At 70.9% G+C, this 55,768-nt stretch carries 58 protein-coding genes (2 of these 58 only partly in view); 17 read left to right on the forward strand and 41 right to left on the reverse strand.

Annotation, left to right across the window (positions count from 1 at the left end; genetic code table 11):
* Window positions 1-605, forward strand: partial view of a cation acetate symporter gene (locus ACIA5G_RS17980; protein ID WP_395924336.1) — the 3' end only. Its footprint begins 988 nt before the window's first position; 605 of the gene's 1,593 nt are visible here — the last part of the coding sequence; the start codon falls outside the window, past its left edge; the stop codon is at window positions 603-605.
* Window positions 606-623: 18 nt separating this feature from the next.
* Here ACIA5G_RS17980 and ACIA5G_RS17985 read toward each other — a convergent pair whose 3' ends face one another.
* Complete coding sequence (locus ACIA5G_RS17985; RefSeq protein ID WP_395924338.1) at window positions 624-1,190, reverse strand: TetR/AcrR family transcriptional regulator; 567 nt, start codon at window positions 1,188-1,190, stop codon at window positions 624-626.
* 135 nt (window positions 1,191-1,325) lie between these two features.
* Here ACIA5G_RS17985 and ACIA5G_RS17990 point away from each other — a divergent pair, with 135 nt between their 5' ends.
* Window positions 1,326-2,765, forward strand: a complete 1,440-nt coding sequence (locus ACIA5G_RS17990; protein WP_395924340.1) for an MFS transporter — start codon at window positions 1,326-1,328, stop codon at window positions 2,763-2,765.
* Here ACIA5G_RS17990 and ACIA5G_RS17995 read toward each other — a convergent pair.
* From ACIA5G_RS17995 to ACIA5G_RS18015, 5 genes are all read right to left on the reverse strand, one after another.
* Window positions 2,743-3,087 carry a DUF3817 domain-containing protein gene (locus tag ACIA5G_RS17995; protein ID WP_395924342.1) on the reverse strand — a complete coding sequence of 115 codons (345 nt, stop codon included), beginning with the start codon at window positions 3,085-3,087 and terminating at the stop codon, window positions 2,743-2,745. The two genes, ACIA5G_RS17990 and ACIA5G_RS17995, sit on opposite strands and share 23 nt — an antisense overlap.
* A gap of 10 nt (window positions 3,088-3,097) precedes the next feature.
* Window positions 3,098-3,505 (reverse strand): hypothetical protein, encoded by a 408-nt coding sequence (locus ACIA5G_RS18000; RefSeq protein WP_395924344.1) that lies wholly within the window; start codon window positions 3,503-3,505, stop codon window positions 3,098-3,100.
* 357 nt (window positions 3,506-3,862) lie between these two features.
* Complete coding sequence (locus ACIA5G_RS18005) at window positions 3,863-4,780, reverse strand: lytic transglycosylase domain-containing protein (RefSeq protein ID WP_395924346.1); 918 nt, start codon at window positions 4,778-4,780, stop codon at window positions 3,863-3,865.
* A gap of 123 nt (window positions 4,781-4,903) precedes the next feature.
* Window positions 4,904-5,386 carry a helix-turn-helix transcriptional regulator gene (locus ACIA5G_RS18010; RefSeq protein WP_395924348.1) on the reverse strand — a complete coding sequence of 161 codons (483 nt, stop codon included), beginning with the start codon at window positions 5,384-5,386 and terminating at the stop codon, window positions 4,904-4,906.
* A gap of 360 nt (window positions 5,387-5,746) precedes the next feature.
* Window positions 5,747-5,902, reverse strand: a complete 156-nt coding sequence (locus ACIA5G_RS18015) for a hypothetical protein (RefSeq protein ID WP_395924967.1) — start codon at window positions 5,900-5,902, stop codon at window positions 5,747-5,749.
* 116 nt (window positions 5,903-6,018) lie between these two features.
* On the opposite strand from ACIA5G_RS18015, the gene ACIA5G_RS18020 reads away from it, so the two are divergent.
* Both ACIA5G_RS18020 and ACIA5G_RS18025 read left to right on the forward strand, forming a co-directional pair.
* On the forward strand, window positions 6,019-6,792 hold the full coding sequence (locus tag ACIA5G_RS18020) for a crotonase/enoyl-CoA hydratase family protein (protein WP_395924350.1): 774 nt from the start codon (window positions 6,019-6,021) through the stop codon (window positions 6,790-6,792).
* 191 nt (window positions 6,793-6,983) lie between these two features.
* Window positions 6,984-7,514 carry a GNAT family N-acetyltransferase gene (locus ACIA5G_RS18025; RefSeq protein ID WP_395924352.1) on the forward strand — a complete coding sequence of 177 codons (531 nt, stop codon included), beginning with the start codon at window positions 6,984-6,986 and terminating at the stop codon, window positions 7,512-7,514.
* Here the strand turns inward: ACIA5G_RS18025 and ACIA5G_RS18030 are convergent.
* Window positions 7,511-8,647, reverse strand: a complete 1,137-nt coding sequence (locus ACIA5G_RS18030) for a CaiB/BaiF CoA transferase family protein (RefSeq protein WP_395924354.1) — start codon at window positions 8,645-8,647, stop codon at window positions 7,511-7,513. The genes ACIA5G_RS18025 and ACIA5G_RS18030 overlap by 4 nt on opposite strands.
* 13 nt (window positions 8,648-8,660) lie before the next feature.
* On the reverse strand, window positions 8,661-9,812 hold the full coding sequence (locus ACIA5G_RS18035; RefSeq protein ID WP_395924356.1) for an acyl-CoA dehydrogenase family protein: 1,152 nt from the start codon (window positions 9,810-9,812) through the stop codon (window positions 8,661-8,663).
* Window positions 9,813-9,905: 93 nt separating this feature from the next.
* On the opposite strand from ACIA5G_RS18035, the gene ACIA5G_RS18040 reads away from it, so the two are divergent.
* The 3 genes from ACIA5G_RS18040 to ACIA5G_RS18050 all read left to right on the forward strand — a co-directional run bounded on the left by ACIA5G_RS18040 (window position 9,906) and on the right by ACIA5G_RS18050 (window position 13,312).
* Window positions 9,906-10,523 carry a TetR/AcrR family transcriptional regulator gene (locus tag ACIA5G_RS18040; protein WP_395924358.1) on the forward strand — a complete coding sequence of 206 codons (618 nt, stop codon included), beginning with the start codon at window positions 9,906-9,908 and terminating at the stop codon, window positions 10,521-10,523.
* An 84-nt stretch (window positions 10,524-10,607) separates the two neighbouring features.
* Window positions 10,608-11,591 (forward strand): hypothetical protein, encoded by a 984-nt coding sequence (locus tag ACIA5G_RS18045; protein WP_395924360.1) that lies wholly within the window; start codon window positions 10,608-10,610, stop codon window positions 11,589-11,591.
* A gap of 110 nt (window positions 11,592-11,701) precedes the next feature.
* A complete protein-coding gene (locus tag ACIA5G_RS18050) occupies window positions 11,702-13,312 on the forward strand; it encodes a succinic semialdehyde dehydrogenase (RefSeq protein WP_395924362.1) in 1,611 nt (536 codons plus the stop codon).
* Window positions 13,313-13,417: 105 nt separating this feature from the next.
* On the opposite strand, the gene ACIA5G_RS18055 is transcribed toward ACIA5G_RS18050, so the two are convergent.
* From ACIA5G_RS18055 to ACIA5G_RS18090, 8 genes are all read right to left on the reverse strand, one after another.
* The gene (locus tag ACIA5G_RS18055) at window positions 13,418-16,441 is read right to left on the reverse strand and encodes a helix-turn-helix transcriptional regulator (RefSeq protein WP_395924364.1); all 3,024 of its coding nucleotides are present in this window, start codon (window positions 16,439-16,441) and stop codon (window positions 13,418-13,420) included.
* Window positions 16,442-16,501: 60 nt separating this feature from the next.
* Window positions 16,502-16,711 carry a hypothetical protein gene (locus tag ACIA5G_RS18060; protein WP_395924366.1) on the reverse strand — a complete coding sequence of 70 codons (210 nt, stop codon included), beginning with the start codon at window positions 16,709-16,711 and terminating at the stop codon, window positions 16,502-16,504.
* 158 nt (window positions 16,712-16,869) lie between these two features.
* Window positions 16,870-17,076, reverse strand: coding sequence for a DUF397 domain-containing protein (locus ACIA5G_RS18065; protein WP_395924368.1), 207 nt, complete (start codon window positions 17,074-17,076; stop codon window positions 16,870-16,872).
* A 23-nt stretch (window positions 17,077-17,099) separates the two neighbouring features.
* Window positions 17,100-18,002: a helix-turn-helix domain-containing protein gene (locus ACIA5G_RS18070; RefSeq protein ID WP_395924370.1), complete on the reverse strand. Its 903-nt coding sequence runs from the start codon at window positions 18,000-18,002 to the stop codon at window positions 17,100-17,102.
* Between the two features lie 380 nt (window positions 18,003-18,382).
* Entirely contained in the window at window positions 18,383-19,279 is an 897-nt protein-coding gene (gene tesB / locus ACIA5G_RS18075; protein ID WP_395924372.1) for an acyl-CoA thioesterase II, read from the reverse strand.
* A 36-nt stretch (window positions 19,280-19,315) separates the two neighbouring features.
* Window positions 19,316-20,740 carry a pyruvate kinase gene (pyk, locus tag ACIA5G_RS18080; RefSeq protein ID WP_395924374.1) on the reverse strand — a complete coding sequence of 475 codons (1,425 nt, stop codon included), beginning with the start codon at window positions 20,738-20,740 and terminating at the stop codon, window positions 19,316-19,318.
* A gap of 83 nt (window positions 20,741-20,823) precedes the next feature.
* Window positions 20,824-21,489 carry a DUF2461 domain-containing protein gene (locus ACIA5G_RS18085; protein WP_395924376.1) on the reverse strand — a complete coding sequence of 222 codons (666 nt, stop codon included), beginning with the start codon at window positions 21,487-21,489 and terminating at the stop codon, window positions 20,824-20,826.
* Window positions 21,490-21,553: 64 nt separating this feature from the next.
* The gene (locus tag ACIA5G_RS18090) at window positions 21,554-22,777 is read right to left on the reverse strand and encodes a glycoside hydrolase family 18 protein (protein ID WP_395924378.1); all 1,224 of its coding nucleotides are present in this window, start codon (window positions 22,775-22,777) and stop codon (window positions 21,554-21,556) included.
* A gap of 183 nt (window positions 22,778-22,960) precedes the next feature.
* On the opposite strand from ACIA5G_RS18090, the gene ACIA5G_RS18095 reads away from it, so the two are divergent.
* Window positions 22,961-23,269 carry an ArsR/SmtB family transcription factor gene (locus tag ACIA5G_RS18095; RefSeq protein WP_395924939.1) on the forward strand — a complete coding sequence of 103 codons (309 nt, stop codon included), beginning with the start codon at window positions 22,961-22,963 and terminating at the stop codon, window positions 23,267-23,269.
* Between the two features lie 23 nt (window positions 23,270-23,292).
* On the opposite strand, the gene ACIA5G_RS18100 is transcribed toward ACIA5G_RS18095, so the two are convergent.
* Window positions 23,293-23,646, reverse strand: coding sequence for a winged helix-turn-helix transcriptional regulator (locus tag ACIA5G_RS18100; RefSeq protein WP_395924380.1), 354 nt, complete (start codon window positions 23,644-23,646; stop codon window positions 23,293-23,295).
* A 68-nt stretch (window positions 23,647-23,714) separates the two neighbouring features.
* On the opposite strand from ACIA5G_RS18100, the gene ACIA5G_RS18105 reads away from it, so the two are divergent.
* Both ACIA5G_RS18105 and ACIA5G_RS18110 read left to right on the forward strand, forming a co-directional pair.
* The gene (locus tag ACIA5G_RS18105; RefSeq protein WP_395924382.1) at window positions 23,715-24,200 is read left to right on the forward strand and encodes a group II truncated hemoglobin; all 486 of its coding nucleotides are present in this window, start codon (window positions 23,715-23,717) and stop codon (window positions 24,198-24,200) included.
* A gap of 34 nt (window positions 24,201-24,234) precedes the next feature.
* Entirely contained in the window at window positions 24,235-25,671 is a 1,437-nt protein-coding gene (locus ACIA5G_RS18110) for an aromatic amino acid ammonia-lyase (RefSeq protein ID WP_395924384.1), read from the forward strand.
* Between the two features lie 63 nt (window positions 25,672-25,734).
* Here the strand turns inward: ACIA5G_RS18110 and ACIA5G_RS18115 are convergent, their stop codons facing one another.
* Window positions 25,735-26,760: a 6-phosphofructokinase gene (locus ACIA5G_RS18115; RefSeq protein ID WP_395924386.1), complete on the reverse strand. Its 1,026-nt coding sequence runs from the start codon at window positions 26,758-26,760 to the stop codon at window positions 25,735-25,737.
* A 287-nt stretch (window positions 26,761-27,047) separates the two neighbouring features.
* On the opposite strand from ACIA5G_RS18115, the gene ACIA5G_RS18120 reads away from it, so the two are divergent.
* Window positions 27,048-28,130, forward strand: coding sequence for a 3-deoxy-7-phosphoheptulonate synthase (locus ACIA5G_RS18120; RefSeq protein WP_395924388.1), 1,083 nt, complete (start codon window positions 27,048-27,050; stop codon window positions 28,128-28,130).
* 20 nt (window positions 28,131-28,150) lie between these two features.
* Here ACIA5G_RS18120 and ACIA5G_RS18125 read toward each other — a convergent pair whose 3' ends face one another.
* On the reverse strand, window positions 28,151-28,639 hold the full coding sequence (locus ACIA5G_RS18125) for a polyadenylate-specific 3'-exoribonuclease AS (protein ID WP_395924390.1): 489 nt from the start codon (window positions 28,637-28,639) through the stop codon (window positions 28,151-28,153).
* Between the two features lie 73 nt (window positions 28,640-28,712).
* Entirely contained in the window at window positions 28,713-29,474 is a 762-nt protein-coding gene (locus ACIA5G_RS18130) for a lysophospholipid acyltransferase family protein (RefSeq protein WP_395924392.1), read from the reverse strand.
* A 211-nt stretch (window positions 29,475-29,685) separates the two neighbouring features.
* Here ACIA5G_RS18130 and ACIA5G_RS18135 point away from each other — a divergent pair, with 211 nt between their 5' ends.
* The 3 genes from ACIA5G_RS18135 to ACIA5G_RS18145 are packed head-to-tail and all read left to right on the forward strand — an operon-like array spanning window position 29,686 to window position 32,121.
* Window positions 29,686-30,453 (forward strand): alpha/beta hydrolase, encoded by a 768-nt coding sequence (locus tag ACIA5G_RS18135; protein ID WP_395924394.1) that lies wholly within the window; start codon window positions 29,686-29,688, stop codon window positions 30,451-30,453.
* Entirely contained in the window at window positions 30,450-30,971 is a 522-nt protein-coding gene (locus ACIA5G_RS18140; protein ID WP_395924396.1) for a hypothetical protein, read from the forward strand. Before ACIA5G_RS18135 ends, ACIA5G_RS18140 begins: the two co-directional genes overlap by 4 nt.
* Before the next feature lie 10 nt (window positions 30,972-30,981).
* A complete protein-coding gene (locus ACIA5G_RS18145; RefSeq protein ID WP_395924398.1) occupies window positions 30,982-32,121 on the forward strand; it encodes a glutamate--cysteine ligase in 1,140 nt (379 codons plus the stop codon).
* An 11-nt stretch (window positions 32,122-32,132) separates the two neighbouring features.
* Here ACIA5G_RS18145 and ACIA5G_RS18150 read toward each other — a convergent pair whose 3' ends face one another.
* The 7 genes from ACIA5G_RS18150 to ACIA5G_RS18180 all read right to left on the reverse strand — a co-directional run bounded on the left by ACIA5G_RS18150 (window position 32,133) and on the right by ACIA5G_RS18180 (window position 37,608).
* On the reverse strand, window positions 32,133-32,978 hold the full coding sequence (locus ACIA5G_RS18150; RefSeq protein WP_395924400.1) for an NUDIX domain-containing protein: 846 nt from the start codon (window positions 32,976-32,978) through the stop codon (window positions 32,133-32,135).
* A gap of 452 nt (window positions 32,979-33,430) precedes the next feature.
* Window positions 33,431-34,369, reverse strand: coding sequence for an ROK family protein (locus tag ACIA5G_RS18155; protein WP_395924941.1), 939 nt, complete (start codon window positions 34,367-34,369; stop codon window positions 33,431-33,433).
* Window positions 34,370-34,384: 15 nt separating this feature from the next.
* Window positions 34,385-34,801 carry a hypothetical protein gene (locus ACIA5G_RS18160; RefSeq protein ID WP_395924402.1) on the reverse strand — a complete coding sequence of 139 codons (417 nt, stop codon included), beginning with the start codon at window positions 34,799-34,801 and terminating at the stop codon, window positions 34,385-34,387.
* The gene (locus ACIA5G_RS18165; RefSeq protein ID WP_395924404.1) at window positions 34,798-35,925 is read right to left on the reverse strand and encodes an ArsA family ATPase; all 1,128 of its coding nucleotides are present in this window, start codon (window positions 35,923-35,925) and stop codon (window positions 34,798-34,800) included. The genes ACIA5G_RS18160 and ACIA5G_RS18165 overlap by 4 nt, the downstream gene beginning before the upstream one ends.
* 4 nt (window positions 35,926-35,929) lie before the next feature.
* On the reverse strand, window positions 35,930-36,364 hold the full coding sequence (locus ACIA5G_RS18170) for an SRPBCC family protein (protein ID WP_395924406.1): 435 nt from the start codon (window positions 36,362-36,364) through the stop codon (window positions 35,930-35,932).
* A gap of 27 nt (window positions 36,365-36,391) precedes the next feature.
* Window positions 36,392-37,186, reverse strand: coding sequence for a metallophosphoesterase (locus ACIA5G_RS18175; protein WP_395924408.1), 795 nt, complete (start codon window positions 37,184-37,186; stop codon window positions 36,392-36,394).
* Window positions 37,187-37,197: 11 nt separating this feature from the next.
* On the reverse strand, window positions 37,198-37,608 hold the full coding sequence (locus tag ACIA5G_RS18180; protein WP_395924410.1) for a polyketide cyclase / dehydrase and lipid transport: 411 nt from the start codon (window positions 37,606-37,608) through the stop codon (window positions 37,198-37,200).
* A 127-nt stretch (window positions 37,609-37,735) separates the two neighbouring features.
* Between ACIA5G_RS18180 and ACIA5G_RS18185 the strand changes: the two genes are divergently transcribed.
* On the forward strand, window positions 37,736-39,532 hold the full coding sequence (locus ACIA5G_RS18185; protein WP_395924412.1) for an AMP-dependent synthetase/ligase: 1,797 nt from the start codon (window positions 37,736-37,738) through the stop codon (window positions 39,530-39,532).
* 62 nt (window positions 39,533-39,594) lie between these two features.
* On the opposite strand, the gene ACIA5G_RS18190 is transcribed toward ACIA5G_RS18185, so the two are convergent.
* From ACIA5G_RS18190 to ACIA5G_RS18205, 4 genes are read right to left on the reverse strand one after another with little or no spacing between them, the layout of a single operon-like run.
* The gene (locus ACIA5G_RS18190; protein WP_395924414.1) at window positions 39,595-40,971 is read right to left on the reverse strand and encodes a GH1 family beta-glucosidase; all 1,377 of its coding nucleotides are present in this window, start codon (window positions 40,969-40,971) and stop codon (window positions 39,595-39,597) included.
* A 15-nt stretch (window positions 40,972-40,986) separates the two neighbouring features.
* Window positions 40,987-41,871 (reverse strand): carbohydrate ABC transporter permease, encoded by an 885-nt coding sequence (locus tag ACIA5G_RS18195; protein ID WP_395924416.1) that lies wholly within the window; start codon window positions 41,869-41,871, stop codon window positions 40,987-40,989.
* Window positions 41,872-41,880: 9 nt separating this feature from the next.
* Entirely contained in the window at window positions 41,881-42,813 is a 933-nt protein-coding gene (locus ACIA5G_RS18200; RefSeq protein WP_395924418.1) for a carbohydrate ABC transporter permease, read from the reverse strand.
* A complete protein-coding gene (locus ACIA5G_RS18205) occupies window positions 42,813-44,099 on the reverse strand; it encodes an extracellular solute-binding protein (RefSeq protein WP_395924420.1) in 1,287 nt (428 codons plus the stop codon). Before ACIA5G_RS18205 ends, ACIA5G_RS18200 begins: the two co-directional genes overlap by 1 nt.
* 160 nt (window positions 44,100-44,259) lie before the next feature.
* Between ACIA5G_RS18205 and ACIA5G_RS18210 the strand changes: the two genes are divergently transcribed.
* Window positions 44,260-45,303: a LacI family DNA-binding transcriptional regulator gene (locus ACIA5G_RS18210; RefSeq protein WP_395924422.1), complete on the forward strand. Its 1,044-nt coding sequence runs from the start codon at window positions 44,260-44,262 to the stop codon at window positions 45,301-45,303.
* Here the strand turns inward: ACIA5G_RS18210 and ACIA5G_RS18215 are convergent.
* The 3 genes from ACIA5G_RS18215 to ACIA5G_RS18225 form a co-directional block, all read right to left on the reverse strand.
* Window positions 45,293-46,390 (reverse strand): FAD-dependent monooxygenase, encoded by a 1,098-nt coding sequence (locus tag ACIA5G_RS18215; protein WP_395924424.1) that lies wholly within the window; start codon window positions 46,388-46,390, stop codon window positions 45,293-45,295. The genes ACIA5G_RS18210 and ACIA5G_RS18215 overlap by 11 nt on opposite strands.
* 67 nt (window positions 46,391-46,457) lie before the next feature.
* On the reverse strand, window positions 46,458-47,426 hold the full coding sequence (locus ACIA5G_RS18220) for a ferritin-like domain-containing protein (protein ID WP_285483367.1): 969 nt from the start codon (window positions 47,424-47,426) through the stop codon (window positions 46,458-46,460).
* 116 nt (window positions 47,427-47,542) lie between these two features.
* A complete protein-coding gene (locus ACIA5G_RS18225; protein WP_395924427.1) occupies window positions 47,543-48,790 on the reverse strand; it encodes an aminotransferase class I/II-fold pyridoxal phosphate-dependent enzyme in 1,248 nt (415 codons plus the stop codon).
* Window positions 48,791-48,853: 63 nt separating this feature from the next.
* On the opposite strand from ACIA5G_RS18225, the gene ACIA5G_RS18230 reads away from it, so the two are divergent.
* The gene (locus ACIA5G_RS18230) at window positions 48,854-49,333 is read left to right on the forward strand and encodes a hypothetical protein (RefSeq protein WP_395924429.1); all 480 of its coding nucleotides are present in this window, start codon (window positions 48,854-48,856) and stop codon (window positions 49,331-49,333) included.
* Window positions 49,334-49,728: 395 nt separating this feature from the next.
* Here ACIA5G_RS18230 and ACIA5G_RS18235 read toward each other — a convergent pair whose 3' ends face one another.
* The 7 genes from ACIA5G_RS18235 to ACIA5G_RS18265 all read right to left on the reverse strand — a co-directional run.
* A complete protein-coding gene (locus tag ACIA5G_RS18235) occupies window positions 49,729-50,958 on the reverse strand; it encodes a DUF222 domain-containing protein (protein WP_395924431.1) in 1,230 nt (409 codons plus the stop codon).
* Window positions 50,959-51,144: 186 nt separating this feature from the next.
* On the reverse strand, window positions 51,145-51,627 hold the full coding sequence (locus tag ACIA5G_RS18240) for a hypothetical protein (RefSeq protein WP_395924433.1): 483 nt from the start codon (window positions 51,625-51,627) through the stop codon (window positions 51,145-51,147).
* Window positions 51,624-52,067, reverse strand: a complete 444-nt coding sequence (locus ACIA5G_RS18245) for a hypothetical protein (RefSeq protein WP_395924435.1) — start codon at window positions 52,065-52,067, stop codon at window positions 51,624-51,626. The genes ACIA5G_RS18240 and ACIA5G_RS18245 overlap by 4 nt, the downstream gene beginning before the upstream one ends.
* 29 nt (window positions 52,068-52,096) lie before the next feature.
* Window positions 52,097-53,335, reverse strand: coding sequence for an MCE family protein (locus tag ACIA5G_RS18250; protein ID WP_395924437.1), 1,239 nt, complete (start codon window positions 53,333-53,335; stop codon window positions 52,097-52,099).
* Complete coding sequence (locus ACIA5G_RS18255) at window positions 53,332-54,477, reverse strand: MCE family protein (RefSeq protein WP_395924439.1); 1,146 nt, start codon at window positions 54,475-54,477, stop codon at window positions 53,332-53,334. Before ACIA5G_RS18255 ends, ACIA5G_RS18250 begins: the two co-directional genes overlap by 4 nt.
* Window positions 54,474-55,667: an MCE family protein gene (locus tag ACIA5G_RS18260; RefSeq protein ID WP_395924441.1), complete on the reverse strand. Its 1,194-nt coding sequence runs from the start codon at window positions 55,665-55,667 to the stop codon at window positions 54,474-54,476. Before ACIA5G_RS18260 ends, ACIA5G_RS18255 begins: the two co-directional genes overlap by 4 nt.
* Window positions 55,664-55,768: the 3' end of an MlaD family protein gene (locus ACIA5G_RS18265; RefSeq protein WP_395924443.1), read on the reverse strand. 927 nt of this gene lie beyond the right edge of the window; only the last 105 of its 1,032 coding nucleotides appear in the window; the start codon falls outside the window, past its right edge; it ends in the stop codon at window positions 55,664-55,666. The genes ACIA5G_RS18260 and ACIA5G_RS18265 overlap by 4 nt, the downstream gene beginning before the upstream one ends.

Raw genomic sequence — 55,768 nt, forward strand, 5'->3', positions numbered from 1 at the left:
CGCTGCTCGCGCTGCACGTCGGCGGGACACTGCTGCTCGGCATCATCGCCGCGGTGGCGTTCGCGACGATCCTCGCGGTGGTCGCCGGGCTGACGATCACGGCGTCGGCCTCCTTCGCCCACGACGTCTACGCGAACATCTTCAAGCGCGGCAAGGCCGAGCCGGCCGACGAGGTCCGGGTGGCCCGGCTGACCGCGATCGCGGTCGGGGCACTGGCGATCGTCGGCGGTGTGCTGGCGAACGGCCAGAACATCGCGTTCCTGGTGGCGCTGGCGTTCGCGGTGGCGGCGTCGGCGAACCTGTCGACACTGCTGTATTCGCTGTTCTGGAAGCGGTTCAACACGACCGGCACGCTCTGGGGCATCTACGGCGGCCTGGCCGCCAGCCTGCTGCTGGTGCTGTTCTCGCCGGTCGTGTCCGGGTCCGCGGACTCGATCATCAAGGGCATCGACTTCGCCTGGTTCCCGCTGAAGAACCCGGGCCTGGTGTCGATCCCGTTCTCGTTCCTCTGCGGCTTCGTCGGCACCCTCGTGGGCAAGCCGAAGGCGGACGCGGAGAAGCACGCCGAGATGGAAGTCCGTTCGCTGACCGGCATCGGCAGCTGAGCCGCCGGACGGCCTGCGTCACGCGCGCAGGCCGTCCAGGATCACCGTCAGCACCCGCTTGCCGTCCTCCGGGCTGCAGTTGCGCACCGCCATGCCGGCCCCGTGGCCCAGCCGCAGGACGTCGGCCCCCACGACGTCCGGGCGGATCAGGCCCGCTTCCCGCGCGGTGTCGACCAGCACGCCGGTCGCCGCGCGCAGGCGCTGCTGGCAGTACTGGAAGGTCTCCGAGCCCGAGTCGATCGACTCCTTGAGGATCGTGGCCAGCTTGTGCCGCTCCACGACCCAGGTGACCTGCTCGGTCAGCCACGCCTCGAGTGCCTCCCACGGTGGCAGCTCTTCGTGCAGCACGTACGCGCGGTCCGCGAGCACCTCGATCTCGTCGCGGTAGACCGCTTCGAACAGCTTTTCGCGGGTCGGGAAGTGCCGGTAGAGCGTGCCCGCTCCGACGCCCGCCTTCTTGGCGACGTCGTCGAGCGGCACTTCGGCGCCGTGCGCGGTGAAGAGCTCGTTCGCGGTCGCGACGATGCGCTCGTAGTTGCGTCGTGCGTCCGCCCGCATCGGACGCGCCGTGTCCCCGCCCGGCATCCCGGCCTCCTCGCCACTTAACCGGAGAGATTCTCCGAATTCACTTGCGCATCCGGAGACGCTCTCCATATTATCGGATCGAACCCAAGTGGAGAAGATCTCCACTTACCTTCGTACTCCTTGGGGGAGTATCTCTTGTCCCAGCAAACGATCCATCGTGCGGTCGAGCCTGCCCCGGCCCGCCGCAGCGGGCTGGTCCTCGCGATCATCCTCACCTGCCAGCTCATGCTCATCCTCGACGCGACCGTCATGAACGTCGCGCTCCCGCGCATCCAGGCCGACCTGGGGTTCTCCGCCACCGGCCTGTCCTGGGTGATGACCGCCTACAGCCTGGTCTTCGGCGGCCTGCTCCTGCTCGGCGGCCGCGCGGGCGACCTGTTCGGGCGGCGGCGCATGTTCGTCGCGGGCACCGCCGTGTTCACCCTCGCCTCCCTGGCCGGCGGCCTCGCCGACTCGGCCGCGCTGCTCATCGCCGCCCGTGTCCTGCAGGGGGTCGGCGCCGCGATGGCCGGCCCGAGCACCCTGGCGCTGGTCACCACGACGTTCACCGAGACCAAGGCCCGCATCCGGGCGCTGTCGCTGTTCTCCGCCATGGCCAGCGGCGGGTTCGCGATCGGCCTGATCGTCGGCGGCCTGCTCACCGAGTGGATCTCGTGGCGCGCGGCGCTGTTCATCAACGTCCCGTTCGGCCTGGCGATCGTCCTGCTCGCGCCGCGATTCGTGCCCGAGCCGCAGCGCCGGCCCGCGCACCTCGACCTGCCCGGCGCGGTGACCGGAACCCTCGGCGTCGGCGCGCTCGTGTTCGCCTTCACCCACGCCGCGTCCGACGGCTGGGGCAATGCCGTGACGCTCGGCTCGCTCGCCGGCGGCCTCGCGCTGCTGGCCGCGTTCGTCGCGATCGAGGCGCGCACCGCGATGCCGCTGGTCCCGCTCCGGCTCTTCGCCGACCGCAACCGCAGCGCGGCCTACGTGAACTTCTTCCTCGGCCCGATGGCGATGATGTCGATGTTCTTCTTCCTCACCCAGTTCATGCAGGACATCCGGCACTTCGCCGCGCTGGCCACCGGCTTCGCGTTCCTGCCGATGGCGGCGCTGATCTTCACGATGAGCCGGCTCGTGCCGCGGCTGCTCCCCCGTTACGGGCCGAAGCCGCTGGCCGTCACCGGGTCCCTGCTGATGGTCACCGGGGTCGGCTGGCTCGCGCTGCTCACCACCGGCAGCACGTACTTCCCGGCGCTGTTCGGGCCGCTGCTGCTGATGGGCCTCGGTGGCGGGCTGGCGTTCGCGCCGCTCAACGTGATCGTGATGGCTACCGTGCCCACCGAGGACGCGGGCGCCGCGGGCGGCGTGCTCCAGACGATGCAGCAGGTCGGCAGCACGCTCGGGCTGGGCATCCTGATCACGGTGTTCGGGTCGGCGACCCGCTCGGCGGCCGCGACCGGCTCCACCGGGCCGCAGCTCGTCGTCGACGGCATGACCTCGGCGTTCGCCACGGCCGCGGTGTTGGCGGCCTGCACGTTCCTGGTGGCGCTGACGTTCCGGCGCCAGGCCGCTACAGCTTCTGCCCGGCCTTGACCTTGTGCGTCACCCGGCGCTCGACGAGGAACGAGACGAACGGGACGCAGCCGGCCAGCAGCACGAGCACGGTGCCCTTGATCGACCAGCGGGCCTTGATCGCCAGGTCGATGGTCAGCACCAGGTAGATCATGTACAGCACACCGTGGATCGGTGAGTAGACCGCCGACGGTGTCGGGTTGTCGAAGCCGTACCGCAGCACCATCACGAAGCACAGGCCGAGCAGGCCGACGCCGGTGACGTAGGCGGCGGTGCGGAACCGGACCAGGGGGCCGGTGAGCGGCGCCGTCGTCGGGGCGGCACCTTCGGTGCTGGTGGTCATCGGGTCGTCCTCACTCTGCGGCCTGCTGGTCGCGGGCGTGCAGCTCGCGCAGGTAACGGTTGTACGCGGCCAGCTCCTCGTCCTCGTCCGTGCGCGGCACCTGCGGCGCGTCGGGCCGGGGACGAGGGGCGGGCACTTCGGCGACGGGGGCCGGGACCGGGCGCTCGTCCGCGGTCCCGTCGGCCTCGGCCTTCTGCCGCAGCCGGCGGATCCGCCAGAACATGAACGCCGGGAACAGCCCGAACAGCGGCCACTGCAGGACGTAACCGAGGTTCTGGAAGGTGCCGTTGGCCGAAGTGAAGCGGTCCCACTGCCACCACGCGAGCCCGCAGCAGATCAGCAGGCTCACCAGGCACGTCGCGACGATCGCGAGCCGGCGTCCCCAGGGGGAAGCCGCCGGCGGAGGGGAAGCTGGCACGGCCTCGACGCTAGCACTGGCCGGCTGAGGGACGACGGCCGACCATGTCACGCGTGGCCCGGCTCTCACGCAGGTCGGCAGCCCTTTACCCGGCTTTGACGCGACCCGTTCAGCCTTGCTTGCGCACCGACTGGGCGGCCTTCGCCCACCCTTGGCATGGCCCCGGCAAAGTCGGCCGCCGACGCGCGAGGCATCCTCCGGTGCCGGAACGCCGAGATGCCCTTGGCGGCAGCAGGGTGGTGCGCCTCGACACAGCGACCTCAGAAACCTCAGTAGCCACGCGGCCGACGGCGATCCCCGGCTCCGCGAGCGGTCAAACCGGAGTTGTCCACATCCGGCTTCGCCTGAGGAGAACTGTCAGCCCTGCTTGCGCACCGACTGGGCGGCCTTCGCGTAACCATCGGCGAGACCGAACACCTTCTGCGCGTACTCCGTCGAGTTGTTGTACGACAGGATCCCCGCCCACCAGCCGGACGGGCTCGCCATGTCGCGGCCGCCCGCGCACAGGTAGCGGGCGGCGGCCAGGGCCGCGTCGTCGATCTGCTGGGGGTCGCCGAGGCCGTCGCCGTTGCCGTCTGAGGCCCACTTGCGCCACGTGCTCGGGATGAACTGCATCGGGCCGACCGCGCGGTCGACTCCCGCGTCGCCGTCGTAGCGGCCGCCGTCGGTGTCGCCGATGGCCTGGACCCCGGCGGAACCGTCGAGGGGGACGCCGATGATCGGCTTCGACGGCCGCCCGTCCGGGCCGAGGACCGCGCCGGCGTACTGACCGTGGTTGGACTCGATCCGGCCGATGCCGGCGAGCGTCGCCCAGGAGATCTTGCACTTCGGCTGGTCCGCGCGCATCGCCAGCTCGGCGTTGCCGTAGGCGGACAGCGCCCGCGCCGGGACGCCGCTGGCCGCGGCGACCTGGCTCGCCCACTGCGTCAGGGTCTCCGGGCCGGTGGTGCGCGACCGGGCCTGCTGCGGGGTGGTCTGCTGCTCGGCCCCGCCCGCGACGGCGCCTCCCGCCGGGGCGACCGACCCCGGGCGGACGTCGGCGGCCTTGACCTGCAAGGCGGGGATTTCGGTGGTGAGCGGGCTCGCTTCCGGCGTCGACGCGCGGGTGACGAGCCAGATCCCGCCGCCGGCGACCGCCAGCACGGCGAGGACCACGATCAGCCGGGTGAGCACTGCGACACTCTGGGAGCGTGACGCCGGTGCCGGTGCGGCGGGGGCGGCTTCGTCGACGGCGTCGATCGGGTCGTCCTCGGTCTTTCCGGTACTCCTGCGCACGAAACTCCGGTCCTCCAGCGTGATGTCGACGAACTGTCAACGAGCCCGCGCAGGTTAGCGTTACGCGGGTCGCCGATATCGTCTCACCACGCCGGTTCACCCGGCCGAGTGGAATTCGTCTCGTCAGGCGGACTTCTGCTGACGCGCGAGGCGCGCCACGCACCAAGCCGGGGCACTGCCGCGGCGGAGGTGCTGCAAAACGGTCATCGGCCCGAGCCGGCGGCTCAGGTCGGACGGCGCGAGTCCGGCCGCCCGGTAGTCGAGGGCCCGCTGGTCGAGCGGGCTGAGACCGGCGTCCCACCACTCCTCGGCCTCGGCGACGCCGCCGACCATCTGCCACCAGCCCGCGGCGGCCGTGAGAAGCTCTTCGGGCACCTCCGGCAGACGGCGGCGCATGGCGTCGAGGTAACCGGGGTCGGCCGACTCGACCGGGACGAACCGCTGCTGCCCGGACCGGGCTCGCTGGCCGGGGATGCCCGGGGCCTGCGGCGGGGCGTCGGCCAACCACGCGGACGCGATGCGGTCGACCTCCTGCTCCTCGGGAGTCCTCTCGCGCTCGGCGGCCCATTGCCGGATCAGCGCGTCCACTCCGGGATCTCCGGTCATCCCTGCCTCCTTGTAGGTCCCCGACGGACAGGCCCTGACGCCTGTCCCACGCGGTGGTGCCGCACGCACCCACCTGCACCTTGCTGAGTGGAAACTGCCTGCGTACCGGGGGTCTCCGAGGGGGAGGGCGAACCACCCGATCACGCAATGTGAGCACCGTAGGGCCGGGGTGGTCTCCTTCGCCAGACCCCCGGTGCCACGAATTCGCCGACCTGCGCGTTTTCAGCGGCAATCCACCCGGATGGTCGAGTCTTCGGTCCGAAATCCGGGATTGGTGACACTCAGTGATTTACCGTCCGTTAACACGCACGGTGACCGCCGGCGCCGCCGAAACGGGGCCGGTGAGCGGGTCGTGCGAGGTCAGGAGAAGAGCGTCCGGAAGAACGTGACGATCGCTTCGGCGCCGTCCTTCAGCCAGCCGAGCACCCGGTGCACGAATTCGGCGGACTGGTTGGGCTGGGTGATCAGGAAGAACAGCACGAGCGCAACCACGCCCACGATCAGAATTTTCTTCACGCCACTCGACATGCGCTTCCTCCCCGGCTCGCCGTCCCCGTCCTGGGAGTGGCCACGTCACTACTCTAGGGAAGCGGTGCCCGGAAGACACCCCGATCAACCCCCTAGGAGCGGCGATGACCCGGAACGTGCTGGTCGAGCGGGACGGCGGAGTGACGACGATCACCATCGACCGGCCGGCCGCCCGCAACGCCGTGGACGGCCCGACCGCCGTCGAGCTGGCCGACGCGTTCCGCGCCTTCGACGCCGACCCCGAAGCGGCGGTCGCGGTGCTGACCGGAGCCGGTGGCGCGTTCTGCGCGGGCGCCGACCTCAAGGCCATCGGCACCGACCGGATGAACCGCACTCACCCGGACGGGGACGGCCCGATGGGCCCCACCCGGATGACGCTCGGCAAGCCGGTGATCGCGGCGGTGCACGGGCACGCCGTCGCGGGCGGGCTGGAGCTGGCGCTGTGGTGCGACCTGCGGGTCGCGGACGCCACGGCGGTGTTCGGCGTCTTCTGCCGGCGCTGGGGCGTCCCGCTGATCGACGGCGGCACGGTGCGGCTGCCGCGGCTGATCGGCCAGTCGCGGGCGATGGACCTGATCCTGACCGGACGGCCGGTCGAGGCGGACGAAGCGTTTTCGATCGGCCTGGCCAACCGGCTCGTGCCGGCGGGTGACGCGGTGTCCGCGGCGCAGGAGCTGGCGCGGCAGCTCGCGGCGTTCCCGCAGGCGTGCCTGCGCGGCGACCGGCTGTCGGCGCTCGGCCAATGGGGCAAGTCCGAAGAGGACGCGCTGACGGCGGAGTTCGGCGCGGCGATGGGCACGGGCGTGCTGGCGGCGGAAGCAGTGGACGGCGCCGCCCGGTTCACCGGCGGCGAAGGCCGGCACGGCAGCTTCGCGTGACCAGCGGGGCATCACGCGTGATCCGACAGGCATCTCGCGTGCTTGGAGGGGCATCACGCTGATGCCTGCCCGGTCACGGGTGATGCCTTCCTGATCACGCGAGATGCCCGCTCGGTCACGGGTCATGCCTCTAGTGAGTGGATCCCGCGCCGCGGCGGCGATTCCGGTCGGCCGGCCGATAGGGTCGGCGGATGGACGACGATGTCGACAGAGTCGTGCTCCGGCCCGTCGCCGAGGCCGACCTCGACCTCCTGGAACGGCTGAGCAACGATCCCGCCGCGAGCGGCGAGCACCAGTGGTTCGGCTGGCACGACCCCGGTTACCTGCGCCGCCGGTGGCACGAGACCGGGATGCTCACCCCCGACAGCGGCATGCTCGTGCCGGTGCTCGGGAACCGCGTGCTCGGGCTCGTCTCGTGGCACCGCAGCCGTACCGGGCCGACGTCCTACTGCTGGAACATGGGGCTCGTGCTGGTTTCGGAGGCGCGCGGCCACGGCTACGGCACCGAAGCGCAGCGCCTCCTCGCCGAGTACCTCTTCGCGCACACCCAGCTCAACCGGATCGAAGCGACGACCGAGGTGGGCAACCGCGCCGAACAGCGCTCGCTCGAGAAGGCCGGCTTCACCCGCGAAGGAGTCCTTCGCGGCTACTGCTTCCGAGACGGCGACTGGCGCGACAGCATCCTCTACTCGGTCGTGCGCTCCGATCTGGCGAAGAACTAGGCGATCGCGCCCGCCGAACGCAGCGCGTCGAGGTCGGTGACGCCCAGCTCGGCCAGCACGGCTTCGGTGTCGGATCCCTTGGCGTGCGGGGCTTCCGGCGTCTCCGGCGGGGTGCGGCCGAACCGCGGCGCCGGGGCCGGCTGGACCATGCCGCCGATCTCGACGAACGTGCCACGCGCCGCGTTGTGCGGGTGCGACGCGGCTTCGCCCGGCGCGAGCACCGGGGTCAGGCACGCGTCGGTGCCTTCGGCACGCGCGACGAGGTCGTCGCGCGTGTGCTTGCCGATCGCCGCGGCGAGGATCTCGCGGAGGCGAGGCCACTGCGTCTTGTCGATGTGCAGCGGCAGTTCCGCCGGGTCCAGCTCGAGGACCTTGACCAGGTCACCCCAGAACCGCATCTCGATCGCGCCGACGGCGACGTACTTGCCGTCCGCGGTCTCGTAGGTGTCGTAGAACGGGGCGCCGCCGTCGAGCATGTTGTCCCCGCGGCCGCCGCCCCAGAGCCCGGCCGCGGCCATGCCGTGCAGGCTCGTGGTGAGCAGCGCCGCGCCGTCGACCATCGACGCGTCGACGACCTGGCCCCGGCCCGACGTGGTCCGCTCGTGGAGCGCGGCCAGGATGCCCATCGCCAGCAGCAGCCCGCCGCCGCCGAAGTCGCCGACGAGGTTGAGCGGCGGCACCGGCCGCTCCCCCGCGCGCCCGATCGGCTCGAGCGCGCCCGCGATGCCGATGTAGTTGATGTCGTGCCCGGCGGCCGAGGCCAGCGGGCCGTCCTGGCCCCAGCCGGTCATCCGGCCGTAGACCAGCCGCGGGTTGCGGACGTGCACGACGTCCGGGCCGAGCCCGATCCGCTCGGCGACGCCGGGGCGGAAGGGCTCGATGAGGACGTCGGCGGTGTCGCACAGCTTCAGCACCAGCTCGACGCCTTCGGGCGTCTTCGTGTTGATGCCGACCGATCGGCGGCCGCGGGCGAGCGGGTCGGTCGGGATGCCGAGCACGTCCTCCCCCGGCGTCGCGCGGTCGACGCGGACGACGTCGGCGCCGAGGTCGGCGAGGATCATCGTGGCGAAGGGCCCGGGCGCGAGACCCGCGAGCTCCACCACCTTCAGGCCGCTGAGCGGACCTGCTTTCATGACCGGGGTCCTTTCAGAGCGAGCGGGAGATGATTTCCTTCATGATCTCGCTGGTGCCGCCGAAGATCCGGGAGATCCGGACGTCGGCCCAGGCGCGCGCGATCGGGTACTCGGTCATGTAGCCGTAACCGCCGAAGAGCTGCACGCAGTCGTCGATCACCTTGTTGACCCGCTCGGTGGTCCACAGCTTCGCCATCGCCGCGCCCTGGACGTCGAGCTCGCCCTTGAGGTGCCGTTCGATGCACTGGTCGAGGAACGCCCGCGCGACGGCGGCCTCGGTGGCGGCCTCGGCGAGCTTGAACTTGGTGTTCTGGAAGGAAAAGATCGGCCGGCCGAACGCCGTCCGCTCCTTGGTGTATTCGAGGGTGAGGTCGACCGCCGCTTCGAGGCCGGCCACCGCGGTGACCGCGATGATCAGCCGTTCCTGCGGCAGTTGCAGCATCAGCTGGATGAATCCCTGGCCTTCGGCGTCGCCGAGGAGGTTGGCGGCGGGCACGCGGACGTCGTCGAAGAACAGCTCGGCGGTGTCCTGGCCCTTGAGCCCGACCTTGTCGAGCACGCGGCCGCGGCGGAAGCCCGGCGTGTCGGTCTCGACCACGATCAGCGAGACGCCCTGCGCGCCCGCGTCGGGGTCGGTCTTGCACGCGACGACCACCAGGCCGGCGTGCAAGCCGTTGGTGATGAAGGTCTTGGCGCCGTTGAGGACGTAGTGGTCACCGTCGCGGACCGCGCGGGTCTTGATGCCCTGCAGGTCCGAACCGGTGCCCGGCTCGGTCATCGCGATCGCGCCGACCAGCTCGCCGCTGGCCAGCTTCGGCAGCCACTCGCGCTTCTTCTCTTCGGAGGCGTACGCGCTCAGGTAGTGCGCGACGATTCCGTTGTGGACGGTCACGCCCCACGCGCTGTCGCCGGCCCGGGCCTGCTCCTCGTACAGCACGGCTTCGTGGGCGAAGGTGCCGCCGCCCCCGCCGTACTCCTCGGGGATGGACAGGCAGAGCAGGCCGACGTCACCGGCCTTGGTCCACAGCTCGCGGTCGACCTTCTTCTCCGCCGCCCAGCGCTCCTGGTGCGGGACGGCCTCCTTCTGCAGGAACGACCGCGCGAGCTCGCGCAGGTCTTCGAGCTCGGTCGTGTTCCAGGAGCTCTTCGGGAGTTTCAGCGGCACGGGACCTCCTGCTGGAAAACATGACGATCAGCATGTAAGTTCTCATCGGAATGTACATCCGTACCGGCCTGTAGGTAAAGCAGGGAGGCCGAAGTGACGTCGACGGCGCACCGGACCCAGGCGCAGCGGCGCGAGCAGACCCGCACGGCACTGCTCGACGCCACCATCGACTGCCTGGTGGAGGTCGGCTACGCGCGCACGTCGGTGCAGGAGATCTGTGCCCGCGCCGGCGTCTCCAAGGGTGCGGTGCAGCACCACTTCACCGCGAAGGCCGAGCTGATGGCGGCCGCCGTCGAGCACCTGACGACAAAGCTGCGGCGGCAGCTCGCGGCGTCGCTGGACGAGCTGCCCAGCGGCGGCACCGGTGTCGCCGCGGCGATCGACCTGCTGTGGACCGGCTACTCGGGCACGCTCTCGACCGCCGTCACCGAGCTGTGGGTCGCCGCCCGCACCGACCCCGAGCTGCGCGCGGCCATCCGCCCGGTCGACCGCGCGCTCGGCCGCGCGACGCTCGAGCACGTCACCCAGGTCGCCGGTGAACTTCCGCCCGAGCGCGCGGAAATGCTGTTCTGGCTCACCGTGAACCTGACCCGCGGGCTGGCGCTGGACGCCGAGCTCGGCGGGGACCCGAACCGGCGCCGGCAGCTCCTCGACGAGTGGAAGCGGATCGCCGTCCTGCTCTACCAGGACGCCACCACTGGGCCAAGCTGACCAGCCGCGTCCGCAAGGGCTGGAATGCCCCTTATCCCGCAGGCGGATTCGTGGTCCAATCCCCCGGAACGAAGGGGAGCCCCGATGACTGCCAGCGCGCCACCCCCGTATCAGCAGCAGCACCCCTACGCCCCGCCCCAGGCGCCGCCACGCCCACCTTCGCGTGACGCGGGCTCGCTGATCCGGCTGCTCGCCGCGATCCTCGGTGTCCTCGCCGCGGCGCTCGTGGTGGTCGGGTCGTTCCTGCCGCAGACGTCGTTCGAGCAGGTCGTGGACGGCAAGACCGAGAGCAGCCAGACGATCAGCGCCTGGTCGCGCTCGTTCGGTGTCGAACCGGGGGCCGAGGCGGCGAAGTTCTACGAGAACACCCACGTCGCGCGGTACGGGATCCCGCTCACCGCCGGTGCGGTCGTGCTGCTGGCCGGAGCGGCGCTGACGCTCGCCGGCACCCGGCGTTCGGCGGGCGCCGGGGTGCGTTCGGGCGGCCGGACGGCGCTGGTCGCCGGCGCCGCCGGGGTGACCGCGGCGGTGTGGATGCTCGGCATGGACGTCTCGGCGACGTTGAGCTACAACTCCGAGGAAGGCACCGTCAAGTCGCACTACGCGACCGGCACGGGGTTCTGGCTGCTGCTCGGCGGCGGGGTCGTCGCACTGGTGGCGCTGGTGTTCGCGGTGCTGGCCGGACGACGCGCACCCGCCACCTCGCCGGCCGGGTTCCCGGCGCCGTACGGCGGGCCTTACCAGCAGCAGTCACGGCCGTATCCCGGTCCGCCGCAGCAGTATCCGAGGGCCCAGCAGTCCCCGGTGGCACAGCAGTCTCCGATGGCACAGCCGTTCCCGAGCTCGCAGCCGTTCCCGGCCCAGAGCGGGCCATCGTCTCAGCCCTTCCCGGCACAGCCCTTCCCGACGCAGTCCGGGGGCCCGCAGTCGCAGCCGTTCCCCGCGCAGCAGCCCGACGAGTCCTACGGCGGCGCGACCCAGGCGCACCCGCACCCGGGGCAGCAGGAACCGGCGTCACCGACCGAACCGACCTACCAGCTCCCGCCGCTGGACCCGCCCAAAACGTGAAACATATTCACATCAGACTGGACATCTGACGTACCGACGGTATGGTGTACTCGTCGGTAACCCCTGCGCGGCCATCGTGTGGACTCCGGACGCCGCGGAACGGAGACGTCATGACCAGCACCACCCCCGCGAACGCCCTCGAGACGACCCCTCTGCCGCCGACCGTCGGCGGGGTGGCCGGGGCGCCGGGCTCGGCGCGGGCGGCCCAGCTCGTCGCCCGCGTGGCCGGGGGCGCGGACTCGGCGCCGATCCGCATGCGGGCGCCCTTCACCGGGCAGCCGATCGCGACCCTGCCCCAGGCCACCGACGCCGACGTCCGCGCGGTGTTCGCCGCGGCCCGGACGGCCCAGCGGGCGTGGGCGGACCACTCCCCCGCCGAGCGCGCCCGCGTGCTCACCAAGCTGCACGACCTGGTGCTCGCCAAGCAGGACGAAGTCCTCGACCTGGTCCAGGTCGAGGCGGGCAAGGCCCGGCTCGACGCGTTCGACGAGGTCAGCGCGACCGCGCTGGTCGCGGCCTACTACGGCAAGCACGCCGCGAAGCTGCTCGCCCCGCGCCGGGTCGCCGGGGTCATCCCCGGACTGACGCGCGCCGGCGAGATCCGGCACCCCAAGGGTGTTGTCGGGGTCATCTCGCCGTGGAACTACCCGCTCGCGCTGACGGCGATGGACGTCCTCCCGGCGCTGGCGGCCGGCAACACCGTGGTGCAGAAGCCGGACAACCAGACCGCGCTTTCGGCCCTCTGGCTGCACGAGCTCGCCGAGGAGGCCGGGCTGCCGGCCGGGACCTGGCAGATCGTGCTCGGCCGCGGCTCGAAGATCGGCACCGCGCTGGTCGAAGAGTCCGACTACCTGTGCTTCACCGGCTCCACGCCCACCGGGAAGGAGCTGGCCGGGCAGGTGGCGAAGCGGCTGACGTCGTATTCGCTGGAGCTCGGCGGCAAGAACCCGATGGTCGTGCTGCCCGACGCGGACGTCGCGAAGGCGGCGACGGGCGCGGTGACGGCGTGCTTCTCCTCGGCCGGGCAGCTGTGCGTGTCGGTCGAGCGGATCTACGTCCACGAGTCCATCCGCGAGGAGTTCACCCGGGCGTTCGTGGCCCGGACCGCCGCGCTGAAGCTCGGCGGTGCGCTCGACTACCAGGCCCAGATGGGTTCTCTGACGTCGGAGGACCAGCTCGCGACGGTGTCGGCGCACGTCGAGGACGCCCGCGCGAAGGGCGCGTCGGTGCTCACCGGCGGCCGCGCCCGGCCCGACCTCGGCCCGCTGTTCTACGAGCCGACCGTGCTTTCCGGCGTCACGCCCGGCATGGTGCCGTTCGCGGAGGAGACGTTCGGGCCGGTCGTCTCGATCTACGGCTACACCGACGTCACCGAAGCCATCGACCGCGCGAACGACACCCCGTTCGGGCTCAACGCCAGCGTCTGGTCGCGCAACGGCCGCGCGGGCTGGGAGGTCGCGGCGCGCCTCAAGGCCGGCACGGTCAACGTCAACGAGGGTTACGCGGCGACGTTCGGCAGTGTCGGCGTCCAGATGGGCGGGATGAAGGACTCCGGCGTCGGCCGCCGCAACGGCGCCGAAGGCCTGTTGAAGTACACGGAGTCCCAGTCGATCGCGCTGCAGCGCGGCCTGGCCCTGCGGCCGCCGAAGCGGGTGCCGGGTTCGCTGTGGTCCCGCGGCATGACGCTGGGCCTCAAGGCCCTCCGCCGCCTCCCCCGCTGACACAACCCGTAACTCGCGTGATCCAGGCCGGATCTCGCGTGATTGAAGCCGTCACGGCTCTGATCACGTGAGTTCCGGCTTCAATCACGCGAGTTACGGCTCTGATCACGCGTGTTCGGCGGTGGGAGCCGTCAGCAGGCCGCGGTCGTAGGCGATCGCGACCGCTTCCGCGCGGCGGCTCGCGCCGAGTTTCGCCATCACACGGGACAGGTGGACGCTCACCGTCTTCTCGCTGATGTACAGCTCTTCGCCGACCTGGCGGTTCGTGCGGCCCAGCGCCACGCGCTCGAGGACGTCACGCTCGCGGTCGGTCAGCGGGTCGACCACCGCGCGGGCCGGGGCCGCCGGTTCGACGCCGGCCAGCTCCACCCGGGCGCGGTGCGCCAGGTCGCGGACGGCGTCCCGCAGCGGGAGCGCACCCAGCCGGGTCGCCACCGCGTGGGCCGCTTCGAGCGCCGGCTTCGCGTCCGCGTCAGCGGCCAGCAGCGCTTCGGCTTCGTGCCAGCGGCAGATCGCCTGCTCGTAGACGGCGCCGTAACCGAACGCCTCCGCCGCGGCCGCCCACTTCGCCGCGTCACCGCGGCCGTGCAGGCAGGACGCCGCCGCCTCCAGCCGGGCCAGCCACGCCCGGCCTTCCGGCCCGAGCTTGCCCGACCGCGGCTGCCCGACCACCGCGCACATCCGGCCGTGGGTCAGCATCCGCTCACCCGCCGCCACCGCGGCGTCGGCCGCGGCCTGGTCACCGCGGACCCGGGCTTCGGCGGCCGCCGTGGCCGCGGCGGTCACGCCGACCGCGGCCACCCGGATGCCGGCCAGCAGGCCGGGTTCGATCCGCTCCAGCCAGCCGACGAGGTCCTCGGCCCGGCGCACCGCCTCGGCGTGCTCGCCCCGCCAGTACGCCAGCTGGATGCCCGCGTCCCCGACCGACAGCGGGATCTGGATGTCCGCCGTCCAGTGCTGCCGCAGCCCGGCGACGAGCTTCGCGGCTTCGTCGAACCGGCCGCGGGCGACGACGAACAGCGACCAGATGGCGAGGATGCGCGCCGCGACCGCGCTCGACACCCCGCGCCCGGCCCGGCTCGCGTTCTCGTCCGGCCAGTCGCCCATCAGGTAGCGCAAGGTCAGCTGCCGCGCGCGCAGCTCCAGCCCGTAGACGCTCCAGCTGAGCCCGGCCTCTTCGGCGCGAGTGACGCCGCTGGCGACGTGCTCCAGCGCTTCGGCGAACTCGGCGTGGTCGTCGTAGCTCAGGGCGAGGAAGTAGGTCGCACGGATCTCGGTGTTCGGCGCGCCGGCGTCCCGCGCCTTCCGCTGTGCCCGGCGCAGCCATTCGCGCGCTTCGGCGGGATCGCCCGCGGAGTCGGCGAGCGTGCCCACGGTGACCAGGGCCGCGGCTTCCGCGGCCGCCGCCCCGACCGCCTGCGCGTCGGCGACCGCCGTGCGCGCGCTTTCCAGCGCGGCCTCCGGCTGTTCGAGGATCCGCAGGAACCCGGCCCGGCCGGCCAGCACCCAGGCGCGTGTCCCGCTCGGCTCGGAGTCCTTCACCAGGTCCCAGGCCCGGTCCATGGCCGCGGTCGCCTCGTCGAGGGTGCCTTCCAGCGCCAGCAATGCCTCGGCCAGCCGGCGCCACGTCTTGGCCGCGCGGTCGGCCGAGGTCTCCGGGGTCAGGGCCTGGGTGGCCGACCGGGCGAACGCGGCGGCCCGCTCGGGCTCGCCGGACGTGCCCGCGAAGTACGACGCCTCGTGCAGCAGCCGCAGCTCGTCGAAGCCTTCGGGCCGGTCCGCCTTCGGGACGGCGTCCCAGATGGACAGCGCCTGCTCGACGTGCTGCAGCGCCGACCCGGGCGCGCCGAGCTTCTCGGCCTCGTCCATCGCGCGCAGCAACGCCGGCAGCGCGGTGACCAGGTCGCTGCTCTGCATCGAGTGGTAGGCCAGCTTCGCGTCGTGCCCGCGGCCCTGCGGCCGCGACTGGATCCGAGCGGCGTACGCCGCGTGGGTGCGCGACCGCTCCCCCGGCAGCAGATCGCCGTACACCGCTTCCTGCAGCAACGCGTGCCGGAACGTGTAGGAGCCGTCCGACAGCACCACCAGGACGTGGTGCTGGACGGCTTCGCGCAGTGCTTCGTCGAGCTCGAGCTCCCCCAGCCCGCAGATGTCGGCGAGCGCGGCGTGCATCACCGGCTCGTTGGCCACCGAGAGCACGCGGACCACCCGGCGGGTGTCCGGCGAGAGCCGCTCGAGCCGGGACAGCAGCACCTCGGCCAGCCCGGCGGGCAGGTCGTTGCACTCGGTCTTGGTGGCGAGCAGCTCCTCGGCGAAGAACGGGTTGCCCTCGGAGCGGGTGACGATGTCGGCCACGACGTCGGCCGGCAGCGGCTCGTCGGCCAGCGCCTCGACGAACCGGCGGGCGTCGACGGTGCCGAACGGGTGCAGGTCGACCCGCTCGACGGTGGCGAGCCGGACCAGCTCCGAGAGGGTGCCGCGCAGTGGGTGGCGCCGGTGCACGTCCTCCTCGCGGTAGCTGCCCACAACCAGGAGCCGCTGCGCCCGCAGCCTGCTGAGCAGGAAGGACAGCAGGTTGCGGGTCGAGGCGTCGGCCCAGTGGAGATCCTCGAGCAGGATCACCACCGGCCGCGTCTCGGCGATCTCGGTCAGCACCCCCAGTACCGCGTCGAACAACTGCAGCTGACCGAGATCCTGCTCCGGCCGGGGACGCACCATGGTTTCCCGGTCGTTGGAAGTCATCGGCGGGTGTTCCGCCGTGCGGGGCTCCTCGAAGCCCTGGCCCTGCGGCAGCAGCCGCCCGAGCGCCGGCCGGGACCGCACCGCGGCCGCGACCGCGGGGTCCGTCGCGCTGCCCAGCGGGGCGAGCGCCTCGGCGAAGGGAAGATAAGGCAGGCCGCCCTCGCGGACGTCGATGCAGCGGCCGGTGAGCACCAGCCCACCGCACGTGCCGACGTGCTCGCCGAGCGCGGTCAGCAGCCGGGTCTTGCCGACCCCGGCGTCCCCCGAGAGCAGCACCGCGCCGGCTTCGCCCCGTTCAGCCCGGGCGAAGGCGGCGCGGAGCCGCCGCATCTCGTGGGTACGGGCGACGAGCGGGATTCCGGAGCCGAGTCGGGGCACGATGAGCATTCTGACTCACCCCACCGACAAGTTCCGCACGCTTATCGCCTTGGACACCATCACCCGCCCCTACCGGGCGGTCTTGCCGACACCCGCGGTCTCCCGCGCGGCTTCCCGGCGCTCCTGCGCCGGCACGTCGACGTCCGTCCGCGCGGCCCGGATGTGCCGGACGGCGCGGCGGGCGCGGGCGGCCCAGGCGCTGCGCCCGGCCTTCCGCAGTTCCTCGGCCCGGTAGGCCGCTTCGGCCCGGACCGCGTCCAGAAGCAGATCGCTGTGCATGTTGTTCCCCTGTTCCCGAGTTCACCGGTTGGTAGCACTCAGGTTCGTCCTGAGGGGACACCTCAGGCATCGGGTGATCACGCAGCCCTGGACGTGAAAAGACCCCTTACTCCCGGCCGAGCCCAGCTCGGTGGGGGTAAGGGGTCTTCGGAACCGCCTCAGTCGCGCGCGGGGCCGCCGGGCCGCACCGCGGCCAGCAGCCCCTGCCAACCGGATGCGGGCAGGCGGAACGCACCACCCTCGGGGTCCTTCGAGTCGCGCACCGCGGCACCGCCGGCGACAAACGCGACCTCGACGCAATCGTTGCCGCCGCCGCTGTGGCTGCTCTTGCGCCACCGCAACCCGGACAGTGACTCTGAATTCACGCTCTCCATGGTCCCCAACTCCCTTACTGTGTCCTCGGTTCCAGGTGGTGCACCGGAGCCGGTACGGCCGCCTGTTCGGCGAACCGTCCGGCCGCCTCGGCGATCAACGCCACCGAGTCGTCCGGTTTCAGTGCGGCCGCGCGCAGATGGTCGAACATCAGCCCGTAGCGCCGCACGTCTGTGGGTTCCTCCAGGTAGAGGCCGCTGGACGTGCTGTCGTCGACGTAGACGACGTCCGGGTCGGCCTGCTCGGGGAAACCCATGATCAGGAAGGGACCCTCCATCCCCGGGTGCGCGCCGGCGCCGAACGGCACGACCTGAATGGTCACGTTCGGCTTTTCGGCGAGCGCGACCATGCGGTAGAGCTGCTCGGCCATCACCTCGGGGCCGTCGACGACGCGGCGCAGCACGGCTTCGTCCATCACCGCCCAGTACTCCGGCGGCGGGTTGTCCGACAGCAGCTCCTGGCGCGCCATCCGCGCGGCGACCCGGCGGCGGGTCTCGGCGTCCTCGGCGTCCGGCCGCAGCGCCCGGATCACCGCGCGGGCGTACCGCTCGGTCTGCAGCAGCCCCGGCACCAGCAGCGCCTGGAACGCGCGCAGCGAGCTGGCGTCGGCCTCGAGCCCGACGAACGTGCCGGTGAAGACCTCGTTGTAGGCGTGCCACCAGCCGCGCTTGCGGGCCTCCCTGGCCAGCTGGACGAGCGCCTCCTGCTCGTCACCGGTGATCCCGTAGAGCGCCAGCATGTCCCGGGCGTCGCGGGGGGTGACCCCGACGTGCCCGGTCTCGATGCGGCTGACCTTCGACGCGGAGCACTCGAGCTTCTCGCCCACCTCGTCGATCGTCAGGTCCGCGGCTTCGCGCAGCCGGCGCAGCTCTCCCGCGAGCCTCCGGCGGCGAACCGTGGGGCTCTGTCCCCTTGCCATCGCGGCACCTCCGGATGTCGACGGCGTCGTAGCCGTTCGCTTGCTGCCAGTATCTAACAGGGATCATCGAGTAATCGCACGGTACCTTTTACCGCCACGCGCACGGCGAGGAATCTGCAATTTGCAGAATGCTCTTGTATGCTCGCAGCCTGCACTGCGGCAGGCCGCGGCACCGGCGCGGCGGGCTCCGACCCCCGGGCTCGTGGAGGCCTGTGAGCAGCGTAGACGATGGATCCGCGGCTCGCCGCGTGATCATCGGAGGAAGAGGTCCGGGGCCGTCCCCCGATCGGTCCCGGCCCTCTCCCGGTGGCCTGAATGCCCTTTCACCGGATTGGATAACCCGGCAATTTGTCGCCCGGAAGGGTGATTTCCGACGGGCTTCAGAGGACCCGCAGGAGTCCTTCTTGGACGACCGTCGCGATGAGCGTGCCGTCCTCGCCGAAGAACCGGCCCGTGGCGAGACCGCGCGCGCCGGAGGCTGTCGGTGACGCGCTGTCGTAGAGGAACCACTCGTCGGCACGGAAGGGCCGGTGGAACCAGAGCGCGTGGTCCAGGCTCGCGCCGAGCACCTTGTCGGTGTCCCAGTAGACGCCGTGACGCGCCAGCACCGAGTCCAGCAGGGTCATGTCCGAGGCGTACGTCAGCACGCAGACGTGCAGCAGCTGCTGGTCGGGCAGCTTCCCGTCGGCGCGCATCCACACCTGGTTGCGCGCGGGCCGCTCCCCCGTCTCGCGGGTGACCCACGGCGGCTCGTTGACGTAGCGCACGTCGATCGGCCGCGGCCGGCTGTGGGCGCCGATCGCGTAGCCCTCGGCGCGTTCCATCAGCGTCGGCAACGTCTCGGGGGCCGGCACGCCCTCGGGCATCTCTTCGGCGTGCTCGATGCCCGGTTCGTCCTTCTGGAACGACGCCGAGAGCGAGAAGATCGCCTTGCCGTGCTGGATCGCGATGACCCGGCGGGTGGTGAACGACCGGCCGTCCCGGATCCGGTCGACCTCGTAGATGATCGGCACGCTCGGGTCGCCGCCGCGGATGAAGTACGCGTGCAGCGAGTGGACCCGGCGCTCCTCGGGGACCGTGCGCCCGGCCGCGACCAGCGCCTGGCCGGCGACCTGCCCGCCGAACACCCGCACCGGCGAGTGGGCGGGCGAGACGCCGCGGAAGATGTTCTCTTCGATCTTCTCCAGGTCGAGCAGCGCGATCAGGCGGTCCAGCACGGGCTGGCCGCCACCCGGGATCTCCAGTTCGGTGGCGGCCGTCCTGGCCATTTCAGTCATGGCCAGACCCTATGTGCTGCGGGGGCAGGACGTCCCTTATGCGTGGTCGTCTTCACCGAGGCGGTGCACGTGGATCAGGTTCGTCGAGCCGACGGTGCCCGGGGGCGAGCCGGCGACGATGACGACCAGGTCGCCCTTCTGGTAGCGGCCCATCTCCAGCATCGCGTGGTCGACCTGCTGGATCATCTGGTCGGTGGACTCCACCCGCGGCACGATGTGGGTCGTCGTGCCCCAGGTCATCGCGAGCTGGCTGCGGACGCAGTCCTCGGGCGTGAACGCCAGCAGCGGCAGCCGCGTGTGCAGCCGGGCCAGGCGGCGCACGGTGTCGCCGGACTGGGTGAAGGCGACCAGGGCCTTCGCGTTGAGCCGCTCGCCGATGTCGCGGGCGGCGTAGGAGATCACGCCACGCTTGGTGCGCGGGACGTGCGTCAGCGGCGGGACGACCGGCGAGTCCGTCTCGACGGCCTCGATGATCCGGCCCATCGTCTGGACGACCTCGATCGCGTACCGGCCGACCGAGGTCTCGCCGGACAGCATCAGCGCGTCGGCGCCGTCGAGCACCGCGTTCGCGACGTCGGAGGCCTCGGCGCGGGTCGGCCGGGAGTTGTTGATCATCGACTCGAGCATCTGCGTCGCGACGATGACCGGCTTCGCGTTCTCGCGGCAGATCTGGATGGCGCGCTTCTGGACCAGCGGGACCTGCTCCAGCGGCAGCTCGACGCCGAGGTCACCACGGGCGACCATCACCGCGTCGAAGGCCAGCACGATGGCCTCGAGGTTGTAGACCGCCTCGGGCTTCTCGATCTTCGCGACGACCGGCAGCCGGCCCTTGCCGACCCGATCCATCACCTGGTGGACCAGGTCGATGTCGGCCGGCGAGCGGACGAACGAGAGGGCGATGAAGTCGACACCCAGCTCGAGCGCGAACTCGAGGTCCTCGATGTCCTTCTCGGACATCGCCGGCACGGAGACGTCCATGCCGGGCAGCGAGACGCCCTTGTTGTTGCTGACCGGGCCGCCTTCGGTGACCTCGCACACCACGTCCTGGCCGTCGACCTCCTTGACCACCAGGCCGACCTTGCCGTCGTCGACGAGCAGGCGGTCACCGGGCTTGGCGTCCTTGGCCAGGCCCTTGTAGGTCGTCGAGACCCGGTCGTGGGTGCCGGCGACGTCCTCGACCGTGATCCGGACGATGTCGCCGTTCTGCCACTCGACCGGCCCGCCGGCGAACGTGCCCAGGCGGATCTTCGGGCCCTGCAGGTCGGCGAGGATGCCGACCGCCCGGCCACTCGCGGCGGCGGCGTCCCGGATCAGGTCGTAGACCTGCTTGTGGTCGCCGTGGCTGCCGTGGCTGAAGTTCATCCGGGCCACGTCCATGCCTGCGTCGACGAGGGCCCGCATCTTCTCCGGCGTGGCGGTGGCAGGGCCCAGGGTACAAACGATCTTCGCGCGTCGGCTCACGTTCGCACAGCGTAGTCCCTCTCCGCCCGTTCGTCTGTACCGATCCCGAAAAGTTCAGAGAAACGGTTCAGAAACCCCTGGGGTCAGCGGCGTGGCTGCTCGCTGGGTCCGACCCGGTCACGGGCCCATTCGTTGAACTCGCGCAGCTGCCGCCACGCCTTCCGGACGCGGTCGAGGGCGCCCCGCTCGTGCAGCACGTCGTCCGGCTCCCAGGCGCGCACGGCGTACACCGAGCGGTAGCGCAGCAGGTCGAGGCGGGGGTGCTCGGCGTCGAAGCCGCGCGGCTTCGACTTCAGCCGGTCGCCCTTGACCTCCCAGCCGGCGCGCTCGAGCTTCTTGATGATCTTCCGGAGCGCTTCGCCGTGCAGCTCGGTGTCGACGGCCTGGCGGAACCGGGCGATCTGGTCGGACGCGAGGTAGAAGCACCCGCCGCCGACACGCAGGCCCTCCGGCCCGACCTCGACGTAGTAGGCGCCACCACCGCGGCCCTGCTCGAGCACGCCGCCGCAGTGGGTCTTGTAGGGCGTCTTGTCCTTGGCGAACCGGACGTCGCGGTAGGGGCGGAACACCTTGGGCTCGCCGAAGCCGTCGCCGAACTCGGTCTTGAGCTCGTCGAGCAGGGCCTCCATCGGCGCCCGGACGTCGGACTTGTAGACCTCGACGTGGTCGTCCCAGTAGGGCTTGGAGTTGTCCTCCACGAGGCCGTCGAAGAAGTCGACGGCGTACTCGCCGAATCCGCTGAACTTCACGGCGGTCACGATAATCGGGGGGACCGACGGTTTCCCGCCGGTCCCCCCGCCGCGGATCCCGCAGTTACTTCGCGACGGCGGTGATCAGCTCACCGTCGGTGGTGTCGCCCGAGAGCTCCCAGAACATCGCGCCGCCCAGGCCCTGGTTCTTGGCGTAGTCGACCTTGCCGGAGATGGTCGACGGGGTGTCGTAGCTCCACCAGTTGCTGCCGCACTTGGCGTACGCGGTGCCCGCGACCGTGCCGGTCGCCGGGCAGGACGTCTTGAGGATCTTGTAGTCCTCGATGCCCGGCTCGTACTTGGCCGGTGCGGCGCCGGTCGCCGTGCCGCCCGGGGCGTCCTGCGTGACACCCGTCCAGCCGCGGCCGTAGAAACCGATGCCCAGCAACAGCTTGGCCGACGCGATGCCCTTGCTCTTGAGCTTCTGGATCGCCGCGTCGGAGTAGAAGCCCGGCGTCGGGATGCCGTCGTACGACGTCAGCGGCGAGTGCGGGGCGGTCGGGCCCTGCGCGGCGAACGCGCCGAAGTAGTCGTAGGTCATCACGTTGTACCAGTCGACGTACTGGGCGGCGCCGGCGTAGTCGGCCGCGTCGATCTTGCCGCCGTCGGTGCCGTCGGCGGTGATCGCCGCGGTGACCAGCTGCGAGCCGAACTTGGCGCGCAGCGCGGACATCAGGTTCTTGTACGCCGCGGCGCCGCTGGTGTCACAGCTCAAGCCGCAGGCGTTCGGGTATTCCCAGTCGATGTCGATGCCGTCGAAGACGCCGGCCCAGCGCGGGTCGTTGACCAGGTTGTAGCAGGAATCGGCGAACGCGGCGGGGTTCTGCGCGGCCTGCCCGAAGCCGCCCGACCAGGTCCAGCCGCCGAACGACCAGATCACCTTGAGGCCGGGGTGCTTCGCCTTGAGCTTCTTGAGCTGGTTGAAGCTGCCGGCGAGGGGCTGGTCCCAGGTGTCGGCGACACCGTCGACGCTGCCCGCGGCGTCATAGGTCTTCTGGTAGTCGGCGTAGGCGTCCCCGATGGCGCAGCCGCCGTTGGTGACGTTGCCGAACGCGTAGTTGATGTGGGTCAGCTTGCTCGCCGAGCCCGACGTCTCGATGTTCTTGACGTGGTAGTTGCGGTCGTAGACCCCCCATTCGGTGAAGTAGCCGACAACCTTGCCGACGGAGGCTTCGGCCGACACGGGCGCGGCGGTGGCGGCCGGGGCCGCGGCGGCGCCCGCCACCAGGCCCGCGGCGGCGGCCACGGTCAGCAGCGCCGAGAAGCTCTTCCTGCGGAAACGGGACATGCCTTCTCCCTCCGGAGAATTACTCACGGCGACGGTGCCGGAGTGGTGGGGACCACACCACCGTAAGTGGACTAGACCATTAGGTCAATGGTTCAGACCAGACTTCGTTGCTGCAAAGGGCCCAGTGGGCCGGGTGCGCATGCCTTGACAGGAATATGCCCGGCGGAGCACATTTCAGGGGTGATGCAGACCTTCGACGTCCTCGCCGAACCCCGGCGCCGGACCATCCTCGACCTGCTCCGGGACGGCGAACGCTCCGTCGGCGAGCTCGTCGAGGAGCTCGACCTCAGCCAGCCGGCGGTGTCCAAGCACCTCCGGGTGCTGCGCGAAGCGGGGCTCGTGACGGTGCGGGTCGCGGCGCAGCGGCGGTGTTACGCGCTGCGCCCGGAGCCACTGGCCGAAGTGGACGCCTGGCTCGCGCCGTACCGCCGCTTCTGGTCGGGCCGGCTGGACGCGCTGGAACGCCGGCTGGACGAGACCGACCCGCGCTGACCGCGCGCCCCGATGTGGCGCGCTTACGTCCGGGGCTGCGCCTGGTCCGTCGGCTCGAAGGTGATCCCCGCGGCCGCCGCGCGGCGCTCGCCCCACTCGTACAGCGCCGTCAACGCCGGGCGGAGCTCCTCCCCCACTTCCGTCAGGTGGTACTCGACGTGCGGGACCCGGCCGTCGAACTCCTCACGGCGGACGAGGCCGTCCGCCGCCAGCTCGCGCAGCTGCTGGGTCAGCATCTTCTCGCTCACCGCCGGCATCCGGCGCCGCAGCTCGCCGTAGCGGTGCGCGCCCTCCTTGAGGTGGGCCAGGATCACCGGCTTCCACTTGCCGCCGATCAGGTCGACCGCCAGCTCGACCGCGCAGTGGTACCGCTTCATCCCGCTCTCCCCTACGCACCGGAAAGTACGTGGTTGCCCGGTCGGCGCACCACTGGTTGCCTGACCGGGTGATCGTGCCAGAAAACCCGCCCGCCACCCCGACCCTTTACGAGTGGGCCGGCGGCCACGAAGCCCTCGTGAAGCTCCTCACGATCTTCTACCGCCACGTCCTCGAAGACCCGCTGCTCGAGCCCGTGTTCCGGCAGATGGACCCGCACCACGCCGAGCACGTCGCGGTCTGGCTCGGCGAGGTCTTCGGCGGACCGGCGGCCTATTCGGAGAGCCACGGCGGGCACGCCCACATGATCGGCCGCCACCTCGGCCGCGGCATCACCGAGCAGCAGCGCCGCCGCTGGGTCTCGCTGCTGCTCGACGCCGCCGACGAGGCCGGCCTGCCGGGTGACCCCGAGTTCCGGGCCGCGTTCGCCGGTTACCTCGAGTGGGGCAGCCGGCTGGCGGTGCTCTTCTCGGCGCCGGGCGCCGAGCCCAACCTGCACGAACCGGTTCCGCACTGGGACTGGCCGATGCCGCCCTGGCAGCCACCGGCGCCCTAGCCGCATAGTGAGGGCAGTCGGAAGGAGGCTGCCCTTGATCCGGGTGGACGGTCGGACCCTCAGGTGCGCGGACGTCGTGACGGCGGCGCGCACCGAGGGACCGCTGGGTATCGACGTCTCGATCGCCGCGCTGCGCGGGGCCGAGCACGCGTGGAAGCTCGCGGAGGAACTGAGCACACGGCGGATGGTCTACGGCCGGACCACCGGCGTCGGGGCCAACAAGGACGACACCGTCGCGAGCTCGAAGGAGCACGGGCTGCGGCTGCTGCGCAGCCATGCCGGCGGCAGCGGGGATCCGATGCCGCCCGGCCAGATCCGCGGGATGATGCTGATCCGGCTCAACCAGCTGCTGGCCGGCCGGTCCGGGATCAGCCCGGAGCTGATCGGCGTACTGGCCGAAGCGGTCCGCACCGGCGCGTTGCCGCTGGTCCACCGGCTCGGCGCGATCGGCACCGGCGACCTCGCGCCACTGGCCGAGACGGCGCTCGCGCTCACCGGCGAACGCGCGTGGGTCGACGGCCACGTGCCGCCGGTGCCGGTGCTCGCGGGTGACGCGCTCGCGTTCATGAGCAGCAACGCCGCGACCCTCGCCGAAGCGACCCTCGCGGCGATGCGGCTGGACACGCTGACCCGGGCGAGCCACGCCATCGCCGCGCTGACCTACGTCGCGCTCGACGGCAACCCCGAGGCGTACGCGACGCCGGTGCACGAAGCGCGTCCGCACGCCGGCCAGGTCGCGTGTGCGGCCGAAATGCGGCGGCTGCTGGGCATGCACCAGACGCCGAAGCCGGGGCGGCGGATCCAGGACCCGTTCGGGCTGCGGGCGTTCCCGCAGGTCCAGGGCCCGGCGCTGGACGCGATCCACTACCTGCGGGACGTGCTCGCGGTGGAGATCAACGCCAGCACCGAGAACCCGATGATCTCGACGGTGCACGGCGACGCCTACCACCACGCGCACTTCCACACGGCGTACGTGTCGACGGCGCTGGACCAGGCACGGGCGACCGTCCACCAGGTGGCGGAGCTGTCGGTGGCGCGGCTCGGCGACCTCGTCGAGCCGGAGTTCACCGGGCTGCGGCCGTTCCTCGCCGCGGGTCCGGCGGGCAGTTCGGGCGTGATGATCCTGGAGTACGTGGCGCACGACGCGCTCACGGAGCTGCGGCAGGCGGCCCTCCCCGCAACGCTCGGCACGGCCGTGGTGTCCCGCGGCATCGAAGACCACGCGAGCTTCTCGACGCAGGCGGCCCGCGCGGCGACCGCGGCCTGCACGTCGTACCAGCAGGTGCTGGCGTGTGAGCTGGTCGCGGCAGTGCGTGCACTGCGGATGCGCGACGCGGACCTGGTGGACCTCCCGGTCCGCGATGCCTTCGACGCGGCGTCCGAGGTCCTGGACGAGAGCACCGACGACCGCCCGCTGACCGACGACATCGCCCGGGCGATCACGGTCCTGGACACCCTCGCCCGCATCTGAAACGCCGTGAGGGGCACCTTCAGGGACGTGATGTCCCTGAAGGTGCCCCTCACGGCACAAGACTCAGCCGAAGAAGACTTCAGCTTCCTGGTAACGCTCGACCGGGACCGTCTTCAGCTCGGCCGTCGCCTCGGACAGCTTCACGCGGACGATGTCCGTGCCCTTGAGGGCGACCATGACGCCGAAGTCGCCGTCGGCGACCGCGTCCACGGCGTGCAGGCCGAAGCGGGTCGCGAGCACGCGGTCATAGGCGGTCGGCGTGCCGCCGCGCTGGACGTGGCCCAGCACGACCGCGCGGGACTCCTTGCCGGTGCGGTGGGCGATCTCGTCGGCCAGCCAGGTGCCGATGCCGCCGAGGCGGACGTGCCCGAAGGCGTCCTTCTCGCCGGTGAGCAGCTTCTCCTCGCCGCCCTCGGGCAGCGCGCCCTCGGCGACGACGATGATCGGCGCGAACTCCTTCTCGAAGCGGCGCTCGACCCAGGAGACGACCTGGTCGACGTTGAAGTGCCGCTCCGGCACCAGGATCACGCTCGCGCCGCCGGCCAGGCCGGAGTGCAGCGCGATCCAGCCGGCGTGCCGGCCCATGACCTCGACGACCAGCGCCCGGTGGTGCGACTCGGCGGTGGTGTGCAGCCGGTCGATCGCCTCGGTCGCGATGGACACCGCGGTGTCGAAGCCGAAGGTGTAGTCGGTGGCGCCCAGGTCGTTGTCGATCGTCTTGGGCACGCCCACGACACCGATGCCGTCGTCGGTGAGCCGCTTCGCGACGCCCAGGGTGTCCTCGCCGCCGATCGCGATCAGCGCGTCGACGCCCTGGTCCGCGAGGACCTTCCGGATCTTGTCGACGCCGCCGTCGACCTTGTACGGGTTGGTGCGCGAGGACCGCAGGATGGTGCCGCCGCGGGTGAGGATGTCCTCGACGTCGTTCAGGCCGAGCGGACGGCTGTCCCCGGTCAGCGGGCCGTTCCAGCCGTTGCGGAAGCCCACGAAGTCCCAGCCGTGCACCTCGATGCCCTTGCGCACCACGGCGCGGATCACCGCGTTGAGTCCCGGGCAGTCGCCGCCGCCGGTCAGCACACCGACACGCATGAGAAGCCTCCGTCTGTTCTCTGGAGATGACAGTCACATTTCGTCGCCCGCCAGAGTAGCGGCTCACGTCTTGATCGGTGCAGCCCGTACCACCTGCCGAATCGGTCCGCGTCCGGCCTGTGCTAACTTGAACACGTGCAGCGCTATTACTGGTTTACGAAGCCGGCCCCGGGTGGGCACGGCGGCGTGAACCTGCGCTGACTTCCACCCCCGAGCCGGAACTTCGAACCGGCTCGGCGAGGGTCCCCCGCGCGGGTCGGTGTCCACCAGGAAGGAACACCCCCGCCATGACGCTCTCGGCAGGCCCCGCCACCATCGGTGACCTCGACGCCGCGCGCACCACTTCGATCAGTCCGCTCATTTCGCCCGCGATGCTGCGCGAAGACCATCCGGTCGACGCCGCCGTCGCGAAGGTCGTGCGGCAAGGCCGTGCTGAAACGGTCGACATCCTCGAGGGCCGCGACGACCGGCTCGCCGTGGTGGTCGGCCCGTGCTCGGTCCACGACCCGGAAGCCGCCCTCGACTACGCCCGCCGGCTGGCCGCGAAGGCCGAGGAACTGCGCGGCGAGCTGCACATCGTGATGCGCGTGTACTTCGAAAAGCCGCGTACCACGCTGGGCTGGAAGGGCCTGATCAACGACCCCGACCTCGACGGCACGTTCGCCGTCAACAAGGGCCTGCGCCTGGCCCGGCGGCTGCTGCTCGACGTCTCCGCGCTCGGCCTGCCGGTGGGTTGTGAGTTCCTCGACCCGATCACGCCGCAGTTCATCGCCGACATCGTGACCTGGGGCTCGATCGGCGCGCGCACCGCGGCCAGCCAGGTGCACCGCCAGATGTGCAGCGCGCTGTCGATGCCGGTGGGGATCAAGAACTCCACCGAGGGCGACGTCCAGGTGGCGGTGGACGCGACCCGCGCGGCCGCGGCCAGCCACGTGTTCCCGGGCATCAACACCGACGGCCTCGCGGCGCTGCTGACGACGGCCGGCAACCCGGACTGCCACGTGATCCTGCGCGGCCACGCCGGCGGTTCGAACTACGACGCCGAAACCGTGACGGACACCCTGGCTCGGCTGGCGAAGTCGGGCCTGCCGGAGCGCGTGATCATCGACGCGAGCCACGGCAACAGCGGCAAGGACCACGTCCGCCAGGCCGAAGTGGTGCGCGAGCTGGCGGCACGCATCGGTGGCGGTGAGCGCGGGATCGTCGGGCTGATGATGGAGAGCTTCCTGGCGGCCGGCCGGCAGGACCTCGACCTCGGGCACGGCGAGCAGCTGACCTACGGCCAGTCGATCACGGACGCGTGCATGGCCTGGGACGACACGGCGCCGCTGCTCGACGAGCTCGCCGAGGCGGTCCGCGCCCGCCGCTGAGCGGTCTCCGAACCCCGGCCTCAGCGGCGCGGGAAGTAGGACTCGATGACGTCCCAGCGGGCCAGGTTGTGCTTCGCGTCCGCGAGGGCGTCGTGCTGGTCGGTGGGGGCCGCCGGGAGCTTCGGCTTCCCGGCGTCCTCCCACCGCTGGCGCAGGTCGCGGGTGAAGCGCGGCAGCTGCCGCGGCAGGGCGGGCATCGGGCCCCACAGCTGGGCGAGCGCGACGTGGTCGTACGCGGCGAACCACGCCCACAGCTCGATGCCGCCCGGGGGCTTGCCGAAGAACTCCAGCAGGTCGGTGCGGATCTTTTCGCGGCTTCGCCAGGCCGGATCGGCCGGCGACGGCAGCTTGTCCAGCACGTTGTCGCGGACCCACTGGCCCGCGCGGGCCGGGTCGAAATCGGTGGAGACCGCGTAGAACTCGCGGCCCCGCTCGTCAACGACACCGATCGACACCAGGTCGATCGTCACGCCGTCCTCGATGAACTCGGTGTCGTAGAAGAAACGCACTGCGGAAAGGTATCAGCGGCGCGAAGCGCCTCGTTTGAGGGCGGTGGTGGGGAGGACGGTGGAGCCTAGTGGGTCAGCCGACCTTGGAATCCGGCACCCGGGCCGCGTCCTTCGCGGAGGGCTGCGCCGGGACCTTCGGCTTCACGCCGGAAGCTTCCGCGGCGAGCAGTTCCTTCGCCTTCGCCGCGTAGATGTCGACGTACTCCTGGCCGGAGAGCTCCATCAGGGCGTACATGATCTCGTCGGTGATCGACCGCTCGATGAAGCGGTCGCCGGCGAGGCCCTCGTAGCGCGAAAAGTCGAGCGGCTTGCCGAACCGGACCTCGAGGCGGCGCGGCCACCACATCTTGGAGCCGATCGGGTTGACCTTGTCGGTGCCGATCATCGCGACCGGGACGACCACGCCGCCGGAGTCCAGCGCGATCCGGGCGACGCCGGTCTTGCCCTTGTACAGGCGGCCGTCCGGGGAGCGGGTGCCCTCCGGGTAGATGCCGAGCAGGTGGCCGTCCTTGACCAGGCGGGTCGCGGTGTCGAGCGCGGCCTGCGCGGCGTTGCCGCCGGAGCGGTCGATCGGGAACTGGCCGACACCGGTGAAGAACCACTTCTTGAGCAGGCCCTTGAAACCGGGCTCGGTGAAGTACTCGGACTTGGCCGGGAAGGTCACCTTGCGCTTGACCCGCAGCGGCATGAAGAACGAGTCCGCGACGGCGAGGTGGTTGCCGGCCAGGATCGCGCCCCCGGTCTCGGGGATGTTCTCCGCGCCGACGACCTTCGTCGGCCACAGCGTCTTGAGCAGCGGACCGATGAACACCCACTTCATGAGCCAGTACAGCACCGGTGCCTCAGTCCTCCATCGCAGCTCAGCCCCTAGTCGCCCGCGTCGCACAGCCTACGAACCCGGGTGCCCGCCGCACAACGGCGACCACCCGGTTACCACTCGGTCAGCGATCGATCTCACAGCGAATTCCGGCCCCGGGCGGAACCCCACAACGCCCGCCGGGCGTGAGAGCATGGACGGATCCACCGCTCACACGGAAGGCGATCGCATGGGCGTGCTCGCCGGCGCGGAACCGTTCGGCCACACCGGTTCGGCCGAAACCGGGTTCCTGCTCTGCCACGGGTTCACCGGGACCCCGGCGAGCATGCGGGCCTGGGGTGACCACCTGGCCGCCGCCGGGTTCACGGTGCGCTGCCCGCTGCTGCCGGGTCACGGCACCCGCTGGCCGGACCTCAACCGCACGACGTGGGAAGACTGGTACGGCACCGTCCGCGAAGCGCTCCTCGAGCTGCTCTCGACGTGCAAGACCGTCTTCGTCGGCGGCCTGTCGATGGGCGGGACGCTCACCCTGCGCCTGGCCGAGGAGTTCGGCGACCGGATCGCCGGGATCGTCCTGGTCAACCCGTCGGTGACGCGGCTGAAGTGGGACACGAAGCTGCTGCCGGTGCTGGGCCGGATCGTGCCGTCGGTGCCCGCGATCGCGAACGACATCAAGAAGCCGGGCGAGACGGAGCTGGCCTACCCGCGGACACCGGTGCGCGCGGCGGCGAGCCTGGCGAAGCTCTGGGCGCTCGTGCGTGCCGACCTGGCCAAGGTGACGCAGCCGGTGCTGCTGCTGCACTCTTCGGTCGACCACGTCGTCGAGCCGGTGAACTCGCAGCTGGTGCTCCAGGGGGTTTCCAGCACCGACGTCACCGAGGTCCTGCTGGAGAACAGTTACCACGTGGCGACCCAGGACAACGACGCCGAGGTCATCTTCACGCGTAGCGTCGAGTTCGCGAAGGCGCACGCAGGACAGCCGGAGGAGACCGCATGAGCCGGGGGAAGGACGGGCCGGAGGACGTCGACGCGACGTTCGCCGAGATCGTCGCCGACCTGCGGGCCGACGGGTTCGGGCTGCCCGAGTCGGACACCGCGGACGCCGGCGGCGCCGCCGCGGCGCCCGGGGTCGGCGCGGAGGGCGAGTCGCGCAAGACGCCGGACCGGCCCGCCGAGCCGCCCGCCGCCGAAAGCCCGCCGGAGCCCGGCTGGCGGTCCGGCGGCACCACGTGGGACGCCACGATGTTCTCCGACGACCCGGCGGACGACGACGAGCACTACGTCCCGCCGGAGCCGCCGCCGTTGCCGCGGCCGAAGATGGGCGCGTTCCTCATCCTGCTGCTGTTCCTGGCCGGGCTGTTCCTGCTGATCCTGCCCGGGGTGATCGGGGTCGGCCCGACGGTGGCGACCCCGCTGGGCATCCTCGCGCTCGCGACGGCCATCGCGTTGCTGCTGCTCCGGGTGCGGCAGGGGCCGCCGCCCGGCGCCGACCCGAGCAACGGCGCCCAGGTCTGACCGGTCGGCGATGAACATCGAGTTCAGTCCTTCGCGGCGATCGACCGTCGGCGCGGAATGGGAGCTCGGCCTGGTCGACCGGCGCAGCGGCGAGCTGTCCTCGGCGGCGGAGCAGATCCTCGAAGCCGTCCGCCCGGACGGCGCCGCCGAGCACCCGAAGATCAAGCAGGAGCTGCTGCTCAACACCATCGAGATCATCACCGGCGTCTGCGACACGATCGCCGAGGCCAAGGCCGACCTCGCGGAGTCGCTGGACGTCGTGCACGGTGTCGCCGACCCGCTCGGTGTCGAGATGTTCTCGGCCGGGACGCACCCGTTCTCCAACTGGTACCAGCAGAAGGTCACCGACAAGGAGCGCTACGCGAAGCTGATCGACCGGACCCAGTGGTGGGGCCGGCAGATGCTGATCTACGGCGTCCACGTGCACGTCGGCGTGGACCACCGCGACAAGGTGCTGCCGATCCTCGACGCGCTGCTCAACTACGCGCCGCACCTGCAGGCGCTGTCGGCGTCTTCGCCGTACTGGGGCGCGGAGGACACCGGGTACGCGTCGAACCGGGCGCTGATGTTCCAGCAGCTGCCGACGGCCGGGCTGCCGTTCCAGTTCCGGAAGTGGGCGGAGCTGGAGAGCTACGTCGAGGACATGTTCACCACCGGCGTGATCGACCACTTCTCGGAGATCCGCTGGGACATCCGGCCGGCCCCGCACCTGGGCACCATCGAGATGCGGGTCTGCGACGGGCTGCCGACGCTGCAGGAGGTCGGCGCGATTGCGGCGCTGACCCAGTGCCTGGTCGACGACTTCAGCGAGCGCCTCGACGACGGCGAAATCCTGCCGACGCTCCCGCCGTGGCATGTCCAGGAGAACAAGTGGCGCGCGGCCCGCTACGGCACCGACGCGATCGTCATCCTGGACGCGGCCGGGCGCGAGCGGCTGGTCACCGACGACGTCGCCGACCTGCTGGACCGCCTGGAGCCGGTGGCGCGGCGGCTGGACTGCGTGGCCGAGCTGCGCGACGTCGAGACGATCCTGGAGCACGGCCCGAGTTACCGGCGGCAGCGGGCGGTCGCGGCGCAGCACAAGGGCAGCCTGAAGGCGGTCATGGCGTCGCTGGTCGCCGAGATGCGCGACGGCATCGTGAAGGGCTAGATCTTGTAGAACTAGAGCTCGTCGAGCTGCGAGCGCAGGGTGCCCGGGCCGAGGATCGACGCGCCGAGGGCTTCGACCCGGCGGCGCAGCTCCCGGTCGGCCGTCGCGACCAGGATCCTGGCGTCGGCGTGCTTCGCGACGACCTCGACGATCTTCGAGTCGCCGTCGGTGTCGGCGGGGACGACCTCGACACCGGGGACGCCGGTGACGTTCTTCGCCTTGCCCTCGACGACCAGGATGATCCGGGGCCACCAGGTGATCGCCGGGTCGTCCGGGTCCGGCACACCGGCTTCGGCGAGCCGCGCGAGCTGGCCGCGCAGGCGCTCGGCGGCGCCGTGCCGGTCGCGCCACCAGCCGTCCGGCCGCGAGCCGACGACGTTGGCCGCGTCGACGACCAGCACGAGCTCCTGCCCGACCCGGTCGCGCAGGGCCGGCCAGGCGGCGGCGAAGTCGCGGTGCAGCCGGTAACCGGGGACGTCGTCGGGGTCCACCCAGCGCACCTCCGCACTTTCGGTGTTCGCGACCTTCGCTTCCACGCTGCCGGCCAGCGCGAGGACGGTCGTGTAGCTCCAGTCCCCATGGTCCACCACGGACGCCGACACCGCGCGGAAGGACTCGGCGGGCACGGAAGCTTCTTCGAACGCTTCGCGGGCGGCCGCGGTCACCGCCGTCTCCCCCGCCTCGATCGCGCCGCCGGGCAGCGCCCAGGTCCGGCCGTGGTGCACCCACCAGGCGCGGCGCTGCAGCAGGACCCCGCGCGCCGGATCGACGAGCAGCAGGCCGGCGGCGCCGTACCGGCCCCAGTGCAGGTGCCCGCAGGAACACCGGACGAACACGCTCGCGGACAGGTGACTCACATGTCCAGCCTGTCACAGGTCGGCCGCGGATCACCTCTCAGCGGCAGCCGAGGCTCGCTCCCGGCGGCCGCGAACGAAGAGCTCACGGGATAGGCCACGGCAGCAGACGGACCGCAACATGAATGGGACCCACACCCCCCGCAACCCCGATCCGAAGCCAGAACACGGCCGGCGCCGCCGAGTCAAGGCACGCTTTCCCGCCTTGACGCGGTGTCGCCGGCCGTAGTCACAATCGGGCTTCGGGGTGGCGGGGAAGACCGCCGACGGGGTCGGCTACCGCCTGGAGCGGCCGCCGGACGTATCGGCCACGGAACCGGGTGATGACCACCAAACGGGCCAGCCGTTCCGAGCAGCCCCCGACTTCCACGCTACTGGGAGGCACCGACAGTTCCGCCCGAGCGGACCGCCGTCCCGGGGCACCATCCACAACTCCGACGAACGCGCGGGCCGGGTCAGACCGGGGTCTTGGCCGCTTCCAGCGCCAGGGCCGCCGCGCCGACGATCGCCGTGTCGTCGCCGAGGTGGGCCGTGCGGATCCGGGCCAGCGGGCGGTGCCGGGCCCCGGTGATCGCGCCCGCGTAGTGCTCGCGGGCTTCGTCCAGGAACAGCGGCGCCGACTCCGAGACCCCGCCCCCGATCACGATGATCTCCGGGTCGAACACGTCCGCCACCAGCGCCAGGCCCTCGCCGAGCCACTTGGCCAGCTCGGCCATCGCCAGCTGGGCGATCGGGTCGCCGTCGCGGGCCGCGCCGGCCACTCGCCGGCCCGTCACCGAGCCCGGGTCGCCCGCGACCTGCGGGGCCAGCACCGTCGAGCGGCCCGGGTGCCGCGCGAGCAGCTCCACCGCCGTCGCCGCCAGCGCCGTTCCGCTGCAGTAGCGCTCCCAGCAGCCGTACTTCCCGCACGGGCACGGCCGCCCGCCGCGGACCACCGTCAGGTGCCCCAGCTCGGGCGCGACGCCGTACGCGCCCCGGTAGAGCTGGCCGTCCAGCAGCAATCCCGCGCCGATCCCGGTGCCCAGTGCGACCAGCGCCGCGACCTGGGCGCCGCGGGCCGCGCCGAAGCGGTGCTCCCCCACGATCGCCGAATTGACGTCGTGCTCCAGCAGCACCGGCAGGCCGACCCGCTTTTCGATCCGGTCGGCGACCGGCGCGCCGCGCCACGCCAGGTGCGGCGCGAACATCACCGACCGGCGGTCGCGCGCGACGAATCCCGCGACGGCCAGGCCGACCCCGGCCACTTCGTGCCGGTTGCGCAGGTCCTCGATCACGCCCGCGATGGCGTCCTCGAGGGCGCCTTCCTCACTCGGCGTCGAGACCCGAGCCGTGTCGAGCAGCGAGCCACGCTCGTCCACCACGCCGGCCCGGATGCTCGTCCCGCCGACGTCCACCCCTATCGTCCGCACTCAGCTCTCCCGATCCGGCCGCCACTCGTCCCGTCTGCGGACGGTGATGTGCTGCACCCGCACCGCCACCGAAGCGTCCGCCGGCGGTCGCGGCGCGGGCCGGAACCCGGGCATGTGCACACCCTCGTCCGGTTCCCAGCGGTCCGCGAGCACCGCTCGGAGCAACGCCACCAGCTGGGCCAGCTGTTCCAGCAGCCGCGCGGCAAACTCGGGACGCTCACCTCGCACAACGGCGACGATCGCACAGAGCGGGCACCACCCGCACGCCGAAGCGTCCGGTTTCGCCTCGTCAGAGACCCCGTGGCCGGCCGCGACGACCCCTTCGAGCCACGGCGCCGCCTTCTCCACGACCATCTCGACGAGCAGGCGGATCTCCTCGGCCAACCGCGGCCCGGCCGTCTCGTCCTCTTCGCTCACCCGCGTCCCCGGTTCCCGGCCAGGCTCACGACCAGGCCGTCGGCGTCGGATTCCGCGCCGGTGATCCGGCACGGCCGCAGCGACTCCGGCAGGGCGATGAGCCTGCGGAAGCCGTCCACGGTGATCGCCAGGTCGTCGTCGACGCGGGCGAGATCGACCTCGGCGTCCCGCCCGAGCGGGATCGCGATGCGCAGTGTGTACCCGTCCGGCGCCGGCCGCACGCGCAGCAGCGGGGTGACGGGGGTGCCGTTGCCGTCCAGCGGGTCGGCGCCGCGGTAGAGCTCGGCGGCGATCTCCAGCAGCGCGGGCAGCCCGACCGGTTCGATGGCGCGGTGCTCCACGCGGGACACCGCCGCAAACCCGGCGCCGGAGAGTTCGGCCAGCACGGCGTCCTGCTGGGTGCGGCGGGTGCGCAGCCACGACGCGGCGCCGCCACGCCAGAACCCGGGCGCGGGCATCAGCCGGTTCGCGATCAGGCCGTCGACGGCGATGCCACGCAGGGCCAGCGAGCTGAGCGTGCGCCGCGCTTCGGCGACCACCACCCGTTCCGGCGTCAGCACCAGCCGGACGGTCGTCACCGACGGCTCGGTGAGCAGCGCGCGCAGGCCTTCGAGGTGCGTGCCGAGCCGGCGCACGGACTCCGTGACCCGGCGACTGAACAAGCGAGTCAGGTAGCCGGAGAAGGCTTCGGGCAGGGACAGCAGCCGGAGCGTCTCGGCCGTTGGCCCGCAGTCCACGACGATGGTCTCCCAGGGCCCGTCTTCGGCCAGCCGGCGGACCTCGGTGAGGGCGAGCAGCTCGTCGACGCCGGGCAGCACGGTCAGCTCTTCGGCGTCCAGGGTGTCGAGTCCCGCGCCGGCCAAGGCGGTCTGCAGCTCGGCCCGCAGCCGGTGCCAGGTGGTGTCGACCAGGGTGCGCGAATCGATCTGCACGGCGGAGAGCAGAGCGTCCACTTCGGACGGCTCGGCGCCGAGGGTGTGGCCGAAGGCGTCACCGAGCGAGTGCGCCGGGTCGGTGGACACGACGAGGGTCTTCCTGCCGCGGGCGGCCAGGGCGGCGCCGGTCGCCGCGGCCAGCGTGGTCTTCCCGACACCCCCCTTGCCGGTGAACAGCAGGATCCGCACCCGGTTACCCCTCGGCCCGCTTCTTGAGCTCCTTCAGCGCGGTGTCCATGACCATCTTCTCGGCCTTGCGGCGCAGCAGGCCGATCATCGGCAGCGCCAGCTCGACCGACAGCGTGTAGGTGACGCGGGTGCGGCCGCCGAGGTCCTCCAGTGCGTACCGGCCGTTCTGCGCCTTCTGCATCTGGCCCTTGACCAGGTGCCAGCTGACGCCGAGGCCGTCGCCGTCCCAGTCGTATTCGAGGGTGTAGACGTCCTTGATCGGACCCGCGTCGAGGGTCAGCTTGACCTGCTTGGCCCGGCCTTCACCGTCGGTGTCGAGGACCTCGGTCTGCCGGACGGCCTTGGCCCATTCCGGGTAGGCGGGGAAGTCGGCGATCACGGCCATCACCCGGCTGGGCTCGGCGTCGACCTCGATGGACTGTGTGGACTGCTCGGCCATGGGACGAAGCGTAGCCGCCGCGGTCGGTCACCAGCGCAGCACGTAGGGCTGCCCGGTCTCCTTGAAGTGACCCACGTTACGGCACTCGGTCAGGCCGACCCGGGCCCGCGACGCGAGCGGCTGGTGCACGTGCCCGAACACCGACCAGCGCGGCCGCTGCGCCCGGATCAGCTCCAGCAGCGCCGCGGAGCCCAGCTCGTTGCGCCGCGCGACAACGTCGTAGGTCAGCTCGGGCAGCGCCGGCGGACCGTGCGTGCAGAGCACGTCGACCTCGGTGAGCGCGGCTACGCTCGCGTCGTAGTCCTCGCGATCCCGCAGGTAGGGGCGCCAGGCGGCACCCTTGCGGCGCCGCGGGACCACACCGTCGGGCAGCAGCGCGCCGCCGACGAACCCGAACCGCAGGCCGCCGATCTCGGTCACCTCGCCGTCCAGCACGTGGATGCCTTCGCCGGTGAACTCGGGCCACAGCGAGGGGGTGTCGACGTTGCCGGGGGTGGCGTAGGTGGGCGCGGTCATCGCCGCGAACAGCGTCGCGTACTGGGCGCGGATGGCCTCGTCGACCGCGGCGGCCGGGTCGTCGAGACTCGCCCAGAGCGTCCGTGAGTAGGCAACGGTTTCGTCACGGGTGCCCTCGCGCCGCAGCCGGGCGAACTCCCCGACCTTCTCGGCGCCGAACAGCGCGCCCATGATGCCCTTGTCGTGCTCCCGGTAGTCGACGAAGTCGAGCAGGTCGCCGAGGACGACGAGCGCGTCGGCCCCGTCCCCGGCCCGTTTCAACGCGTCCGCGTTGCCGTGCACGTCCGAGACGACGTGTACCCGCACCCCTGGTCCCCTTACTCGTCGCCGCGCGGAGGCACTCCGGGCTCGCGCCCGTCCTCCAGGATCTCCTTGAGCCCGAGTGCGATCCCCTTCGCCGCGCGCGCCCGCCGGTCGAACTCCCGGCGCAGGTCACGCGGCCCCAGCGCCCGGGGCGTCCCCGCCGCGTCAGCAGGGGTCGCCCGCAGGAAGTAGTGCAGCAGGGTGCCGTCGAGCACCGGCTCGAGCCAGACCTCCATCGTACCGACGAGCGCGCCCCGCACGGTCCACCGCAGGCCCTTGTCCCCCCGGTCGGTGTAGACCTCGAGGACCAGGTCGGGCCAGTAGCGCCGCCAGGTGGCAGGCTCGGCGAAGACCGCGGCCACGGTGGCCGGCGGAACGGCGAGGAACGTCTCGTCGACGATGTCGAGTGAGGGTGGCGCGTTCACGTGCGAAGAATGTCACGCCCTCGCCGTGCGACGCCGATCAGCATGGTCTTAAGGTGCTCACCACGCTAAGTTGACTGGCGGGTAACAGCGGTGTCGCCTGCCGCACGCGTTGAACACGGAGGTCCACGTGCGCGAATACAGCGCTCCCGCCGGGAAGCCGGTGGCCGACGACGAGAACATGTCCGATGTCGTCTGGGCGAACGCCGAGCGGTTCTCGGACGTGGTGAGCTTCCGCCGCCAGGTCGACGGGACCTGGCTGGACGTCACCGCCAAGGAGTTCGCCGGCCAGGTGCTGGCCGTGGCCAAGGGCATGGCCCAGGCCGGGATCGGCCGCGGCGACCGGGTCGCCATCATGTCCAAGACCCGCTACGAGTGGACGCTGATCGACTTCGCGATCTGGGCGGCGGGCGCGGTCACGGTGCCGATCTACGACACCTCGTCCCCCGAACAGGTGCACTGGATCCTCTCCGACTCGGCCGCGAAGGGTGTGTTCGTCGAGACGAACGCCCACGCCGGCGCCGTCGAAGAGATCCGCGACCGGCTCACCGAGCTGGACCACACCTGGCAGATCGAGGGCGACTCCCCCGCCGTCGAAGAGCTGTCCGCGATCGGCGCGACGCTGTCCGACGACGACTTGCACGAGCGCCGCCGCGAAGTGACCGCCGACGAGCTCGCCACGATCGTCTACACCTCGGGCACCACCGGCCGCCCCAAGGGCGTCGAGCTGACCCACCGCAACCTGCTGGCCGAGATCCGCGCCGACATCGAGGCGTTCCCGCAGCTGATGGAGCAGGGCAACTCGCTGCTGTGCTTCCTGCCGCTGGCGCACGTGCTGGCCCGCGCGATCGCCGTCACCGCGCTGACCGCCCGGGTCACCCTCGGGCACACCCCGGACGTCAAGAACCTGGTCGCCGACTTGGGCACCTTCCGGCCGACGTTCGTGGTCGCGGTGCCGCGCGTGTTCGAGAAGGTCTACAACTCGGCGAAGCAGAAGGCCCACGGCGACGGCAAGGGCAAGATCTTCGACGCCGCCGAAGCCGTCGCGGTCGAGTACAGCCAGGCGCAGGACAAGGGCGGCGCCGGGTTCGGCCTGAAGGCCAAGCACCTGGTGTTCGACAAGCTCGTCTACGGCAAGCTGCGCGCGGCCCTCGGCGGCCGTTGCGTCGCGGCGGTGTCCGGCGGGGCGCCGCTCGGCGCGCGGCTGGCGCACTTCTTCCGCGGCATCGGCGTGCCGGTGTTCGAGGGGTACGGCCTGACCGAGACGTCCGCGGCGGCGAACGTCAACACCCAGACGGCGTTCCGCGTCGGCACGGTCGGCAAGCCGGTCAACGGCACGTCGGTCCGCATCGCCGACGACGGCGAGGTCATGCTCAAGGGTGACGTCGTGTTCCGGGCGTACTTCAACAACCCGCAGGCAACGGCCGAGGCGCTCACCGACGGCTGGTTCCACACCGGCGACCTCGGCGAGCTGGACTCGGAGGGCTTCCTCAAGATCACCGGCCGCAAGAAGGAGATCATCGTGACGGCGGGCGGCAAGAACGTCGCCCCGTCCGGCCTCGAGGACACCATCAAGGCGGCCCCGCTGGTGAGCCAGGCGATGGTGGTCGGCGACCAGCGGCCGTTCATCGCCGCGCTGGTGACGGTCGACGAGGAGTACTTCCCGTCCTGGAAGTCCCAGCACGGCAAGCCGGCCGGCGCTTCGGTCGCGGACCTGGCCACCGACGCCGACCTGCTCGCCGAGATCCAGGCCGCGGTCGACGAGGCCAACAAGGCGGTGTCGAAGGCCGAGGCGATCAAGAAGTTCACCGTGCTGGCCAACGACTTCACCGAGGCCGGCGGCGAGATCACCCCGAGCCTGAAGCTGAAGCGCAACGTGGTGTCGAAGAACTACGCCAACGACATCGAAGGCCTGTACAAGAAGTAGGCCTCAAGTCCGGGATTGGCACATCGAGGGACTCTGAGTCCCTCGATGTGCCATTCGCGGTTTTACGGGGTGCGCTGGGTGGTGATGTGGTCGCGGTACCAGTGGTAGCTGGCCCGCGGGGTGCGGCGCTGGGTCGTGTAATCCACGTGCACCAGGCCGAACCGGTGCTTGTACCCGTGCGCCCACTCGAAGTTGTCCAGCAGTGACCAGCAGAAGTACCCCCGCAGGTCGACCCCCGCCGCCGCGGCGGTCCGGGCTGCTTCGATGTGCTCGCGCAGGAACTCGACACGCTGGGAGTCGGCGAACATGCCGTGCTCGTCGAGGACGTCCGGGTACACGCAGCCGTTTTCGGTGACGTACATCGGCGGCAGCGCCGGGTAACGGTTGTGCAGGCCCACCAACGCTTCCGTGAGCCCCTCGGGCTCGACCGGCCAGCCCATGCCCGTCCGCGGCACGTCCGGCAACCGTGAAGTGTCCACGCCGATGTCGGCCACCGTGCGGCGGGCCGGGTCCGGCTCGCGGTGCGGCGCGTCGGCGACGTGCATCCGGTAGTAGTAGTTGACACCCAGGTAGTCGAGCGGGGTGCCGATGACGGCCAGGTCGCCGTCGTGCCGGAACGAGAAGTCCGAGACGCCGTCGAACATCGCCGCCAGGCCCGGCGCGTACCGGCCACCGAACAGCGGGTCGGTGAACTGGCGGCGCAGCAGGGTGTCCTGCCGGGCCGCCGCGGCGGTGTCCGCGGCGGACTCGGTCACCGGGACGGCCGGCGACTGGTTCAGCACGATGCCGAACTGGTGCTGCGGCGGCGCCTGGGCCCGCATCGCCTGCACCGCCAGGCCGTGGCCGAGCAGCAGGTGGTGCGCGGCCGCGAGCGCGCCGTGCCCCTCCTGCGCGCCCGGCGCGTGCCGCCCCTCGCCGTAACCCGCGACCGCGCACGGGTACGGCTCGTTCAGCGTTGTCCAGTGGTCGACGACGTCGCCGAGCTCCTCGTGCACCAGCGCGGCGTACTCGGCGAAGCGCGACGCCGTGTCGCGCGACCGCCAGCCGCCGTCGTCCTCCAGGGCCTGCGGCAGGTCCCAGTGGTAGAGCGTGAGGAACGGCTCGATCCCCTGCTCCCGCAACGCTTCCACGAGCTGCCGGTAGAAGCCGATGCCCTTCGGGGAGGCCGGGCCGCGGCCGGTCGGCTGGATCCGCGGCCAAGACACCGAGAACCGGTAGGAGTCGACGCCGAGCGCGGCGAGCAGGGCGACGTCGCGGGGCCAGCGGTGGTAGTGGTCCGCCGCCGGTTCGCCGGTGTCACCCCCGGCCACCGCGCCGGGGACCGTCGCGAAGGTGTCCCAGATGGACGGTCCACGGCCGTCCGCGGTGGTCGCTCCTTCGATCTGGAACGCCGAGGTCGCGACGCCCCAGCGGAAGCCGGGCGGGAAACTGGTGGTCACGGTCAACTCCGGGGGTCAGCCCTTGAGCGCGCCCTGCATGATGCCGCCGACGATCTGGCGGCCGAACAGCAGGAACACGACGAGGACGGGGACGGTGCCGATGGTCGCGGCGGTGAGCACGAGGGTGTAGTCGGTGGTGTAACCACTGGCCAAGGTGGACAGCGCGGTCTGGACGGTCGGGTTCTCCGGCACCAGCACCACCAGCGGCCAGAAGAAGTCGTTCCACGCCTGCATGAAGGTGAACAGGCCGAGCACCGCCGCGGCCGGGCGGGCCGCGGGCAGCGCCACGTGCCAGAACAGCCGCAGCGAGCCGCAGCCGTCCATCCGCCCGGCCTCCAGCAGCTCGAGCGGCAGCGCCCGCTCGAAGTACTGCCGCATGAAGAACACGCCGAAGGCGGTGACCAGGCCCGGCACGATGACCGCCTGCAGCTGCCCGGCCCAGCCGAAGTCGGCCATCATCATGTACAGCGGCACCACGCCCAGCTCGGTCGGGATCGCCTGGGTGGCGACCACGACGAGCAGCAACGCGGTCCGGCCGCGGAAGCGCAGCTTGGCGAAGGCGAACCCGGCCAGCGTCGAGAACAGCACCACGGACACGGTGATCGTGCCCGCGACGATCAGCGAGTTCCCGAGCGCCAGCGCGAAGTCCGTCTCGTCGAAGACGCGGGCGATGTTCTCGAACAGGTGCCCGCCGGGCACCAGGACCGGCGGCACGCTGCCGACGGCCTCCGACGTCTGCGAGGAGACGACGAACGACCAGTACACCGGGAACGCCGAGCCGGCCAGGACCGCGATCAGCGCGGCGTAGGTCCACGGGCTCGCCACGCGGCGCACGAGCCGCCGGGTCCGCCCGGGGGTCACCGGCGGCGCGGGCGCGGCCGGGGTCAGCACGGAGGTCATGTCCGCTCCTCAGTCCGTTTGGATGCGCCGGGTCACCAGGTACGACACGCCCGCGACGAGCATCGTGGCCACGGCCAGCACCAGCGCGATCGCCGAGCTGTAACCGAAGTCGTACTTGGTGAACCCCTGCTCGTAGAGGTAGAGCGCGGCGGTCTGGAACTGCCGGTCGGAGCCGCCGGTGGCGGCCGCGGTGCCCGGGTTGAACAGCAGCGGCTCGGCGAGCAGCCGCATGTTCCCGGTCGTCGCGATCACCGTGGAGAAGATGATCTGCGGCCGCAGCAAGGGCACGGTGATGCGCCAGAACTGCTGCCACCCGCGGGCGCCGTCGAGGGTCGCGGCTTCGTACATGGTCGACGGGATCGCCTGCATCGACGCCAGGAAGATCAGCGCGTGGTAGCCGGTCCAGCGCCACACCACCATCGCCGCGATGGCGGTGTGCGAGCTGGCGGTGCCGGCCTGCCAGTCGACGTGCCCGCCGCCGAACCAGCTCAGCGCCCAGTTCACCAGCCCGAAGTCCCGGCCGAACAGCTGCGCGAAGATGATCGTCACCGCCGCCACCGAGGTGATGTTCGGCAGGATCATCCCCATCCGGAACAGCGTCCGCCCGCGCAGCCGGCGGTTGAGCAGGTGCGCGACGCCGAGCGCGAACAGGATCTGCGGGATCGTGGTCAGCAGCCACAGGCTGACCGTGTTCCCCATCGCGTTCCAGAAGTACGGGTCGTGGAACAGCAGCTGCTGGTAGTTGCCGAACCCGATGAACGTCGCGCCCTCGGCGTCGAGCAGGTTGCGCTTCTGCAGCGACACGAAAGCCGTGTAGGCCAGCGGGAACAGGCCGAAGACGCCGAAGATCAGGAAGTACGGGCTGATGAACCCGAACGGCGAGAGCTTGACGTCCCAGTGGTGCCGGCGATCGGCGAAGCTCAGCGTTTTCGGTGCCGTCATCACTTCAGCTTCGCGACGTCACCGACCAGCTGCTGCCACGCCGCCGCGCCGTCCTGCTTGCCCTGCTCGACGCGCTGCATCGCGTTGCCGAACTCGGTCTGCACGTCGCCGGCCTTCGGGCCCTGGTACTGCGGCTTCAGGTTCTTCGCCGCGTCGGTGAAGAGCTTGCCGACGGGTGCGTTGTTGAAGAACGGGTTGGTGTAGCCGGTGATCTTCGGGTCGGTATAGAGCGACGGCGTCGAGGGCAGCAGGCCCTGGCTGGTGAAGACCTTCGCCTGCTGTTCGGGCGCGGTCAGCCAGGCGGCAAGCTCGGCGGCCTCGGTGGTGTGCTTGCCCTGCTTCGGCACGGTCAGGTACGAGCCGCCCCAGTTGCCGCCGCCCCCGGGCACGCTCGCGACGTCCCACTTGCCCGAGGTGTCCGGCGCCTGGTCCTTGATCTTGGTCATCATCCAGGCCGGGCAGGTGACGGTGGCGAACTGGCCCTGGGTGAAGCCGGTGTTCCAGGTCGGCGTGCTGTAGAGCAGCCCGGCGGAGAGGTTCGCCTTGACGGCGTCGACCACCTGGTCCCAGCCGGTGCGCAGCGCCGGGTTGCTGTCGACGACGAGCTGGTCGCTCTGGTCGTAGTAGCCGACCGGGGCCTGGCCGAAGATCGCGTTGAGCACGGTCGGGCCGCCGTCCATCCACTTGACGCCGTTCGGCGCCTTTTCCTGGAAGCGCTTGCCCGCGTCGAAGAACGCCTGCCAGGTGGGCCAGAGCGCGGAGACGGCCTCGCGGTCGGCGGGCAGGCCGGCGTTCTGGAGCAGGTCGCGGCGATAGCAGATGGCCAGGCCGCCGACGTCGGTGCCGTAGCCGATCTGCTGCCCGCCCTTGGCCAGCGAAGCCGCCCACTTCCAGCCCAGCCAGCGGTCCTTGAGCTTGTCACCGCCGACGGTGTTGAGGTCGACGAACTTGTCCGGCGTCGCCTTGAACTGGGCGACGTAGCCGGTGTCGATCGCCTCGATGTCCGCGGCGCCGCCGCCGGTGGCCAGGTGCGCGGCGAGGTTCTTGTGGTGGTCGGAGTAGGCCGCGGTGCGCTCGGTGATCTCGATGTTCGGGTGCGCGGCCTGGTATTCCTTGATCAAGTCGGTGTAACCGAAGTTGCCGAACAGGCCGAGGCTGAGCTTGACCTTGCCGCCGCCGGCGGCGTCGCCGCTCCCGCAGGCGCTCAACGCGGTGACCGCCACCAGGCCGGCGCACACCGCGCCGGCGATCAGGCGGATCCGGCGGGTTGTCGTTTTCGGGCGCATGAGATCTCCGTTGTTCTGCGGGCCGTTCGGAAAACGCGGGACCCATGAGAGCGCTCCCAGTGCCCGTTCGTCAAGTAACGAAATGGTAACCAGCTGTGGCATTTACCCAGTCAGAGATCATGTGCTAGGAATGTAACCGGTTACAGCATCGGAGGTTCCCATGGTCACCGCGCGCGAGATCGCCCAGCTCTGCGGAGTTTCGGTCGCGACCGTGTCGCGGGTGTTCAACCGTCCCGCCACGGTCAGCACGACGACGCGCGAGCACGTCGAGCGCGTCGCCCGGGAGCTCGACTTCTCGCCGAACGAGTCGGCGCGGGCGCTGTCGCGGCAGCAGTCGGCGATGGTCGGCCTGGTCTGGGACACCGACCACCGGCGGCCCGGCTGGCGGCACCCGTTCCTGCAGGACCTGTTGCTGGGCCTCAAGTCCGCGCTCAGCTCGCACGGTTACCACCTGCTGATGCTCGCCACGAGCGACGACGCCCGCGACCGCAACCCGGGTGTGTCGCTGGCCGACCCGATCGGCTACGTGAGCATGACCCGGCGCCACCACCTGGCCGGGCTGGTGCTGATCGACAGCGGGACCGACGCCGACGCGTTCACCGCGTTCGCCCAGTCCGGGCTGCCGTGCGTCGCGCTGGACGTGGCCCTGGCCGGGCCGCGGGCGACCTACGTGACCTCGGACAACGCCGCGGGCGCGGCGGAAGCCGTCCGGCACCTGGCCGCGCTGGGGCACACCCGGATCGCGACGATCACCGGCCCCCGCGGCAACGCGCCCGCCGCCGCCCGCACCGAGGGTTACCTCCGCGGGCTGGCCGAGGCCGGGCTGCCGGCACGCGAGGACTTCGTGGTCACCGGGGACTTCTACCGCGAGAGCGGGTTTGTCGGCATGCGGCGGCTCCTGGCCCGCAAGGACCCGCCGACGGCGGTGTTCGCGGCCAGCGACGAGATGGCGGTCGGTGCCCTCCTGGCAGCCCGCGCGGCCGGGCTGCGGGTGCCGGCGGACCTGGCCGTCGTCGGCTTCGACGACATCGAGGTGGCGTCCCTGGTCGACCCGGCGCTGACGACGGTCGCCCAGGACAAACCGGGCTTCGGCACCGCCGCGGCAGGCGCGCTGCTGGCCATGATCAACAACGCCGGTGCCCCGGAACCGGTGCGGCTGCCGACAAAACTGGTGGTCCGCGACTCGTGCGGCGCTACGCGGTGATCTTCGTGTCCCAGTCGATGTGGTGCTCGTAGACCCAGCCCGGCTTTTCGCCGACGTCCTGGCCCGAACTCGACGCGACCAGCTTCTCCACCCGCTCGCGCCGAAGTCCTTCGTACGCGGCGAAAGCCGACACCGGATCCGGCAGGTCGCGCAGGCACTGCGCGAGAACGACGCTGTCTTCGATCGCCATCGACGCACCCTGCGCGTCGGCCGGGGCCGCGGCGTGCGCGGCGTCGCCGACGAGCACCATTTCCGGCGTCGACCAGATCCGCGTCCGCGGGACGTCGTAGGAGTGACCTCCGAACACCTCGTCGCCAGTGGCGGCGATGATGTCCTCGCAGGGCAACGGTTCTCCGGCGAACGCCGCGTGCGCGAACTCGCGCCACCCCTCGGGGGTCACGGCCGCGATCGCCTCGCGGGAGCGCTCGGCGTCGGGGATGCGGGCGAACCAGAACGTCGCGCCGTCCGGGGCGGTCGTGAACCCGAAGGCCGCTTTGCTTCCGCGGACCATGCGGTAGATCCCGGCCGCCGACGGCAGCCCCGGCGCACGCGTGTAACCCCAGACGACGGTCTGACCGGTGTAGCGCGGTGCGTCGGCGTCCGGGTCGATCAGCTTCCGGACCACCGAGTGCAACCCGTCCGCGCCGACCACCACGTCACCGGTTTCGGTGGTGCCGTCGGCGAATTCGGCGGCGACGCCGGTCCCGTCCGGCTTCGCGCCGACCAGACGCTTGCCCCGTTCGATCGGGACGCCCCGGCGCGCGGCTTCGGCTTGCAGGACGCGGTAGAGCGTCGCGCGGGTCAGCGTGCGTGGGCCGTCGGCGCCGAACTCACGGCGTCCGGCGGTCTCCCCGGTCGGGAGGACCAGTTCGACGCCGTGGGCGGCGAACGAACTGTCGATCACCGGCTGATCGGCGCCGATCGCGCGGAGGGCGTCCATGCCGTTGTGCATGATCGTGAGGAACGCGCCGATGTCGTCCCCGCCGGCCAGGTAGGCCTCGAAGACCACCGGATCGTGTCCGGCCAGCTTCAGCGCCATCGCCGTGACCGTGCCGGAAATACCGCCACCCGCGACCAGTACCCGCACCCCGTGCCCCCTCGTGAACTCCGCGTGCCGCCGTCCCCGACGTTACCGTGACGGCGGCACGCGCCGCTCACTCCTTGGCGCCACTGGTGGCGATGTCGCCGTTGAGGCCGCGCGGGTAGAAGCCACCCGAAGAGACCTTGTCCGGGTTGAGGTAGGCGATGTTGAGCACCCGGTCGGCGGAGCGGCCGAACGCGATGCCGTTGGCGTCCGCCGGGACGAGGTTCGCCTTGCCGTCCTTGAGCACGCCTTCGTCGTCGTCGGCCTTGCCGTCGAGGCTGTCGCGGGCGTCGGAGATCTTGTTCGTGATGTCGCCGAGGCCGCGTTCGAACAGCTGCCCGCGCACGATGCCCGCGTGGTAGGCCTCGACCGCGAGGATGCCCGCCGCCGCGTCGAGGAACGTCTTGTTGTTCACCAGCGGCGCCGCGCCCTTGTAGGCCGACACGCCGACGTCTTCGAACAGGAACGCGGCGAGCAGGAAGTTGTTCTCGCTGGCGAACGGGTCGAAGGTCTGGCCTTCCTTGATCACGCCCGCGGCCTGCATGGCGGCGGTGAAGCTGTTCTGGAAGTCGATCTCCGGCTGCGCGACGGCGGCTTTGTCGAGCGCCTTGCGCAGGAAGGTGACGTGGGCGACCTCGTCGCCGGCGATCTCCTGGACGATCTGCTTCGTGTGCTCACTCTTGAACTTCACCGCGTGGCCGCCGGAGACCTTGCCGAGGTTGCCGACGCCGTTGACGTACTTCTCGTTCAGCCCGTAGCCGTAGACGGCGAACGAGTACAGGTTCGCCTCGAGGTACTCCAGGTTGAGCGCGAAGTTCAGCACCGCGGCGTCGCTGGCGGCGGCGTCCTGCGCGTTCTGTTCCGGGTACTGCGAAGTCGCGCCCGCCGAGCCGAGGCCCAGCGAGAGCGCGGTACCGAGCGCGCCGGCACCCGCGACGCCGAGCCCCGCCGCTCCCGCAGCCTTGAGGAAGCGGCGGCGGTCGGTCGCGTTCTCCGCGCTGCGCTCGACGAGCTGCTGTGTGTAGCGTTTTCCGAACACCGGGGGACGTCCTCTCGTGACGAGTTCGTCCACCTCACCCACCGGTCATACGTACCCGGACGGCCCCCGGCTCGGTCAAATCGGGAAAAAGTTCTTGCCGATTCTGTTTCTGCAGGTCAGGAGCGTTGCGCCGCGGCGAGCCGGACGCACACGGCGAGCGCGCGCACGGCCTCTTCGACGTCGGCGAGCTTCGGGAAGGTCGGCGCGATGCGGATGACGGCGTCGGCCGGGTCGTTCCCGTGCGGGTGCGTCGCCCCGGCGGGGGTCAGCGCAACACCGGCCTCCTTCGCCAGCCGCACGACCTCCTTCGCGGTGCCCTGGGGCACGGTCAGCGAAATGAAGTACCCGCCGGTCGGCTTCGTCCAGGACACCAGGCCCGAGTCGCCGAGCTCTTCGGTGAGGATGCGGTCGACGGCCTCGAACTTCGGCCCGATGACCGCGGCGTGCTTGCGCATGTGCGCGCGGACGCCGTCCTCGTCCTTGAGGAAGCGGGCGTGGCGCAGCTGGTTGACCTTGTCCGGGCCGATGGTGCGCTTGCCGATGTTGCCGGTCCACCAGGCGAGGTTGGCCTCGGACGCGCCGAAGAAGCCCACCCCGGCGCCGGCGTAGGTGATCTTCGAGGTCGAACCGAAGACGAACACGCGGTCGGCGTTGCCGGCCTCGGTGGCCAGCGCGAGGACGTCGGCCAGCTCCGGCTCGGCGTCGGTCAGGTGGTGCACGGCGTAGGCGTTGTCCCAGAAGATCCGGAAGTCGGGCGCCGCGGTGGTCATGGTGGCGAGCCGCCGGACCACGTCGTCACTGAACGTGACACCGGTGGGGTTGCTGTACTTCGGCACGCACCAGATGCCCTTGACCGCGGTGTCCTCGGCGACCAGCGTCTCGACGGCGTCCATGTCGGGGCCCTCGTCGGTCATCGGGACCGGGACCAGCTCGATACCGAACCGCTCGGTGAGCGCGAAGTGCCGGTCGTAGCCCGGGACGGGCGCGAGGAACTTCACAACCGGCTCGTCGGCCCAGCGGCGCTCGGCGCCGGGGAGCTTGCTCAGCAGGGCCTGGACGACGGCGTCGTGCATCAGCTCGAGGCTGGAGTTGCCCGCGGCGAGCAGCTGCTCGGCCGGCACCTGCAGCGGGCCGGCGAAGATGCGCCGCAGCTCCGGCAGGCCTTTGAGGCCGCCGTAGTTGCGGACGTCGGTGCCGTCCTCGGCCTTGAAGGCGCCGGCACCGGGGAGGTCCAGCAGCCCGTTCGCGAGGTCGAGCTGCTCCGGGGAGGGCTTGCCGCGGGTGATGTCGAGGGAGAGGCCGCGGTCGACGAGGGCCGCGTAGTCGCGGCGGGCCGTGTCGACGTCGACGGAAGCAGTGGTCATGGCGTTTACGCTAAACCCGGCGTCGATACCATTTCGGGGCGGGTCCTGGCTAGGGTGGTTGGTGTGCACCTAGTAGTCCACGCCGACCAGCGGCAGTTCTCGTTGCGCGACTCCGGTTCCCGCTTGGACGGCAGCGGTTGGACTGCGCTCGCCGTGGAATCCCACCGGATCGCACCGGAGCCGGGCGGCATCGCGATCGCCACGGCGCGCTCGGACCTGGTGGAGTCCTCGGTGACGCTACTTCCGTCAGCACCGGCCCTGATGGCCGACGCGGACCACGTCGTGGAAGCGGATCTTCCGGTTCCGAGCGGGAAGCTCGTGATTTCCGGGCCCGCCGACTACCCGTCGCAGGAAAAATTCTTCTCGGTGCTTCCGGGCTTGTACCGGGCGCGAGTTTCGTACGTGCCGGCCGGACCGCCCTCGGTCGACTGGAACGATCACGAGTTCGGTGAGCACTACCGGTACGTGGTGGAGCTGTGGCCGGCACCGTCGGAATCGGACGTCGAGGTGCTGAAGCAAGGCGCAACGGTCTGGGACGGCTGAGGGCGCCATGTTTGCCCGGCACCACAGGTGAGGCGAGCACAACCGGTACGTCGTGAAACTGTGGCCGGCACCATCGGAATCGGACGCCGAGGTGCTGAAGCAAGGCGCAACGATCTGGGACGGCTGAGGGGCTACCTGCCCGATACGGCCGAGGCACGGTGCTTGCCTGACAGCACAGGTGAGGCGAGCGCTATCGGTACGTCATGGAACTGTGGCCGGCACCATCGGAATCGGGTCGAGAGTGCCCCGGCCGAGGGCGCCGTGTTTGCCCGCGTACCACAGATGAACTGGTGTTCGGAGCGGAGCAGTGCGGCTACGAACAGGGTTAACTTGCGGCCCGGGCGTGGGTGTAGGCCCGTAGCCGATGGCTACGGGCCTTTCCCGTGTTCAGTTAGTCACGCCGCGAACGGCAAGGGTTGGTGGAGGTTGTTGCGCCGAGGTTTTCGGCGCTTGCCCAGAAACACCGGCGGTAAGAACTCCGGTAGGCCGTCGGCGGCGATGCGGACTTCCCAGCCGGAGCGATGCAGCAGCCGGTGGTGGTGGGCGCACATCAGCACCAGGTTACCCAGGTCGGTCGGGCCGCCGTCGGCCCAATGTCGGATGTGGTGACCCTGGCAGTGCCGGGGCGGACGATGGCAGCCGGGGAAGGCGCAACCGCGGTCGCGCAGGTAGAGGGCGCGGCGAAGGCTGGTCGGGATCGAGCGGCGTGAGCGGCCGAGATCGAGGGGTTCGCTCTTGTTGCCTAACACTGCGGGGATGAGTTTGCAGTCGCAGGCGTGGATCCGGGCCTCAGCCGCTGAGATGCGGCCGGTGTCGCCGAGAGTGGCCTGGCCGATGCCGGACCGAAGGTCCTTCAGCGAGATCGCGACCATGACGTGGGCTCGTTCACCGGCCTGCGTCGGCAGGTCTGGGGTGTTCAAGGCGAGGTCGATGGCGTCGGAGAAGGCGTCGCCGTAGCGTTCCTGCGGGGAGCGGAAGTCTGGTCCCTCCTCGCTGCTACGGCGCTGGGCGAGGGAGTCGAGGAGGGCGCTGGCGCGGGTGCCGGTCTCGTCGTCGAAGTGGCCGTTGAGCTCCCACACCCCGGATCTTTTCCGGCGCAGGGAAAGCTCTCGGGTGGGCGCAGACGGTTCGGTCTCGTCCGGCTCGGCACCATCGGGATCGAGGTGAGCCACGATCCGCGCTCCTAGGGCGGCGACTTGCTTGTGCCCGGCGTCGGAAGCGAAGGACAGCAGATCCCGCTCGGCATCGTCGCGGTGTTCGGGCGGAACCTGCGTCAGGGCACCGACAATGGTGTCGATCATCGGACTGCTTAACCGACCGTCCAAGGCAGCAGCGCCGGTGGCGGGAGCAACAGCGGGCACGGGACTGCCGTCAAGAGCACGCCCGGGATTGACTGCTCGCGCTCGTTTCACGACGCGTTCGGCAGCCGCCTTGGGAACATCGGCCAGGTGCTCGAACAATCGCGCCACGGACCGGTAGCCGAACAGCTCCATGACCCCGCGTGACTCGATTTCCACCAGCAGCGAACCGATTTCAGCCTCAGCGGACCGCACGACGGTGAGCAGCGCGGAGAGACGGTCGGCCAGGGCCACCGCATCTGCTTGCCACACCGTTTCGCTGTCCACACAACAAGATTACCGATGATCGAACGAATGTTCATCACTCGATCAGGTGGAAGCGGCAGCGCGGCAGGGACACCGTTGCGTGGGGAATCGGCGCTCCCGCACCGAGCAGCAAGCAACCACAGCAAGCGCCGATTTCCCACGCCCCGGCGAAGCCGCATCTTGAAAACCCAGGAAAACAAAGGGATCTCAAAGCGCAGTCAACGCAGAAAGCTTCCACCGCCCATCAACCCGCTTGGCCGTCACAGCAAGCTGAGCCACCGAAGACGAAGGCGCTCCCCCACCCTGAGCAACAGTCTGCTGGTCCAGGAACAACAACAACGAAGCGTCACCCCCCTCCAAAGACCGAACCCCGATAGCCCGAACCGTAGTAGTCCGCACCAGCTTCTCCGAGACAGCCCGGCCCCGAGCCGAAGCAAACTGCCCCTGGTACTGCCGAACCGCCTCACCGACCAACACATCCGAAGCCGCCCGCTCGGTACGGGCCAGGTTCGCGTAGTCGTACGAAAACACCGACTTCACCGCGTCACTCACCTCAGCGGAAACCGAAGCGGTAGCCGAGGAATCGACCAAAGCCTGGTTGTCCCCGGGCGACAAGGAAGCAGTCTCGATGCCGAACCACACGGCCAGGCCCAGCGCCACCACGATCACCGCCACCAGCGCCCGCCTCATGAACCCGCCGCCTGGACTCCCGAGATCTTCCAGCCGTCCGAAGCGCGCGAGACGTCCACTGTCAGCCGGTTCAGGCGCGGAGTCACAGCCGCACCGCCGGTCGACACCCGCACGTCCAGGACCGCCAGGAGACGCGCTGTCCCGTCGGAGATCTCCGTCACCGCCGCCTGGACCAGTGACGCGGAAGAAACGGTGCGGGCCGACGACGCCCGGTCGATCTGCAGCTGGCGGTCACCCGCAAGGTCCTTGCCGTACTGCCCGGTCGTCGCCGCGATCCAGCGGTCGACGTCCGCGCCCGCGGTGCGGTAGTCGATCGTGTTCAACGTGACCAGTTCCGGCCCGGCCGCCGCCAGCACCGCGTCACGCTCGCGGCCCCGCGCGGAAGCATCGTCGGAAGCCGCGCGCCACCAGGACCAGCCAGAGAACGCAGCCGCTAACACAGCCAGCACCGCTGCTATGACCAGAACCTTCACGGCGCGCCCAGCAGCCGGCCGAGCCCGCCCGCCGACGGCCCGGTCAGCAGGCTCAGCATCCCCGGCAGCTGGGACTGCGCCGGCGCCGACGCGGCCTGCTGCTGCGGCGCGGCCGGGATGGCCGGCGGCTTGCCCGCGTAGGGCGCGTTCTGCGAACCGCGCACCCCGGTCGGGCTGCCCGGCGGCTCGGCGCAGTACGCGTTCATGTTCACCGGCGCTTCGGTCTCGTCGTTGGCCGGACGCTGCTTCGTGCCTTCGTAGCCCTTCGTGCACGAAGCCGGGTCGAAGAAGTTGAGCACCACACCGAGGTGACCCGTGCCGTCCGGGGACGTCGACGGGGAGAACGCCGAGATGATCGGGTACGCCACCAGCAGTTCCTCGATGGAATCCCTGCGCGACGACGTGATCTGCGCCGTGGTCAGCAGGTTCGCGAACAGCACGCCCAGGTCGGTCCCGGACGCCGCGAGCACGTCGCTGATCTGCCGGCTCAGCTGCGGCGCCTCCGCGATCACGCGCCGCAGGTCCGGGTCGGACTTCTTGAGCTGGCCCGAGATCGTGCGAAGCCCGGAAGCGAAGTCGGTGATGTTCGCGGCCTGCCGTTCCTGCGTGTCCAGCACGATCCGCGAGTTCGCCAGCAGCCCCTGCGTCTGGGGGACGTACTGCGCGGCGACGGCGGTCAGCGACCCCGTGCTGTCGAGCAGTTGCTGCAGCTCCGGCCCCGAACCGGCGAAGGCGTTGTACGTCTCGTCGACAACCGTCCGCAGCGAGTCCGGGTGCACACTCGCGACGAGGTCGTCGAGGTGCGTCAGCACGGTGTCCGGCGACGGCGGCAGCGAAGTCTTGTCCGCGGTGATCACCGACCCGTCCGTCAGGTACGGGCCGCCATTGTGCTGTGGAAGCAGGTCGACGAACTGCTCTCCCACCGCCGACCGGTTCGCCACCTGCGCGTGCGCGTCGGCCGGGATCTCCGGCGCACCCGAGTCGATGTCGAGGGCGACGTCGACACCGTGCTCGGTGAGCGTCATCCCGGTGACCCGCCCGACCGTGACCCCGCGGTAGGCGACCTCGGAGTTGACGAAGATCCCGCCGGAGTCGGTCAGCTGCGCGGTGACGACGTAACCGCGGTTGCCGAACAGCCGGTCCAGCCCGGCGTACCGGCCGCCGGCGTAAACGACCGAAACCACCGCGATGACCACAAACGCGAACAGCTGGATGCGGATCTTGCGCGTGGTCACCGGCCACCCCCGATCAGGCCGAGCAGCCCGCCCAGCAGGTTCGGGCCCGCCGACTGCGGGCCCGAGCCGAGGTCGGGCAGTGGCAACGGCGGGGCGACGGCGGAAGGCTGACCGGACGGCAGCGCGATCGGCGGCTGGGACGAGTTCGTGAAGTTCTGGATCAGCGTGTCCAGGTCGAGGTTCACGTTCGCCTCGACGTTCGCGTAGTCACCCTTGATCACGTTGCCCGCGTAGTCCGGGAACGGGTAGGTCAGCAGGATCTGCAGCGCATTCGGCAGGTTCGAGCCGGCCTCGCCGAGCTTGTTCAGCGTCGGCTGCAACGCCTTGAGGTTGGCGACGAGCTGGTCGCGGCTCTTGGTCACGGTGTCGACCGCGACGCCGGACAGGGTGTTCAGCGCGTTGAGCATGCTCACGAGCTGGTCACGCTGGTCGGTGACGACCTTCAGGCCCGGCGCGAGGTTGTCGAGCGCGTTCGACAGGTTCTGCGTCTGGCCGGTCAACGTCCGAGACAGCTTCCCGAGGCCGTCGATCGCGCGGAGGATCTCGGTCCGGTGCCCGTCCAGCTGCGTCGCCAGTTCGTCCACTCGCGACAGCAGCGCGCGGATCTCCGGCTCGTTGCCCGACAGCGCGTCGTTGAGCTCGTGGCTGATCTTCTGGATCTGCTCGACACCGCCGCCGTTGAGCAGCAGGGAAAGCGCGCCGAGCACCTCTTCGACCTCGGGGTTGCGGTTGGTGCGCCCGAGCGGGATCTGCGCGCCGTCACCCAGTTTCCCGGTGGCCGGCTCGGCGGTCGGCACACTCAGCTCGACGAACTTCTCCCCCAGAAGTGAAGACTGCTTCAGCTCGGCACGGGCGTTGGCGGGCAGGCCGATGTCACCGTTGACGGTCATGGCCACGAGTGCGGACCGCGTGTCCGGCGTCAGCGTGATCTTGTCGACGCGCCCGACCGCGACGTCGTTGACCTTGACGCTGGACTGCGGCACCAGGTCCAGGACGTCGGTGAACAGCGCGGTGACGTGGTACGGGTGGTCACCGACGTCGGCGCCGCCCGGCAGCGGCGTGCCGTAGAGGCCGTTGAAGCCGCCGTCACTGCAGGCCGCCAGGACGAGCACCCCGGCGAGCACGCCCACGAGCCGCTTCACTTGGCACCGCCCGAAAGCTCCTGCATCGCTCCGACGAGCGGGAGCGGCAACGGCGGGAGCTCACCGTTCTGCAGGGAGTTGAGCACCTGCGGGATCGTCGGCAGCTTCAGCGTCCCGTCCAGGACCGGCGCGAGCTGCTTGCAGATGTTCCCCAGCGTGTCCGGGATCGGCTTCGGCGTGCCCGCGCTGATCAACCGGCACACGGTGAGGATCGGCGGGTTGGTGAGCTCGTTGAGGTTGTCGCGCACGGCGATGGTGCCCGACGCCGCGTCGTAGGAGTTGATGAAGTTCGTGGCGCCGGTCGGCGCGATGTCGAGCACCTCGGCCAGCGACGCCCGCTGGTCGACCAGCACCTTCGACAGCGAGGCCAGCTTGTCCACATTGGACTCCAGTGCCGCCTTGTTGTCGTTGACGAACTGCTGGACGTCGCCGAGCGCGCCGCCGAGCGACTGCAGCGCGGCCCCGACGTCGGCGGAGTCCGCGGCGAGGAACTGGCTGACGTCGGCGACCCGCCCGTAGAACTCGTTGAGCTGCTGGTCACTCTGGGCCAGCGCGCCGGTGAACGAGTTGAGGTTCTGCACGGTCGAGAACAGGTCGTCCTTCGAGCCGTCGAGGGTCTTGGCGAGGCCGGCGAGCTGCCCGACCGTCGAGTTCAGCGAGGTTCCGTTGCCACGCAAGGCGTCCGCGGCGGTGTCCAGGACGCCGGACAGCGCACCGTCCTTGTTGGCGCCGTTCGGCCCGAGCGCCGTCGACAGCTTGTCGAGGCTCGAATACAGATCGTCCAGCTCGACGGGCGTCGCTGTGCGGTCCTTGGCCAGCACGGTGCCGGTCGCCAGCGTCGGCCCGCTGTCGTAGGCCGGCGTGAGCTGGACGTACCGGTCGCTGACCAGGCTCGGCGCGACGACCACCGCGCCGACGTCGGCGGGCAGCTGCACGGAGTCGACGCGCATGTCGACGCGCACGGCGTCACCCTGCGGCTTGACGTCGGTGACCTCGCCGACCGGCACCCCGAGCACCCGGACCGACGAACCCGCGTAGAGCCCGACGGTCTTGCCGAAGTACGCCGAAAGCTTGGTGCCGCTGGACTCGCGGAACACCAGCCACAGCCCGGCGGTGAGGACCAGGGCGACGATGCAGGCGAACGCCAGCCAGGTCACCAGGCTGCGCCCGCGGTAGGTCCGGATGGTCATCGGCCGCCCACCCCCTGGTTCGGCGCCGCGATCGGCGGGGTGCAGCCCTCGGGGTTGATGGACAGCCCGCCCACGGTGATCGTCGGCGGCAGCAGCCCGCA

Origin of the sequence: Amycolatopsis sp. NPDC051758, assembly GCF_044453095.1 — a bacterium.
Taxonomy (GTDB): Bacteria; Actinomycetota; Actinomycetes; order Mycobacteriales; family Pseudonocardiaceae; genus Amycolatopsis.

Coding starts and splice junctions, on each gene's coding strand:
- ACIA5G_RS17985 (WP_395924338.1), bottom strand. CDS start 1,190: ATGCCGGGCGGGGACACGGCGCGTCCGATGCGGGCGGACGCACGACGC.
- ACIA5G_RS17995 (WP_395924342.1), bottom strand. CDS start 3,087: ATGACCACCAGCACCGAAGGTGCCGCCCCGACGACGGCGCCGCTCACC.
- ACIA5G_RS18225 (WP_395924427.1), bottom strand. CDS start 48,790: ATGACCACTGCTTCCGTCGACGTCGACACGGCCCGCCGCGACTACGCG.
- ACIA5G_RS18045 (WP_395924360.1), top strand. CDS start 10,608: ATGACTGCCAGCGCGCCACCCCCGTATCAGCAGCAGCACCCCTACGCC.
- ACIA5G_RS18135 (WP_395924394.1), top strand. CDS start 29,686: ATGGGCGTGCTCGCCGGCGCGGAACCGTTCGGCCACACCGGTTCGGCC.
- ACIA5G_RS18010 (WP_395924348.1), bottom strand. CDS start 5,386: ATGACCGGAGATCCCGGAGTGGACGCGCTGATCCGGCAATGGGCCGCC.
- ACIA5G_RS18090 (WP_395924378.1), bottom strand. CDS start 22,777: ATGTCCCGTTTCCGCAGGAAGAGCTTCTCGGCGCTGCTGACCGTGGCC.
- ACIA5G_RS18020 (WP_395924350.1), top strand. CDS start 6,019: ATGACCCGGAACGTGCTGGTCGAGCGGGACGGCGGAGTGACGACGATC.
- ACIA5G_RS18050 (WP_395924362.1), top strand. CDS start 11,702: ATGACCAGCACCACCCCCGCGAACGCCCTCGAGACGACCCCTCTGCCG.
- ACIA5G_RS18100 (WP_395924380.1), bottom strand. CDS start 23,646: ATGAAGCGGTACCACTGCGCGGTCGAGCTGGCGGTCGACCTGATCGGC.
- ACIA5G_RS18030 (WP_395924354.1), bottom strand. CDS start 8,647: ATGAAAGCAGGTCCGCTCAGCGGCCTGAAGGTGGTGGAGCTCGCGGGT.
- ACIA5G_RS18205 (WP_395924420.1), bottom strand. CDS start 44,099: ATGCGCCCGAAAACGACAACCCGCCGGATCCGCCTGATCGCCGGCGCG.
- ACIA5G_RS18115 (WP_395924386.1), bottom strand. CDS start 26,760: ATGCGTGTCGGTGTGCTGACCGGCGGCGGCGACTGCCCGGGACTCAAC.
- ACIA5G_RS18240 (WP_395924433.1), bottom strand. CDS start 51,627: ATGAGGCGGGCGCTGGTGGCGGTGATCGTGGTGGCGCTGGGCCTGGCC.
- ACIA5G_RS18200 (WP_395924418.1), bottom strand. CDS start 42,813: ATGACGGCACCGAAAACGCTGAGCTTCGCCGATCGCCGGCACCACTGG.
- ACIA5G_RS18140 (WP_395924396.1), top strand. CDS start 30,450: ATGAGCCGGGGGAAGGACGGGCCGGAGGACGTCGACGCGACGTTCGCC.
- ACIA5G_RS18070 (WP_395924370.1), bottom strand. CDS start 18,002: ATGGCAAGGGGACAGAGCCCCACGGTTCGCCGCCGGAGGCTCGCGGGA.
- ACIA5G_RS18145 (WP_395924398.1), top strand. CDS start 30,982: ATGAACATCGAGTTCAGTCCTTCGCGGCGATCGACCGTCGGCGCGGAA.
- ACIA5G_RS18060 (WP_395924366.1), bottom strand. CDS start 16,711: ATGCACAGCGATCTGCTTCTGGACGCGGTCCGGGCCGAAGCGGCCTAC.
- ACIA5G_RS18025 (WP_395924352.1), top strand. CDS start 6,984: ATGGACGACGATGTCGACAGAGTCGTGCTCCGGCCCGTCGCCGAGGCC.
- ACIA5G_RS18170 (WP_395924406.1), bottom strand. CDS start 36,364: ATGGCCGAGCAGTCCACACAGTCCATCGAGGTCGACGCCGAGCCCAGC.
- tesB (WP_395924372.1), bottom strand. CDS start 19,279: ATGACTGAAATGGCCAGGACGGCCGCCACCGAACTGGAGATCCCGGGT.
- ACIA5G_RS18055 (WP_395924364.1), bottom strand. CDS start 16,441: ATGCTCATCGTGCCCCGACTCGGCTCCGGAATCCCGCTCGTCGCCCGT.
- ACIA5G_RS18260 (WP_395924441.1), bottom strand. CDS start 55,667: ATGACCATCCGGACCTACCGCGGGCGCAGCCTGGTGACCTGGCTGGCG.
- ACIA5G_RS18095 (WP_395924939.1), top strand. CDS start 22,961: ATGCAGACCTTCGACGTCCTCGCCGAACCCCGGCGCCGGACCATCCTC.
- ACIA5G_RS18120 (WP_395924388.1), top strand. CDS start 27,048: ATGACGCTCTCGGCAGGCCCCGCCACCATCGGTGACCTCGACGCCGCG.
- ACIA5G_RS18210 (WP_395924422.1), top strand. CDS start 44,260: ATGGTCACCGCGCGCGAGATCGCCCAGCTCTGCGGAGTTTCGGTCGCG.
- ACIA5G_RS18195 (WP_395924416.1), bottom strand. CDS start 41,871: ATGACCTCCGTGCTGACCCCGGCCGCGCCCGCGCCGCCGGTGACCCCC.